The organism is Chitinophaga sp. 01L420, assembly GCF_056399985.1.
Map to the genome: position 1 here is coordinate 288,358 of NZ_JBFTSK010000001.1, position 57,671 is coordinate 346,028.

Below are 57,671 nucleotides of genomic sequence, written 5' to 3' on the forward strand. Positions count from 1 at the left end.
ACGGTGCAAGCACCTGAGGCAGTTAAGAGTTCTTTTGATCAGAATTTTGCGGGAACAACAGCTGCTAAGTGGACAAAGACAAGTGCAGGACATTGGACAGTAAGTTTCCAAAAAGAAAACATAAACACAATTGCAGAGTATGATGCGGATGGCAAATGGATTGCCACAAGAAGCGCTTATGATGCTCAAACTCTTCCGGAATCAGTGTCTGGTACACTGAAAACAAAATATCCGGCAGCAACCATAAAAGATGGCTGGAAAATTGAGAGATCAGATGTAGCTTCATACTACAAAATAAATATTCAGGAAAACGGTACAGACAAATCAGTGTTGTTGAACGAAGCTGGTACCATTACTGAATAACACAAACAAGTATTTCATAGGTATAGGGATAAATAGGACAGACCCTGCTCTTTTGGGCGGGGTTTTCTTTTGCTCCTGACTCAAGAATCTCATAGAAGAACCTAGCCCTCGGATCAAATTAAAAAATTGAGGAATATCTTTTTTCAATATGCTCTAAATGCCACTCAACCAGTGTTTACCATCTATACATCCGGAACTCATCCCCCCATCAAGTCCACCTCTACTGCAGTGATACTATACGTATTTAGTGGGTGTTAAGCATAGCATCGGCAAAGTCTCCCACTTCTCCACACTCACACCTCCTTCCACAAAAAAAGTCGCCCGCAGAAGCGAACGACTTTATAAAAATCTGGTAGAAACTTTTCTGGCAAGATGCACTTAACTTCAATGGTGTTTGATATTCATGCAAGTATTATTTATGGCTTTACTTTACTTTTTGCCAGCCAAGCTTCTTCCATGGTCAAATCTGATAAGGAAGCTTATAGGAAACGCAAATGGATATTTGCCTATCGTGTTACAAAGAAACAGCTATATTTTATCTTCCACTTTTCAAATCGGGAAAACAAATGATCGAAAAGGGAAAATACATATAGCTCCTTTATGGTAGCTGGTTTCCCGGCATCATAATTCCATGTAAAGGTAAAATAAAATGTAAAGAGATGTCAAACAGACACTGGCTTACTAGCGCAGCAAAAGTTCGCAAGGCTTAAGCCCGGTGTGCTTTTTAAAAGCTGTAGAGAAGTGAGAAATACAGGAATAGCCCATTAACATGGCCACTTCTGAAACAGACATGCCTTTTTCATACAACAGGCCCTTGGCTTTTTCCATTCTTTCTTTCTGGAAATAATCATATATGGTGGTACCATACATGGCCTTAAAACCTTTTTTAAGATAGCATTCATTCATAGCTACCCGGCGCGCCAAATCCCTGATGGTAATAGGAGAGTCTAGTTGCTCAAGTAAAATACCACGGGCATTTTCTATTTTTTCACGGTCTTCCAGGTGAGTCAGGAAGCGGCAACCGTAGCGCTCGTCTGTATCATTCTGCATAAACTGGTCGGAGCTGTATAACAGCAGGTCCAACGCACGGCTTTGCAGGAATATATTTTTCAGAATACCTTCGTAATCGTGATGCACCATGGTTTCCAGTACGGATTTGGATTTCGTACATGGCTGAATGGTTTTCACAAAAGGCTTACGTGATTGATTTTCAAATAAAGAGAAAGTAGTGGTCCCTTTCTGCAATGACTGTATAAAGGCAGGCTGAAAGCGCACGGTGATCAAATCCACTGAAGGCACCCTGTCTGAACAAGCCTCTTTGTGGCCTTCTGCGCAAAGTTGATCTGTACAGGATGGATTTTTACAATATTTGGTACCTGCAACACAATACCGGAGCTCAATAGCAGCAGATTGCCCTCTTTTGGCGGGCTGATAAACAACCATCGCTACATCTTCAACCGGCAACGGCTTATCATATGTAAAACGCTGTAAAGTAAAGTCCAGACAGTCAGGGACTGACACACTATCCTGCTCCGCCAGTTGTAGCTGGTCGCTCATCGCGGGTTGCGGAATGGCTAATGCCAATATTTCCTGTATTTCTTTCACTTTAGCTATTTTTTTAAATCCATGCTATTATCGAAGTCACAAATTTAGGGATTCATTTTTTAAACAAATACGTTTTGACAATACAGTTACAAAGCCCCTCACCTGAACGGAATGCTTTTACGCTGCAGTCGCGCGCTCACAGAACTTATTGGTATAAATTTCGTTTATGCTTTACTGATGGCAAAAAACGGATTTAATATACGCAAACTGATTAAGATTGTACTCATCACTTTCGGCAGCCTCCTCCTATTGGTAATAGCAACCGGTTGGTACCTGAATCGCCACTGGAACACGCTATTGAAGCGCGAATTACCCGGATATGTAGCAGCGTTATCAGATAGTCTTTATACAGTAGAATTTAAGGATCTGCACCTTGATGTACTTTCCGGCAGCGTCACTGTGGAAAAAGTCGTCATGGTAGCTGATACAGCAATTTACCGGCAACTGCTGGCCCAGCAAAGGGCGCCAACAGATATCTATACCATCAGTGTAGACAAATTAGAACTGAAATACTTCAAACCGTGGCGCTATTTCATCGGAAAGGAGCTGAGCGCCTCCTCTCTTACCGTGACTGGTCCCAGTATTATTATGGAGCAAAACGCAACTGTAATAGATACCAGTAAACCGAAAACTGCCTATCAGAACATATCTGCCAGGATGAAGTCTATTTTCATCGGTAAACTGGCACTGGACAGCACCAATTTTAAATACATTTTTACACGGAAAGATTCCTCCCGTGTTGTTCACCAGTTTCATAACCTGAGGGTGCGTATCAATGATTTCCTGATAGATTCTTTAGCCCTGGATGATCCAACCCGATTTTTATACGCCCGCAACTACGAAATAGGGATGAAAGACTATATGAACAGGACCCGGGATAGCCTTTACTGGATCAATGTACGGGGTATCCGGTATGATGCCGCATTGCGTACCCTCCATATCGGCAGATTTGAAGTGCAGCCCCGGTATGATAAAGTGGCTTTTCAACAAAAAACCGGTGTACAACAGGACCGGTATGAAACCATACTCAACGATATCAGCCTGCATGACCTGAATCCCCGGCTTTTGCTGCAGGAGCAACAGATCTGGGCACAACGGGTAAATATACAGGGAGGTAGTGTGGAAATTTACCGGAACCGCATGTTGCCAATGCCACCTGGAAACAAATTGGGGCAATATCCCCATCAACTGTTGCATAAGTTAAAACTCCCCCTGAGCATTGATACACTTATTGCCAGTAATATAAATATCCGGTATACTGAGTTAAGCCCGGTAACCGGGCAATCAGGGTACATAAACTTCAGTCATGTGCACGGACGATTCAAAAATATCACCAATATCGACAGCCTGGTTGCCAAAAACAGGCATATGATAGCTGATGTAGATGCCGTATTTATGCAAAGCGGTAAACTCACCGCCAGGTTCGATTTCTCCCTGAATGATAAGGCTGGCCACTTTGCAGTTTCCGGGCAACTTAAAAATATGAATGGGAAAGACCTCAATGTGGTTACCAAGCCCCTGGGAAAAATTGAAATCCGCTCCTGCGATATCCAGGAACTGACCTTTAATATTAAGGGAGATGAAAGAAAAGCAGATGGACATGCAAACATGCTGTATCAGAACCTGAAAATTGCGGTACTGAAGCTGGATAAGGATCACAAGGAATTTAAACGGAAAGGGCTCATTAGTCTTATTGCTAATTCATTGATTATCAATGAATCAAATCCATTAAAAGGCGAAATACCACGTACTGCCACCGTAACCTGCCAACGGGACATCCAAAAATCCTATTTTAACCTGGTGTGGAAAACTTTATTTACGGGGGTAAAAGACATTGCTGGCGCCGGAAATCTGTAATGGCAAAATTAGCCTGTCCTCACCTCTTAAAAACAGGCATTCTTTTGTGGAAATAAGGCTTATTTTTCGTATTTTTGCATGATTGTCTACCGATTTTATTTCTAATAGATTTTACACCAACATATGAGCGAAGAATTAGTGCAAGCACCCAGCCCCAGCAGCAACAAATATGATGCAGGGAGTATACAGGTATTGGAAGGTCTGGAAGCCGTACGTAAGCGTCCAGCCATGTATATCGGCGATATTGGCATCAAGGGTCTCCACCACCTGGTTTATGAGGTGGTAGATAACTCCATTGATGAAGCCCTTGCCGGATACTGCAAAAATATTGACGTTACAATCCTGGAGGATAACTCTATCCGCGTAAAGGATGATGGTCGTGGTATTCCTGTTGGTATCATGCCTAAGGAAGGCCGTTCTGCCCTGGAAGTTGTAATGACGGTACTCCACGCCGGTGGTAAATTTGACAAGAACACTTATAAGGTGTCCGGTGGTTTGCACGGTGTGGGTGTAAGTTGCGTGAATGCCCTGAGTGACGTATTGCATGTAACAGTAGAAACTGAAGGCAAATTATTTGAACAGGAGTTCCACCGCGGTGTACCGCAGTACTCTGTACGTGAAATAGGCATTAGTGAAGTAACTGGTACTACCATACACTTCAAACCAGACAGTGAAATTTTCAAGGAAACTACCTACAACCGCGAAATACTCGCAGGTCGTTTACGCGAATTATCTTACCTGAACCGCAAAATCAAGATTACTTTAACTGATGAGCGGGAAAAGGATGAACAAGGAAATAATTTCTCTGAAACTTTCTACAGTGAAGGTGGTATCAAAGAATTTATCCAGATGCTCGATAAAAACGGCCGCCGTAACCCACTGTTACCAGCACCGATTTATGTAGAAGTACATGAACCGGTTTCCAATGTATCAGTAGAGGTAGCGCTGGTGTATAATGATGCATTCAGTGAAAACATTTTCTCTTACGTTAATAATATCAACACCATTGAAGGTGGTACACACGTAGCCGGTTTCCGCCGCGCTATTACCCGTGTATTCAAATCTTATGGTGATAAAAATAAGATGTTCGAGAAATCGAAGATCGAAGTGACCGGAGATGACTTCCGCGAAGGATTGAGCGCTATCATCAGTGTGAAAGTTCCTGAGCCACAGTTTGAAGGCCAAACCAAAACCAAACTCGGTAACTCCGATGTAATGGGTGTGGTAGACAGCTCCGTAGCTGCTGTACTGGACGCATTCCTGGAGGAAAATCCACGTGAGGCAAAAACGATTATCAATAAAGTAGTGCTGGCTGCACAAGCCCGCGAAGCTGCCCGTAAGGCCCGTCAACTGGTACAACGCAAGAGCGTAATGACTGGTAGCGGTTTACCGGGTAAACTGGCTGACTGTTCTGATAACGATCCTACCAAATGTGAACTGTACCTTGTCGAAGGAGACTCCGCGGGTGGTACTGCCAAACAAGGCCGTAACCGTAACTACCAGGCTATCCTGCCACTGCGTGGTAAGATCCTGAACGTAGAGAAAGCCATGGAGCACAAAATCTACGAGGATAATGAAATCAAGAACATCTTTACTGCACTGGGTGTAACCATTGGTACAGAAGAAGATGACAAGGCACTGAACCTTAGCAAACTGCGCTATCACAAGCTCATCATCATGACGGATGCTGACGTGGATGGTAGCCACATTGCGACGCTGATCCTGACCTTCATTTTCCGTTATATGAAAGCCATGGTAGAACAGGGTTATGTATACATTGCACAACCACCGTTGTACCTCGTAAAAAAAGGTAAGGAACAAACTTACGCATGGACAGAAGATGAGCGTAAAGCTGCTACCCTGAAACTTGCAGGAGCCGGTAAAGAAGACAGCGTAACCATTCAGCGTTATAAAGGTTTGGGTGAGATGAACGCAGAGCAACTGTGGGATACTACCATGAACCCTGAACACCGCACACTGAAACAGGTAACCATTGAAAGTGCTGCAGAAGCTGACCGTGTATTCAGTATGCTGATGGGTGACGAAGTTCCGCCACGCAGAGCATTCATTGAATCTCATGCGAAGTATGCAAAGATCGATGCTTAATTACGTATATACGTTTAGGTTATAAATAAGAAAGCCTTCCGCTAAAAACGGAAGGCTTTCTTATTTATCATTTCTTTTTTATCCTTCTTTTGTGAGAATATAATTCGCTAAAATCTGGTATCCGAAAACACCTATCAGCATAACGGTAACGAATATATTAAAAGGTTCGTTTGTTAAAAAAGCAAAACCCACTCCTAGCGCGCCCAGCAAGGCGAGGCCCCATACATACCATCTTGTAAAATTGCGGCTCTTTTTTCTTTCTGACACATACAATCCTGCTGATGGCAACAGCATAACGCCGGTACAGATACACAATGCCAGCAGGCCGTTAATCCCTGTGATCAAAAACGCTATTCCCGAGAGCAATGTACCTCCTAAGAGAATACCTACAATGTTGGATACCTTTGTTTGCTCCGGACTCAGGGCATATCTGCCGTAAGGATTGAGGCGAAGAAACAGGTTACTCACCGGCGTAATTAACCAGGTGGAAATAGCCATTAACGCGAGGACAATGTATAGTGGATAGAAATACTGATTGGCAATTTGTGTGAGTATAAAAATAGCAATGATGATGGCCCATTGGGTACGTGCTTTCTGACGCCCCATAAAGAACGAGTAGTTCAGGAACTGCCGGTATAACCAGTACTTGGCTTTCATGGCCTGTACCATACCATTTCTGGCCACTTCATTATTAGGGTCTATTTTTAATGACTCCCTGAAATGTTCCAGTGCTTTGCGGTGATTGCGTGCTTCCAGCCATTTCCAACCAAGGTTGGCGTGGGTGTAAGCGTTTTCCGGGTTATGTTCCAGTGCTTCATGCAGACCGGAAAATGCTTCTTCTTTTCTACCTAAACTAAACAAGGCATGAGAGCGCAGATTCAGACAGGCTTCATCTTCCGGATTCAGCGCCAACCCTTCATCCGCTTTATGTAGTGCGGCTTCATACTCTTTCTTGTTCAGCAATATCTGGCTCCACATGGCAAAATAATGCGCATAGTGGGGGTTGATAGCCACTGCACTGCTGATAGCTCTGATAGCCTCATTATATTGATTTTTAATGAAGGCGATCCTTGACTGCAGATACAGGAACCGGTCGTCATAGGGAGCGAAACTGAGTGTATTGGCGGCTACCTGTTCTGCTTCTGCAGTATTGCCTGTTTCCAGGTAACATACTGCCAGCAGATAAAGGCCTTCCGTATCATGTGCATTGGTGCTCAGGTGCTGCCGTAACGCGGTAAAGGCATCTTCGAAGCGGCCTTGCTGTAACAAAATCTGAGCGCGCTGAATTAATACAGCCATAAACGTTATTTCTTAATATCCAGGTATTTCAATACATCATCATAAAGACCGGTTTCATTTGAATACAGCGCATAATTACGGGCAGTATTAAACCATTCCCTTGTGGTTGGTTTATGGATTTTAGCGGCTTTTAATAATTCTTTTTGTGTGATGGGCTGTGGTACACCTTTTTGCAGTGCTTCGAGCAGTTTTTCTTCAATGGCAATATCTACAATTGCTTTCAGATCTGCACCGGAATAACCAGGTGTAGCTTTCGCCAGTGCATTATAATTAATGTCACTTACCGGTTTATTGCGTAGTTGTAGCTTCAGTATTTCTTCTCTGCCCTCTGTTTCGGGCGGAGCCACAAAAATGATTCTGTCGAAACGGCCGGGGCGGCGGAATGCCGGGTCCAGGCTCCAGGGGGCATTGGTAGCACCAATGATGAGAATATTTTCGTTGCTGGCGGCAATACCATCCATTTCTGCGAGGAACTGATTGATAATATGCGTTGCGCCAGACTGCCGGAGCGCAGAACGGTTAGCGCCCAAGGCATCTACCTCATCAAAAAACAGCACACAGGGTTTACTCTGACGGGCCAGCTCAAACAGGCTATGCAGGTTCTTCTCACTGGTACCTACCCACATATCCAGCACATCGTGAATACCTACATTGATGAATTCTGCCTGTATCTGCCCTGCGGTAGCTTTGGCGAGATAGGTTTTACCACAGCCCGGAGGGCCATATAATAAAATACCTCCACCGGCTTTTTTACCGTAAGCTTTATATAGATCCGGAAATTGCAGGGGCTTAATGATCTTCAGATCTATTTCCTGCTTTTCTCTTTCCATGCCACCTACATCTGAAAAATTGATTTCAGGTTTTTCCAGCATGAATAAGCTTTCGCCTTCTTCTTCTTCCTCATCTTCACCGCTAAAAGAAGCGGGAGATTGCTGGGCTACACGGAAAAGTCCGTCCAGTGCTTCATCGCGAAAGGCTGGATTTATTTGCAGTAAATGCTGGTATACATCTTTTGCCTGGGGCATAGATTGTTCTTTCACCAGGATGCGGCAATGCAACAGCAGCGCATCAAAGTGATCAGGCTCCCGGTGTTCCAGTTGTTCCAGCACCACAATAGCTGCTGAATATTTCTGCTGATGATAAAAAGTCCGCGCCAGACCAAGCTGGGCAGCTGTATTAGTAGAAGAGAGCTCTAACACTTTTCTATATTGTTCTTCAGCTGCGGTATATTCATAATCCTGCAGCAGTACCTGCGCCAGGTGCATGCGTAAAGGCACATTTTCCGGCGAAAACTGCACCGCCTCCTGTAATTGCTTTATTACTTCCGATGACATAATGTGCTTTTAAAATATTCAGTAACGCCGTAATAATACGCAATTCGGGCTCAAAAAAATTGTTAATTATAGTATTTCGACCTGTGTTTAGCAGCGTAATCCTACCTGATATACGACTATGATGAAACCCGAAAATTCTATCCAGCGCTACCAGGGATCTCATAAACCTGATATCATCCCCCAAATTGCAAAGATATCTTCATCTGGCATTAGCTCCCGTTGAATTGTTCCGTATATGCCGGCCGCACACATAATAATTAACTATAGCGCTTTCTTAAACTAAGTTTTACGACGAAAAAACAATCAACTAGCGCCATATCCATATATAATTTATTTAATTCATTTTTATTTATATATATTGCACCTACATTATCCCTATGCCAACAGACCTGACCAGTATCCTATGTTAATTTAAATTATGGCTGGCCGCCACCATAGCGGCCGGCACTGGTTTTCCTGACTAAAAAGGCATACCGAAACAAAAACTACTACGTCATGCGTATGAAATTATTATTGGTAGCCATCATTGCTGTACTAGGAGTAGGACTGAGTGCCTGTAACTCCAAAAAAGATGACGCCAGGCCAGCCAGCAGCTTTTTCTTTAAACTGGATAAGGATACTTATCAGTCCAATTCTACCGAAGCTTATGTTACTGATACCGTTTATGCCGGCAGGAAAACCCTGGTAGTGGATGGTGTAACCAATAACTTCGGCTACCATATGGAACTGATGATCACGTTTCCTAAAGATTCCCTTACTACCGGCTCATTTGAAGGGGTAGAAATGTCCCTGATGCAAATCCAGCAAAAGGAGATGGGGTATACCGGTCGAAATATCAAAGTAAATATAACGAGCATTAATAGTAAACATGCGGAGGGTACATTCTCCGGTGTATTATCAAATGGTGATACTGAAAAACCTTTAACGGACGGGACTTTCAAAGTCGAAATTTATTAAACATCATTTTTGATGACTTTGCACTGGCCCTGCCTATAAAGGCGGGGCTTTGTTCGTATATACGTTAAGGTTATATTATTTATGTTTATTGTTTACCCTCAGTTAACAATTAATTTGTATTCCCTTTTTTCGGCGCTGTTAACATTAAGGTTAAATAGCAATGTAAATTCGATATTATTTTAACCCAAAAAATAAAAAAACTCGTTTTTCAAGTTCACTTTATGTACTCCTTAACAATTCCGTAATGATCTGTTAACATTCTGGTTGTTTTAGACTGTTTCCTTTGCACCTGTAAATACTTACAAACAGTTTATGAAATCATTCTTTACGCTATTAGTTAGCTTCCTTGTAATCATTTTTTACAACAACGCGCAGGCGCAGGTGACTACATCTGTTATATCGGGTAAAGTAGCCGATGCAGGTGGACAAGCCATTCCCGGCGTTACTGTAGTCATAGTAAACAATAGCACCGGTGCCAAATCCGGCGTGCAGACAAATGGTGACGGCCGCTATATCCTGCCGAACCTCAATCCTGGTGGTCCTTATACCATCACTGTTTCCTTTATCGGATATAAGAAAGAAGTAAAAGCAGACGTTAACCTGGGTCTGGGAACAACCAGCTTCAACTTCAAATTACTGGAAGAATCAACTGCCCTGAGTGAAGTAGTAGTAACAGGTAATGCTGGCGGCGGTAAATCCGGCGGTACCAGAGTAGGACAGGAGCAGATCAAAACGCTCCCTACACTGAGCCGTAGCCTGCAGGATCTTACCAAAGTAACTCCTCAGAGCAATAACAACTCCTTCCTGGGTACCAACTACCGTTACAATAACGTAACCCTGGATGGTGCTATCAACAATGATGCGATTGGTTTCAGCCCTTCCTTAGGTGGACAGAGCAGCACCAGCGGTCAACCAGGTAGCAGTACCCGTACCAACCCCGTATCACTCGATGCAATCCAGGATGTACAGGTTTTACTGGCTCCGTTTGATGTGAAAGTAGGTAACTTCCTCGGCGGTAGCGTAAATGCGGTAACACGCAGCGGTACCAACGAAGTACACGGTTCCATTTATGGTTATGGCCGTAACGCTTCCATGATCGGTAAAAACAATGCCGGTGACGGTTCTAAATTACCAAGCGATTTTCATGAATACCAAACTGGTATTCGTGTAGGTTTCCCTATCATTAAGAACAAATTATTCTTCTTTACCAACGAAGAAATTACCCGTCGCGTTGATCCGGTAATCCTCGCTGCAGGTTCTGCTGATAACGGTGGTATCTTAACAGAAAAAGATGCAGCTGACATCACCGCCTTAATGAAAACTTACGGTGTTGATCCAGGTACTGCAGGTAACACCAGCATCTATTCCAACTCTAATAAATTCTTTAACAGATTAGACTGGCATATCAACGAAAAACATCAGTTATCTATCCGTAACAATACCATTACTTCTGAAGCTACCAACCTGGAACGTGATCAACAGAACTTCCGCTTCAAAGGTATTGACTTCAAACAAACCAATAACCAGACCTCTACAGTTGCTGAACTGAAAAGCAATTTCAACAGCTTCCTGTCTAACAGTCTGATCCTCGGTTACTCTTCCGTTCATGATTTCAGAGATCCATTGTCTGATCCTGCTACACCGCAGATCCAGATCAAAGGAAGAACACCAGGTTCTACTATCTTCCTGGGTACTGACCGTGAAGCAAGTATCTTTAACATGAAACAAAAAACGTTTGAAATCACTGATAACGTAACCATGTTTAAAGGTAACCACACCATTACTGTTGGTACACACAATGAGTTCTACAATATCACCTACGGTTTCGTAAACTCCTGGAATGGTCGTCTGGATTACGACAGCATTGGAGCTTTCCTGGCTAACAATCCTGCCCGTGTACGTGGTAACTTCAATTATACCAACAACTCACGCGATTACATCATGAATAATCCTCCCGCACAGTTCAAAGTGAACCTGCTGAGCTTATACGGACAGGATGAAATTCAAATTACTGATCGCTTCAGAATCACTCCAGGTTTACGTTTAGACTACACTGGTATTCCTAACAAACAACCATTGAGCGATAAAACTATCAAATCACCGGAAGATCCTAATTTTGGAACTACTTACTCCTATACCAAACCTAAGGATATCAAAAACGACTTCCTGAATAACATACAGTTCTCTCCACGCTTAGGTTTCAACTACGATATCAAAGGTGATAACAGCCTGGTATTACGTGGTGGTAGCGGCTTATTCACTGGTCGTATTCCTTTTGCATGGATTGGTTACGCTTACTATAATAATGGTGTTACTTATGGTGCATACGATAATAAAGCATCCAACAAACCATTCGTAAATACGCCACTGCCTGCAGCTAAACCTTCTCCGAATGGTATCGCTGATTTCGCTTCACAGAATGGTGTAAACGTAAAAGACGCAGCAGGTGCTACACAGGTAGATATGATTGACAATAACTTCAAAATGCCGCAGGTATGGAGAAGTAGCCTGGCACTGGATTACACTACTCACGACCAGTGGAAATTCACCATCGAAGGTATCTATACCAAAGTAATTAAGGATCTGCAGTTCCAACAGGTGAACCTGGTAGATAATCCTACTTACTATGCTTACGATGTAAATAAACAACAACCAATTTTCTCTGGTAAAAAAATCAACTCCCTGTATACAAACGCTTACCTCCTGTCTAACACCGACAAAGGTTACCGTTACAGCATCACTGCCCAGATCTCTAAAGTGTTTCCTTTTGGTCTGAACTTCATGACTGCCTATACTTATGGACAGGCGAAAGATATCACCAACGGTATCCGTAACTCCATGGAGTCTAACTGGCAGCTGAACCAGGCACTGAACCCTAACAATCCGGGTCTGGCTTATTCTAACTTTGATGTTCGTCACCGTATAGTAGCTACCGTTAGCTACAAACAGGACTGGGGTACAAAAGGTAAATGGGTATCTAACTTCTCTGCCTTCTTTAATACTTCTTCCGGTCTTCCATTCAGCTACGGTTTCGTAAACGCCACTGTACAGGGTACTCCTCAGCAGGTGAGCCTGGCTTACATTCCAAAAGATGTAACCGAAGCGACCAACTTCTTTACTGATAAAATCGGTGGAGCAACAGCCGCTCAACAGGCAGCAGCTTTCATGGATCATGTAAACAGCGACAAATACCTGAGCAGCCGTAAAGGTGATTTCACAGAACGTAACGGTGGACGTACACCATGGAATACACAGGCTGACTTCCGCTTCAGCCAGGACCTGAACTTCAAGGCAGGTAAAAAAGTACACACCATCACGCTGACTTACGACATCGTGAACGTTACTAACCTGCTGAACAAAGAATGGGGTATTTCCTACTTCTCACCAAACACCTTCAACTCATCTGCGAGTGTGGGTCTGACGCCTACCGGTAAAGTGGTTAACAACTATCCAACTTATACCTACAGCAATCCAGGTACTCCTTACTCAAAAGATTTCTTTGCATCCCGTCATCAGATGCAACTGGGTCTGAGATACAGCTTCTAATTTAACTAGTCTTTATAAATGTAAAAGAGGTTGTTCCGTAATGGAACAACCTCTTTTTTTGTTATTACATCTCCAGTGTAATTATTTTATCGCAAATACTGCTCTTACTTCTGCACGGATCTTAATGGTTTTGAAATCAATATCAGATGAAGCATCTTCACTACCAGCTGCAGACTTATAGTTAGCCATCATCATTGGGCGAACATCTGTATAGTTATCAGTGTTCATTTCCTGGATTTCAATAACACCATCCATTTTACTACCGATAGCAGTCAGCATATATTCTGCTTTTTCTTTCGCTGCCAGTAATGCTTTAATTTTTACTTCTTTACGATATGCTTCCATTTTGCTGGAAGAGTAAGAAGCAATCCTTGTATTTTCAATTCCTTCCGCATCTACTGCGCCCAGAATTTCATTGATTTTATCCAGCTTCGTTAATTTAAGGCGATACTGTTTGCGCGCCATGAATTCCTGTGGATCTTTCTTTTTACGTAATATCTCAAAGTTGTTGCCATACACGTTTTCAATGGTGAAATCTGCTTTGGAAATACCTGCATCCGCTACTGCTTTCTGCAATTGTTTTTCCAGTGTGCTGATCTCTACTTTGTTTTTACCTTTCATATATTCACGTAAAGAGATGTTGAAATAAATTTCATCCGGTGTGATTTCCATTTCTGCGGAACCGTTTACTTCAATCTTTTTTACCGGTTGTTTGTCTGCCTGTTGTGCAAAAGTGCTTAAGGCCAAAAATAATCCTGCGGCTAATAACATTACCTTTTTCATGTGTCGATGTTTTCTATTGTTTTTAAAAAATTAGTTTCCGTTGTTAATTACACCCTCATGATGCTACGTTTAAAAGTGATTCCACAATGGGGTTTTATAAAATTTTGTTAATGCACAGTTACAGAAATAGATATATACATTTCATATTATGGATGAAACGTTTACAACGGGTTTATGTTACAGGTGAAATTATTTTCGGCTGTCGGTCATTGCCTTGAGAAAGTCGTACAGGTCATTCATATTACGGATACGGGAGGCCACCAGCATAAAGTTTTTGCCTACCTGTTTCAGTTTGGCGTTGTTCGTACGGGTTTGTATATACGTTAATATATGATTGAACGTAGGGGATTCGAAATAAGGGGAATCGGGGTTATTTATGAAATAGCAACGCAGGTTTTCTTCTTTCAGCATCATTTTTTTCGAAGCCCAGTTGTATGGCCATCCAGCGGCAACGGATCATGGTAAGCAGTTCTTTTACTGGCTCGGGCAATGGACCGAAGCGGTCAGCCAGATCTACTTCAAAGGCCTTTAGCTTGCCTTCTTCCATGATATTATCCAATTCCTGGTACAGGTTCAAACGTTCCTGTATACTCTCTATATAAGTATCAGGAATCAATATTTCCATGTCTGTATCAATGGTACAGTCACTTACAAAGTCTTTCTTTTCTTCCAGCTGATCTTTAAACAGATCGCGGAATTCATTTTGTTTCAGTTCGCGGATGGCTTCGTCCAGAATTTTCTGGTACATATCAAACCCTATTTCCGCCATGAAACCGCTTTGTTCACCGCCCAGCAGGTTACCGGCACCACGGATATCCAGGTCGCGCATAGCGATCTGGAAACCACTGCCCAGTTCACTGTGCTGTTCGAGTGTTTGCAGGCGTTTGCGGCTATCGGAAGGCAGGGTACTCATCGGTGGTGCCAGCAGATAACAGAAGGCCTTTTTATTGCTGCGTCCTACACGGCCACGTAGCTGGTGCAGGTCACTCAACCCAAAATGATGAGCGTTATTAATGATGATGGTATTTGCATTGGGAATATCCACACCGCTTTCCACGATATTGGTACATACCAGTACATCGTATTTGCGGTCAATGAAATCCAGAATCACTTCTTCCAGCTGATGTCCTTCGAGCTGTCCGTGTGCAGTGGCAATAGAGAGATCGGGGCATAATCCCTGAATCAGCCCGGCCATTTCTTTGAGTCCTTTAACCCGGTTGTGGATAAAGTACACCTGTCCGCCTCTTTCTGCCTCGTAATAAATAGCATCACGGATCAGATCCTGGTTAAATACCTGTACTTCTGTTTCAATAGCCTGCCTGTTGGGCGGTGGCGTGTTGATAACAGAAAGGTCACGGGCACCCATCAACGAAAACTGTAGTGTACGCGGTATAGGCGTTGCCGTTAGTGTGAGGGTGTCTACGTTATGTTTTATCTGTTTCAGTTTTTCTTTGGCAGAAACACCGAATTTTTGTTCTTCATCTACCACCAGTACGCCGAGATCTTTGAACTTCACTTCTTTGCCCAGCAAGGAGTGTGTGCCAATGATGATATCGATCTTTCCTTCTTCGAGGCGTTTGAGTGTTTCCTTTTTTTCTTTGGAAGATTTAAACCTGTTCAGATAATCTACTGTGCAGGGGAAATCTTTCAGACGGTCTGCAAAAGTTTTATAATGCTGAAATGCCAGGATGGTAGTAGGTACCAGTACGGCAGCCTGTTTACCATCTACAATAGACTTAAATGCGGCACGGATAGCTACTTCTGTTTTACCAAAACCTACGTCACCACATACAAGTCTGTCCATTGGTGCCGGCGATTCCATATCACGTTTCACATCTGCCGTTGCTTTGCTCTGATCCGGGGTATCTTCATAAATGAAAGATGCTTCCAGTTCTGTTTGCAGATAAGTGTCCGGTGTATGCGCAAAACCTTGTTGGGCTTTACGTACGGCATACAACTGTATCAGATCTTTCGCGATATCTTTTACCTGCGTTTTGGCTTTTTCCTTCAGCTTATCCCAGGCATCACTACCCAGTTTATTTACTTTAGGTTCTACGCCTTCTTTGCCGGTGTATTTACTGATTTTGTGCAGGGAGTTGATATTTACATACAACAGGTCGTTGTTTTTGTAAATAATACGGATGGCTTCCTGCATTTTTCCCCCTACCTCAATTTTCTGTAGACCGCTGTACATTCCGACGCCATGATCGATATGCGTTACAAAATCGCCCGACTGCAGCTCCCGCAAGGTTTTCATGGTAATAGCCTTATTCTTGTTATAGGCTTGTTTTACCTTGTATTTGTGGAAGCGCTGGAAGATCTGGTGATCGGTATAACATACCAGTTTCAGCGAGTGATCAATAAATCCCGTGCTGATAGCAACAGGAATGGGGAAAAATACAAAATCTGCTTTGAGGTCCTCAAAGATACTCCGCAAGCGTTCCAGCTGACGGGGATTATCTGAGAATATAAAAAGGGAATATTTATTACTGTTATGTTTGCCCAGGTCTTTGATCAGCAGATCGAACTGCCGGTTAAACACAGGCTGTTCCTGTGTATCGAAGGCAATAGCTGTGGCGGAATAGCCTTTTTCAGTGAGCCAGTCTTTGTTACCAAAAACAATGGTGGACTTTTTCAGCAGTTGTTGTATCAGTGGGGCAGCTTTCACAAAGTCGTCTTCTTTCAGCACCATCTCTTCGTCTTCATCCACTTTTACTTTCTGTCCGGTGAGCAGGAAGTCGTCCAGGCGTTGCTCCATTTGTTCTATCACGCCCTGTACATAAGCGGGATCTTTCATCCATACTACGGTATTGGCTGGCAGAAATTCTGTGAGCGGGGTTTTGCCGTGATCAGCGCTGGTGCCATGGGTGTCCATGTTAGCGATGAGCGTCACCTGGGTGAGTTTGCGTTCACTCAGTTGTGTCTCGGGATCAAACAGGCGGATGGAGTCTATATCTTCTCCAAATAATTCAATACGGTAAGGCTTTTCGTTGCCAAAGGAATAGATATCCAGGATACCCCCTCTTACCGCATACTGGCCGGGTTCATACACAAAATCTGTTGCATGAAAGCCCCAGGTGATCAGTTGTTCCAGCAGCGAATCTACTTTCAGTACATCGCCTACTTTCAGTTGCACCATATTGGCGCTAAAAGCCTGGTTGCCGGCCACTTTCTCCCAGAGTGCTTCCGGATAGGTGACCAGTATTTTTTTACGGACACTGTCGCCGGAAAATTTCATGAGGGCTTCTGTCCGCAGCATGCTATGGCTGCTGTTGATCTCGTGAAACTGACCTGCTTTTTTGAAAGAGTCCGGGAAATAGAAAATGTCCAGTGCCTGGCTGAGTTGTTCCAGATCGTTATGGAAATAGGCTGCCTCCTCTCTATCGTTTAAGATGAAGAGATGGTTCGCATCTGCATGCGCCCAGGTGCTAACTGCCACAAAGTTTATTGCACTCCCACTAATGGAGGAAAGCTGAAAGTATTGTGGGGTGGGTGATTGTATCCCCTTCACCAGCGACTGCAGGCGAGCATCACGTTGAAATAATTGTAATACAGCCTGTAAATTCATGAAGACTGCAAAGGTAAAGAACATTTACCGATTTTGATATTGGGTTATCAAGATATTTAGGTTTTGAGGAAGGTAGCTGGCCGGGGAATAATCAAATAAGGAAATATCCAAATAACAAAATCCCGAATTTTCAGTATATTCAGTGAGACCAAAACTCAATTTCCATGTTGGACCTATGGCATACAGGCATCGTCACAAAGTTGGTGGATGAAACCCACAACACCCGCCGCTTTTGGATAGAGGTACCGGACATGGATCGGTTTGACTTTAAACCGGGGCAGTTCGTAACCCTGGATCTGCCTATTCACGAGAAAAAAAACAAACGCTGGCGTAGTTATTCCATTGCCTCTCATCCTGATGGCAGCAATGTGTTTGAGCTGGTGATTGTACTCCTGGAAGGCGGATTAGGCAGCACTTACCTGTTCAATGAAATAAAAGTAGGGAGTGAACTGCTGCTGAGAGGGCCACAGGGAATTTTCGTACTCCCGGAACCGTTAGACAGGGAATTATTCCTGATCTGTACGGGTACAGGAATAGCTCCATTCCGGTCGATGGCACATTACATTCATGAACACGCCATTCCGCATGCGCCTATTCACCTCATTTTCGGGGTGCGGTATCAGCATGACCTCCTCTATGCGCAGGAGTTGCAGCAGCTTGCAGCCGAGCTGCCCAACTTCAACTACATTCCTACTTTATCACGTGAGGAAAACTGGACGGGTAAAAAAGGATATGTACATAGTGTATATGAAGAGCTCCTGCAAAACGATAAACGTCCGGCTCACTTTTTCCTTTGTGGCTGGAAAGCCATGATTGACGAGGCAAAACATCGGATACAGGCACTGGGCTACGACCGGCATGATATACACCAGGAATTATACGGATAACCGCTAAAACCTGAATCCCATTCCCCACTCCGGCGTTGGAAACGGCGCTACATATTCTTTTGAAGCCATCGCAACAAGTCCTACTCTCATTAGCAGGTGCTTTCCAATAGTACGGCGATAATGCATAGACATCCAGCCCAGCCAGGTATAGCTGGTGCTAATATCATCATACCAAAGCGAATCACCTGACATGTAGGTGAGTCCTGCACCGAATTCTATCATATGTCTGGGAGAGGGAGCCAGCACATAGTTGAACCCGAATGGCAGCGTAGTTTTGGCTTTATATATTCTCTTATAGGTAATATGCGTACTCCACGATTGCCGTTCTTCAGAATACTCCGGCACATATCCGAAACCGATTCTGGCGCCGAGACCTTTGTCCGTGCCGTTGAACCGGATATCATAATTCAGGGATATGCCGCAGGCAGGACCAGCAACGCCTAGCAATATTGTCTGACTGTAGGGGTGTGGCGCTTTCTTTACCGAGATGTTGGTCCTCTCTGTTGGGGGCTGTGTTTGCGCCGTAGCGGACAAACAACACATAAAAAGGGCTATGACAGTTATATAGCTTCGTATAGGCATAAAGGTGGTTGCTTATACTTATATAACGGTCATAGCCACTATAAGTTACCGGAAAATAGTACTAGAGAATTTTGCTTAATACCAGTGCTTTCACTTCTGACAGTGGGATGCGTTCCTGCTCCATGGTGTCGCGGTGACGGATGGTTACAGTACCATCTTCTTTGGTCTGATGATCAATGGTTACGCAGAAAGGAGTACCAATGGCATCCTGGCGGCGGTAACGTTTTCCAATGGCATCTTTTTCTTCATAGAAGCAATGGAAAGCAGGTTTACAATCATTCATCAACTCTCTCGCCAGCTCTGGTAAACCATCCTTTTTAGTAAGCGGAAAAACAGCCAGTTTAATCGGCGCCAGTTTAGCTGGTAAGCGCAATACCACACGGCTATCCTGTTTATCTGCAGTGCTCAGATCTTCTTCTGCGTAAGCATTACAGATAGTAAGCAGGAACATACGATCCAGACCAATAGAGGTTTCTATCACGTAAGGCACATAGTTCTGATTGATTTCTGTATCGAAGTACTGAATTTTTTTCTTGCTGTATTCCTGGTGTTGTTTCAGGTCAAAATCACCACGGGAGTGAATGCCTTCCACTTCTTTGAAACCGAATGGGAACTCGTATTCAATATCCACTGCGGCATCAGCGTAGTGCGCTAATTTTATATGGTCTTTGAAATGGTATTTAGCAGGATCGATGCCCAGGCTCAGGTGCCATTGCATACGTTCTGCTTTCCATTTTTCATACCATTCCTGTTGTGTGCCGGGGCGTACAAAGAATTGCATTTCCATTTGCTCAAATTCGCGCATACGGAAAATAAACTGACGGGCTACGATTTCATTTCTGAAAGCTTTACCAATTTGTGCAATACCGAAAGGCACTTTCATCCTGCCGGTTTTTTGTACGTTCAGGAAGTTGACGAAGATACCTTGTGCCGTTTCAGGACGCAGGTATATTTCGCTCGCTTCATCTGTAACGCTACCCAGCTGGGTGGAGAACATCAGGTTAAACTGACGTACTTCTGTCCAGTTAACGGTACCGCTAACACCACATTTTATTTTATTGGTTTCTATTAATGTTTTCAGCCCTGCGAAGTCGTTTTCCTTCAGCAGTTCATCCATTTGTGCCAGGAGTGCATCGCCAGCTTCTTTGGATAATGTTTCTGCGTGCCCTTCAATGAGGTGATCTACACGGTAGCGTTTTTTGCTATCCTTGTTATCAATCATCGGGTCGCTGAAATTATCCACGTGTCCGGATGCCTTCCAGGTAGTAGGATGCATGAAGATGGCAGCATCAATCCCCACGATATCTTCGTGCAATTGGGTCATGCTTTTCCACCAATAATCCTTGATGTTTTTCTTCAGTTCAGCCCCGTACTGACCGTAATCATATACGGCACTGAGCCCATCGTAAATTTCGCTGGACTGAAAAACAAAACCATATTCTTTACAATGCGATATGATCGCCTGGAATTTATTCTGATCTGTAGACATAGTGGCGCAAAGATAAATGCCTATTTTGAAAATACGTATGCGATTATTAAAATATTTGTAAGACAATGACGAACAGATATGCTATCCTTCCTGAACCACTTCCGGCTCATGTGGAACCTCTATTTGTTTGATCCAAACGGCATATTCGTTGGGGTAAATCTGTGCCCCGGAATGCTGTACATATACGCGGGTAAATACAGCCCCAAAGTACAAGATAGCTGCGGAATAGTATACCCAAAGCAGTATAATCACGATAGAACCCGCGGCTCCATAAGTAGAACTTACTTTGCTGGCTCCGAGATAGTATCCTATCGCAAATTTACCGAGCATAAAAAGAATGGCTGTAGCAATGGCGCCCACCCGCACATCTTTCCATTTAATACGGGCATCTGGCAGTACCTTAAAGATGATAGCAAAAAGCGTGGCTATCACCAGGAAGGGCACTACAAAATCTGCCAGGGAGAAGAGGATTCCGGAAGTTATCTTTCCCGGTAACAAGCTCACCACCAGCGTGGAGAATAATTCTACCAACCCATTAATGGCCAGGGATACCAACAGGATAAAGCCCAGACTCACCACCAGTGAAAAGGAGAGGAGCCTGTTAAGGATCATGCGTAACAGGCCATTCTTTTTGGGTTTTGATTTCAGCCGCCAAATGTGGTTAATAGAGTCCTGTATTTCGGCAAATACCCCGGTAGCACCAATGATGAGTGTAACAAAACCCACTATGGTAGCCCAGTTCATATCGCCGGAAAGGGAGGCATTCTTAATCATATCCTGGATCTGCAAAGCGGCGTTACTACCTACCAGGCCGCTGATTTGTCCGTAAATATTACCTTCTACGGCATCTTTACCAAGAAACAAATCACAGAAAAAAATGATGATGATCAACATAGGGGCAACGGAGAATATAGTATAATAAGCCAATGCAGCACTCAGCTTCAGTACTTTATCTTCAATGAATTCGCTTCCGGATTGTTTCAGTACCTGCCAGATCTTTTTTAGCTTTCCCTGTTTTTGCATAGCAGTGTTTTATAAGCAGCACACAAAAAGCGTGCAGGCTGCATTAGGATTTTAATTTGGGGTTATTATGATGCCGCTGTGCATCGCGGATATTTTTCTTTTCAAAGTTCTTTTCCAACGCTACCGTCATATCAATACCCGTTTGATTAGCGATGCAGAGCAATACCCACATCACATCAGCCAGCTCATCTGCCAGCAGCTTTTTGTTATCACTTTCTTTCGATGACTGATCACCATATTTGCGGGCCATCACACGGGCTACTTCTCCTACTTCTTCTGTGAGTATGGCCATATTGGTCAATTCACTGAAATAACGCACTCCCGTAGTGTTTATCCAGCTATCAATTTTTTCCTGGGCTTCCTGAATGGTCATGGATTAGTTTTTATTTATTAAAGATAACGGATTGACTGCATTGCTGTCTTCTTTATTCCCGGTGATGAGAATCGATGATAATGGTGACAGGGCCATCATTTAACAAGGCCACTTTCATATCTGCCCCAAAAATACCTCTTTGAATAGTGGTCCCTAAATCCTGCTCCAGCTGAAGGATCATTTTCTCATACAAAGGGATCGCAACATCTGGCTTACTGGCACGGATATACGAAGGCCGGTTTCCTTTCTTCGTGGAAGCGTGCAAGGTAAACTGACTCACCAACAATATATCACCGTGGATATCTTTCACCGATACGTTCATCACTCCATCATCATCATTAAAGATCCGGAGATTCACGATTTTAGTGCTCAGCCACTGAATATCATCTGTAGTATCTATATCTTCTATGCCCAGCAGCACCAGTAATCCCTGCTGAATTTGCCCGGTAACAGCTCCGTCTACCGTTACCGATGCGGAACTAACGCGTTGTATAACTACCCTCATGGCTCCATTTTTTATGGGTGGGAAATTAAAGCAAATCGGTCGATTCTGTAACTTTTCGCCCTGCCTCACGTTTAAACTGCACCAAAATCATTCTTCCATGACCCGTATCTCTTACATTTTACTTATTGGATTCATTTTATTTGCTGCCTGTAAAAGTTCAAAAAAGGATACTCCCTGCGATGGTATTATGTGTGATTCCCCTGCGCAGTTGATGTTTGGATTTAAACTGATAGACCCAGGCACCGGACATGATCTGGTGTATGGCCCCGATGCCCGTATACCATTAGACAGCATCAAAATTCAGATGCCTGACACGCTTATGCAGGTAAGACAGTGGATAGATACTCCAAGAAACAAGGCAGTGCTGTTTTTTTATGTGAGAACTCCTCAGTCATTGCGTGTGGGCAGACCAGGAAAGTTTACATTGGATAAAATGGCATTTTTGACGAAGACGTCGGGCTGTTGCGGATCGTCAGTATATGGCCTCCTGCTGAATGACAACCCCGTTCCGGTGAAACGGGATTCATCGGGGATCTTCCTGATTCCTTATACTTTATAGGTGTAAGGAAATATGTTCCCTTACTGATTCCATTGGCATATAAAGCCTGAAAGCACAAAGAAAAGGGCGTATTCGCTGCAGTTTTAATAAATTGCCCTTCTTTAGTGCTTTTTTATATTAAAAATTAAATATACATGAATATCAATGTGACCGCTGAAATCACGTTTCGCACTGCCCGCAGCGGTGGTAGCGGAGGACAAAACGTGAATAAGGTGGAAACCATGGTAGAAGGCTATTTTGATATAATGGCTTCTGCCCTGTTAACTCCGGAACAAAAAGCCGTGCTGATGGAGAAATTGTCTAACCGCATTAACGCGGATGGTCTGCTCCAGGTGAAATCCCAAACAGAACGTACCCAATTGGGCAACAAGCAGGAGGTGATCTCCAAAATGAACGAGATGATCAGCAAAGCGCTGATCCCCCGCAAAAAGCGGGTGCCCACCCGGCCATCCAAAGCAGCCCGGGAGAAAAGAATTGAGTCAAAAAAGCGATTATCGGATAAGAAACAACAGCGCAGGGGCGGGTTTGAGTAGCTGGCTGCTGGGTGTTGCACTCGTTGGATTCACCCATTAATCTGGCATACATAATCCGTAATTCGTATTTTGCACCAAAATATCTGGGAATTGAGTATTAAGAAACTGGCAGGACAAACGATGTATTATGGGCTAAGTAATATTGTGAGCAAATTGCTCAATTATTTTCTTACCCCCTTTTATCTGACGATTTTAACCCGTGCATCATTCGGGGAGATGTCTAACGTTTATGCCTATATACCTTTTGCCAATATTGTGCTGACTTATGGTATGGAAACGGCTTTTTTCCGTTTTGCCAAAAAGGAAAACAAAGCGAATGTACTGGGAACCACCACGATATCCCTGCTGTTGTCGACCATCTGTATCACCATCTTATTATTGCTGTTAAAGTCTTCGGTCATAAATTCCTATGCCGGGGAACTGGCGGGGCTGAATGGTCATCCTACCTATTATACCTATGTGGTGATGCTGATGGCGTTTGATGCGCTCACAGCCATTCCATTTGCCCAATTGCGGCTGGAAGACCGTCCCGTGAGGTATGCAGCTATTCGTATAGCCGGAATCGTTACCACTATTTTCTTCAATATTTTTTTCCTGGTCATCTGCCCGAAGCTATACGCAGCAGGCCACCACTGGGTGCCGGATGTACAAAGCAGCAGCGACCAGACGGGATATATCTACCTGAGTAATATGCTGGGCAGTGCCATTACCCTGGTACTTTTCCTTCCACAGATCCGCAAAATTCAATGGAAATTTGATGCCCGGCTATGGAAGCAGATGATGCACTATGCCCTGCCACTGATTATTGTGGGTATGGCGGGCATGGTAAACGAGACCTTCGACAGGGCCTGGTTTTTACCCCAGTTCCTCCCGGGGAATAATATGGAAGCTAAAAAAGAAGTGATTGCCCTATACAGTGCCAATTACAAACTGGCTATACTGATCACGATGTTCATACAGGCATTCAGGTTAGGAGCGGAGCCCTTTTTCTTTAAGCAGGCAGAGAGCGGCGATCCCAGGAAAATGTACGCCCGTATCATGAAGCTGTTTGTGATCATGCTCTGCTTCATGTTCCTGTTTGTAAGTCTTTACCTGAATATCTGGAAAGCTTTCCTCCGGGTGCCTTTCTACTACCAGGGGATGCGGATTGTGCCTGTTTTATTGCTGGCCAATATGTTCCTGGGGATCTATTATAACCTTACTATCTGGTTCAAACTTACTGACCGCACCAAAACCGGGGCAGTGATTACCATATTGACGGCCATTCTTGCTTTCCTGCTGAATTACTGGTGGATTCCGGTGATGGGCTATTATGGCGCGGCACTGGCTACCATGGTTTGTTACTTTATTCAGATGGTGGTGTGCTACGTCTGGGGGCAAAAATACTATCCTATTCCTTATCATCTCCCTAAACTCATTACCTACGTAGGATTGGCTATAGGCATCTACTATGTGTTTAACTGGCTAAACGGGCTGGTGCTCTCACCCAAAGATATCTACGCCCTCAAACCCCTTCCCCTCGCAGTAGCAACAGCTTTCTTTGCAGCTTATGCCTGGTTTATTTTCCGTATGGAGAAGAAGGAGTTTGCCCGATTGCCGGTAATCGGGAAGTATATAGCGAAGTAGCTGTTAGCAGTTAGCTATTAGACTTTAGCGGTTGCTTCTGGCGACTGCTGTTAGCGGTTCCTTTTAGCTTTTAGGCATGAACAGGTTAGATTAGAAACGGATTGTGCTTCTTTTCAAAGCCAACCGTGGTGGAAGGTCCGTGGCCAGGGAATACCCTTACCTCGTCTGGCAGGACAAACAGTTTTTCCCGGATACTTTGCAGCAGGGTGCTGTGGTTGCCTCCTGGCAGGTCGGTACGGCCAATGCTCTGGTAGAACAATACATCGCCTCCAATCACGAAATGCTGGCTTGCACAGTAGAAAGATACGCTGCCGGGAGAATGGCCAGGTGTAAGCAATACCGTTAGTTCGTCTGTTCCAAAGGGAATGGTCTCTCCTTCCAGCAGGTATCGGCCAGCCATAGGAGAAGGCTCAAAGGGAATATTGTACATGGCAGCGGCTCTCTGGGAATTATCCAGTACCGGCTGTTCCAGCTCATGAAACTCCGGACGCACTTTATACGTATCTGATACGAGTTTATTACCAAAAATATGATCAAAGTGACAGTGCGTATTCAATAATCTTATAACATTTAACCCGTGTGTTTGTATATATTGTAATAATTCTTTTCTTTCGTCCTGAAAATAACATCCCGGGTCTATAATTATACATTCCTTTTTACCGTTAATAAGCAGGAAGGTGTTTTCTTGTAATGGACCAAAAGTGAATTGTTGTATTTCAATCATTGTTACCCGATTTTTTTAGGCTAATTTTAAAACAGATCACAATATTATCAATACTTTCTGTATGAACAGATTTATTACCCGGTTATTATTCCACGGTACCCTATTACTTGGAACGATAGTATCGCAAGCCCAGACCAATACAGTAGAATTCGGCCAAAATCGAGTGCAGTTCAAGAACTTTAAGTGGAGATACTATCAAAGCCGTCATTTCAATACCTATTTCAGTCAGAATGGACTTGAACTTGGTAAGTATGCCGCCCAGGTAGCCGAAAAGGAATTACCTCAGCTGGAACAGTTCATGGAGAGCAATCCCAGACAGCGCATTAATATTGTGGTTTACAACTCCTTCGGGGAAATGAAGCAGTCCAATATCGGTATTGGCGTAGAGTGGCAGAATACAGGAGGGGTAACAAAGCTGGTAGGGAACAAGATGATCGTTTACTTTGATGGCAACCATGAGCACCTCCGCCGGCAGATAAGACAGGGTATTGCCCGTATTATGCTGGAAACATTGCTTTTTGGGGAAGATATCGGCGAATTTGCCGGTAACGCCGCCCTCATAGATTTCCCTAAATGGTTTACAGATGGTTTTATAGGATATGCTGCCGAAAACTGGACGGCCGAACAGGATGAGGAACTGAAACTGATCCTTATGTCCGGCAAATACAGCAACTTTAATGCACTGGCCTATGACCATACCTTCCTGGCAGGCCAGGCTTTCTGGTATTATGTGGAAAGTAAGTATGGCAAAGATGCTGTGCCTTACCTCATGTATATTACCCGTATTAACCGCGGGCTTAAAAAAGGATTTGAACAGGTATTGAACCAAACCCCTAAAAAAGCAACTAAAGACTTCTTCGTATTTTATCAGAAGCGATTCCAGGAAGATAACCGCAGGAGAAAAACATCCGCCAAAGGCCGCACTATTGTAGCCCAGGAAATAACTCCCAAGTCAGAATACTATCGTTTCAATCCAAACCCTAAGAATAACTCTTATGCAGTAGTGGAATTTAAAAAAGGCGTATACCGGGTGCAGATACAGCTTGGATGGAACAAACCCAAGGTACTGCTGCGTAGTGGCGTAATGCAACTGGCTAACCAGGTAGATCCCAACTATCCGCAGCTGGCCTGGAACACTAAAGGCAATCGTCTCGCCGTGGTATATGAGCATGAAGGCAAAACCAAACTGATGATCTATGACCTGATTACCCATACGACTATACGGCAGGAACTGAATCAGTTTGACCGGGTAATAGACTTTAAATACATGCCGGTACAGGAAAATACCCTGTTACTGTCTGCCGTAAAAAATGGCCACACCGATATTTTCACTTATAATATCAGCAATTCCAAAACAGACCAGATCACCAATGACGTATATGATGACCTGGATCCTTCCTTTGCTGCCTTCCCTGGCAAAAGCGGCATTATCTATTCCTCCAACAGGGCCACGCCTAAAGGAAGAGGTTCAGATACTTCGCTGATGAACAGGCCTTTCAATATTTTTATGGTGGACAACTGGAACAAGAGCTCTGAAAAGCAGATCACCCAGTTAACTGACCTCCGGTATGGTAACGCCAAACTGCCGATGCAGTACAACACTACCCACTTCACCTTTGTATCTGACGCCAACGGTATCCGTAACCGTTATGCCGGGTTCTTCAAGTCCCAGGCCGATGGCGTGGATTCCCTGTTTTATGTAGGCTCAGAAATTCTGCATAATCCGGAACCGGAAGAACTGGACTCCGCACTGGCCGCCTATGGTGCCACAGCGCCGGATTCTATTGAAGCAGTGGCGCTTACTAAAGATTCTACCTATACTTTCCCTATTTCCAACTACCCTTATGGTATACAGGAATCCCGGATTACCGGTGAAAAGGGAGAAGTATCTGAAGTGGTACAATATGCCGATATCAAACGCCTGATGAAGCTGAAAGTAGATACGGTGGTACTGAAGAAAAGAAACATCACCGCCCGCGCTACCAACTTCAGACGCTCACAGATGCATAACGATAGTCTCCGTTTGGGACTGCCCACTTTCCAGGCGCCATTAAAAGACACCACTACCCATACTAATTTCTTCCAGAATGAATTTGGCAACGAACCGGCCGACAGCACCGCTACTGGTGAGGCAAAAGGCCCTACCCTGTTCGAGAAGAAAAGAGAGGACGAACAAATACTGAAGAAGTCAAAGCTGTTCCCATATAAATACAAGTTTGCTTCTGATTACCTGATCCTGCAATTGGATAACTCGGTGCTGATTAACAAGTACCAGCCTTTCACCGGTCAGCCGCAGGCCCCTATACGTCTTACGGATCCTGTGAACGGATTAATCAAAATAGGGGTAAGTGATCTGTTTGAAGACCTGAAATTCAATGGTGGCTTCCGTATTCCGTCTTCCCTGCAAGGGTCTGAATATTTCTTCAATGCCAGCTATCTGAAAAAGCGGTTTGACTACAAATTTACGTACTACCGTAAAGTGGATAAGAACTCCGCATTGAACTTTTATGATTCAACCGGCAACCTTACCGCTTCCGGACCTACTAAGTTTATTACCAATATTTACCAGGGAGAAATGCGTTATCCGTTTGACCAGGTGAGAAGCATTCGTTTATCGGCAGGTATACGTACTGATAAACTGGTAGTACAGGCTACAGATAAACCACCTTTGTTATTTAAAGATCGCAAAGAAACGTATGCATTAATGCGCCTGGAATATGTGTATGACAATACCATTAACCCGGCTATTAATATCTGGAATGGTACCCGCTATAAAATTTATGGAGAAACCAATGCGCAGTTAACCAATAATGGTTTGAATGAGCTGTTCAACCCAGCTACTTCTGCAGCTGCTCAGGGCAGATTTACCTATAACATGGGGATAGATATCCGTCACTATGAAAAGATTTACCGCAACTTCATCTGGGCTACCCGCTTCGCCATGGATATGTCGTGGGGAACACGTAAGCTGCTGTATTACCTGGGTGGTGTAGATAACTGGTTAAATCCACAGATCAATACCAATAACCCGGTAGACATGAGTGTGAACTATGCTTTCCAGACTTTGACTGAAAATCTGCGTGGTTACAAACAAAATGCGAGGAACGGTAACAATGCGATGGTATTAAATACAGAGCTTCGTTTACCTGTATTCGCCACATTTATAGATAAGCCTATCAACTCTGCTTTCCTGCGTAATTTCCAGGTAACCTCCTTCATTGACATAGGTACTGCGTGGAACAAAAAGCTGAGCTTTAAGGATGCTAATTATACCAATTATACCAATCCTACTTCTGGTATCACTACCCGTATTAAAGAAGGATTCCTTGGTCCGTTTGTAGGTGGGTATGGCTTCGGTGCCCGTACCACTATTGCCGGCTACTTCCTCCGTGCAGATGCAGGCTGGCCTGCAGTAGCCTTTTTCAGAGGCAGCCCGATATGGTACTTTGGAATGGGGGTAGATTTCTAAACGCGAATTTTTAACTTATTAATAGAAAAGGGAGAACAGATCATGTTCTCCCTTTTCCTTTTTATGAAATACTGATCAGCTATGTTGTTTCTTTACCAATGGATACATCAGGCTCAGGAAGACGCCCATGCATATTGTAAAAGCCCATGCACTGCGGTTTTCCCAGGGATGCAACACGATGTCTCTCATATCACCCAGCAGGGTAAGCGGATCTTTTACAATGTCCCAGCTGTTATATCTTAAGAATCTGCCAATATAAACGCCCATTCCACAAAGGAACATCACCGGGAAAGTGAATAACCAGGCCGGCCAGCGGGAATGGCGCTGACTCCACATGTTTTCCATACTGCGAATAGAAATGTATCCCAGCATCATACCATTCCAGGCAAAGGAAAAAATTACAAACAGATCAAACCATAGTGGTACCCCTCCATCAAAGAGGTGGAAGAGATCTGTGAGTATATAAGGCGCATTGGGAATAAACAGCAGCCAGCAAATAAAGCAGCCGTACCAGTTGTAACGGTTCTTTATCTGCTCCGGATGTTTCTCCATCCAGCGGGTAATGGCAAAAGGCACATAAGCCAGGAAAAGGTTCCATATCAGGGAAACACGCAGGTTACTGCCGGTATGGATAACACGACATAAGAGCAACGCCAGACTAAACAGCACAGAGGCATACAGTGTATATTGAGGCCGGGAGCGGCTGATACGGTGTTGTGCTAAACGGATGGTTCTTTTCAATTGCATATGGTTATGATGTTAGATGGTTTTAAAAATATAGGGAATAAATATGACAGCCCCGATAATAGCCGCGGCTATGGCGGCTATTAGTACTGCGCCCGCAGCTACATCTTTGATGAACTTCACTTTGGGATGTAGTTGTGGTGAAAGGTGATCCATTATTTTTTCAACGACCGTATTCAGCATTTCCGTTGTCCAAACCAATGCTGTTGCGAGGATGATCCAAATCCATTCCGGCGTTGCTATTTTATACCAGCAACCGGCAGCTACTACAACGAGGGTAGCGATTGCGTGGATGCGTGCATGCGGCTCACTGCGCAGGAAGGCGCCAATACCATTGAATGCGTATCCGAAGCTGGCTAACCGTTTGCTGATATAAGAATTTCCCATGTTCGTTTTTATTGAGTAATAGTGGTGTTTTTATGTCCTAACTTATCCCATTTGATGGTGGTACTGAAGTACATGATCAGGGCCAGAATAATAAAGAGTCCTAAGCTTCCCATCAGCAGTGCCTGGTCTTCTGCACTGATGATTACATAAATAAATCCGTAAATCAGTGTAAGTGTGGCTCCTATGCCTGCAGCAATACGGGTGCTTTTAAAGGCAGCAGCCGTATATGCAATAATCAGACCTATCGTGAGTACACTGGCAATAATGTAAGCCATAATAAAGTTAATTTGTTCTGAAATAGATATGAGCAGGGTATAAAAAATACAAAGGGCTAACCCGATCAGGGCATACTGTATTGGATGAAGGGCGCGGCGCTGTGATAATTCAATAAAATAAAATACAAAGAAGGTAAGTCCGATGATCATGATGGCGTATTTCACGGCACGCATAGACATCTGGTGGCTTTCAGCAGGCATAAATAATTTGATACCGAAGTCGGCGGAGTGGATATTAAACTTTTTTCCTTCCCAGCTTTGGGGATAGCTGCGGTTCAGGTGCTGTACCTGCCAGGAAGCGGCAAAGCCTTTATCGTCTACCCGTCTGGTTTTAGGCGGAAAGGCCTCATCAAAGCTGGGGTTAGGCCAGCTGGAGTTGATGGCTACTGTAGTGGTTTTACCAATGGGGGAGAAGCTAATCCTGCCAGAGCCTTTTACGCCCAGCTCCAGGGAGAAATTGCCGCTCAATGCGCTGGTGTCCCCTGGTATGATGGCCAACGGTGACTGGATACCGCTGTTAAACAGATCACTGCTGACCACCCCGGGGTTAAAAAGGTAGTTCTTACCATTCCACATCATCTGCACCTGGTTATCAATGCCGTGGAGATCGCTGATGCCAATGAGTAATGACGCATGTTCCCAATCTAAGGCGGAAGGAGAGATGTTTAGAGATGCTATAGCTTCTCTGTTAAAAGCGCCACTCAGTTGCAGTTTAGCGTTGTACACCGCTACATTGAAAATACCTCTTTGTAATTTTTCTGGTAAGAGTTCCCCGTTGATTTTAAGATTTTCCGGTAACAGGTAAACATAACTGGCTGCGTTTCCCGAAGTGGATTTATAGGGAATGGCCAGCACCGGACCTGTGATGTTCTGTTCATTTCCCCAGCGGCTGCTGACTTCCTTGGAAGCTTCCTCCTGCCTGTCTCGGCGCTCCCATATGAGGTTTTGAATCATGTTGGCGGGTATCAGCAATATCAGTATCAATATTACAATAATGCCTGCTTTAAGGGCGTAGGCGTACCTGTCGAAGAAAGAAAGTGGTTCATTAGTTGAAGGTTCCATGTTTTTATTTTTTAGAAAGTACTTTGTATTTCAAAGTAAAAAGGCAAAAAAAATTTATTTAGTGAATTTTATCATGTGCTCCAGGGCCGCAAGATGCCCTTTAAAGGCCTTCTCACCGGCAGCGGTAATAGCATAGGTTGTATTGGTTTTGCGGCCAATAAAGCCCTTATGCACTTTCAGATAGCCATTTTCTTCCAGTGTATTGAGGTGAGAAGCCAGATTACCGTCTGTTACTTCCAGCATTTGCTTGAGGTCATTGAAATTAACTTCCTCGTTCACCATCAATATACTCATCACGCCCAGGCGTATACGGCTCTCGAATATTTTGTTTAAGTTACCTATCGGGTTCATGCTATTGATTAAATAGTCCTTTTCCGTTCATATTTCCACCACATCAATGCACCATAAATGATGTGTAGCAGACCAAAACCTACTGCCCAAAAATAAAGGCCTTTACGCAAATAGAAAAGATTAAGTATACCGAGGATCGTTTCACATATGCCCAGGTACTTCACATCCGGCAAGGTATATTTGCTGGCATTAATAATGGCCAATCCATAAAATACCAGGCAGGTAGGGGCTACCAGCCCTTCCAGGTGATTATATAACAGACCCGCAATGAAAGCACCTCCGGCAGCCAAAGGGATAGCCGTGTTAATCAGCACTTTCCGCGCGGTTAAATCCCAGATCGGTAAATTATTCTGCCGCGCCTTGCGCCAGGTAAAAAAAGTTCCCCCAGCCAGCGCCGCTGCCATTACAGCTAATCCCAGGGCGATTAAGCGATACTTTAATATCCTGTAATCTGCATCATTGTAGGCACCTACAGCTTCCCATCTGACATAATATGCTACCAGCCAGTTATGCGCTATGAATGCTCCAATCAGCCCGCTGATGCCGGCAGATATTCCACTTAATCCACTCAGCGAAATGAAACGGCTGCTCCGCTCCATGAGGCGCTTAATGTCAGTTAATGCTTGCAGATGTTGTTGGTCTGTCATACAAAAAAGTACTTTGCATTACAAAGCTAATAGAAATATTTGAATCTTAAAATATAATTTTTTGTTATAACTGCGTTACCTAAAGGATACCGTCTGCGTAGAATAGAGATAAATAATATAATATTGTTGTCAGATATGGTTGGCTGGAAAAGAATATTAGCAATAATCATCGGCGTAAGCGTTTGGTGTTCGGGTTTGATGGCGCAGCAGTATAAGGTTAGTGGAGTGGTCAGGGACGCGCACTCACAGGAAATCATCCCCTTCGCCACTCTTCAGTTCGTACATACCCAAACCGGTATGGTTAGCAACGCGGAAGGTAAATACCTGTTCGAACTAAATGGTATCCCATCAGATTCATTACTGGTAAGGGTAATGGGATATAACATGCTGAAACTCCCCGTACATAAAGACCTGAAAGAACAGACGATCAATTTTGAAGTCACCCGCTCAGATGTTTCACTGAAAACATATGAAATAAAAGCCAACGTAAACTGGGCCCTGATCCTGCTCAAACAAATTATTAAACATAAACCGGAGAACAATTATAACCGCCTCGATAATTATAAATATGAGGTGTATAATAAGCTGGAGCTGGACATGAAGAATCTCAATAAAGAGAAACTTGGAAGAAACCGCTTCACCAAACCATTCGCGTTTATTTTTGACAACATAGACAGTACCTCGGAAGACAAACCCTTCCTACCCATTTTCCTCACCGAAACATTGTCGGATTATTATTTCCAGTCGAGCCCCCGCAAGACAAAAGAAGTAATTAAAGCCGCCCGTACCTCCGGTATCGATAATGAGAGCGTGACAAAATTCCTGGGTGGAATGTACCAGAATATAAACGTGTACAATAACTTCATTCCCGTATTCGATAAACAATTTGTAAGCCCGATACATCATAATGGCGCTTTCTATTACGACTACTCCATTGCTGATACACAATACATCAACGGACAACGGTTTATTAAACTAAACTTTACGCCCAAACGAAAAGGAGAAAACACCTTTATCGGTGATCTCTGGGTACATGATACCACCTACGCCGTTCAGAAAACAACCTTATCCGTTCCCCGCGACGCCAATATCAATTTCGTTCATAAAATCAGTATGGTACAGGAATTCCGGCAACTAAAGGATAGTTCCTGGTTCCTGTATAAAGATAAATTTGTGGCCGACTTCTGGGCACCCAGCCCAAGGCCGGGGAAGACGTTTGATTTTATTGGCCGCAAAACAACGAGCTATGATAACGTCATTACAAATGATACCGCTGCCACCAACATCTTCAGTGATAAAAAGTATCCGGAACCTGTAGTGGTAATGGACAGTGCACGCATCCGGAAAGACTCTTTCTGGATGGATAACCGTCCGGAAGACCTCAGCAAAAATGAAGAAGGCATTTACAAAATGGTGGATACCCTTCAGAAAATGCCGCTGTTCAGAACGTATTCCAATACCATCCGTTTCCTGGCCACCGGGTATAAACCAGTTGGGCCCATTGAGTTTGGCCCTTACTATTACTTGTTTTCACAAAACAGGCTGGAAGGATTCCGTTTAAGAATGGACCTGGGTACTACCCCTAAATTCAATAAAGATCTCTACTTATACGGCTATCTTGCCTATGGCTTCAAAGATCACGTATACAAAGGCAAGATGTCTGCTTTATGGCTGCTGAAAAGGCATCCACGCACCTACATCTATGCTGCCTATACAAAAGATCTGGATAATGGTACCCACTATTATGATGAAGTAGGTACGGATAATATTTTCACCCTGGCCATACGCAAGGGTGGAGTGCCTCAGAAATTTTTGATGGTAGATGAAAAACGGGTGGAATTCTTCAAGGAATACTACAGCGGTTTTTCTCATCAGATAAACCTGGTACACAAACAGGTAAGGCCATACGAGCCATTACCCACCGCCGCAAACTATCCAAAGGAACCCAACAACCGGGATCCGCTGACCAGTATGGAAATAGAAGTGAAATTCCGCTACGCTTTCCATGAGCAATTCCTGGAAGGCAATTACTACCGTATTAGTTTAGGCAGTAAATATCCGATTGCAGAGTTAAAACTTGCTGCAGGTATACCTGGCATCGCTAACAGCGGCCAGAAATACCAGCGTGCGTCACTTAGTGTATCCGACTACATTAAACTACCGCCTTTCGGGTCTATTTACTATAATGTATTTGGTGGTAAAATTTTTGGTACCGTCCCCTACACTTCCCTGGAAGTGCACCCTGGTAATGAAATTTACTACTATAACAAATATGCCTTTAACATGATGAACCGCTTTGAGTTCATCAGTGATCAATATGTAGGATTCAACGTAGAGCATACCATCGGTAATGGTGTATTCGGTTACATTCCATTAATCAAAAAATTAAAATGGCGCCAGTTCTGGACAGCGAAAGGCGTGATCGGCTCTTTATCTGAATCCAACAAACAACTGAACCTTAACAACGGCTATCCATTTAAAACCTTACAGGGCAATCCCTATCTGGAACTGGGTACTGGTATAGAAAATATTTTTAAATTCCTGCGGGTAGACTTTATCTGGAGAGTAACACCCGATGTAACGCCGGGAGAACCTGCCAACAAGCGTTTCGGCGTATTCGGCAGTTTCAAACTACAGTTTTAATTGTTTGCTCATGAAAGATGTAACACATACACCGCTGTTTGAAAGTATCATGGTGGGCGAAATAGATGGCCATCCTTATGATCTGCATAATGATTTTCAATGCATCAAAATACAGTTGGATCCTACCGATAAAAAGCTACAATTAAGATTCACCAATGATGACTTCAAAATCATTGTAGAGTTTCATCAGGCAACGATTACCAACTTCACGATCCATCCTGAAAAATCAACTGACAGTGGGACCCTTGATCAGTTTTATCGCGGACGATTTAAATACAACAATAACCTGCATGAAATGACGGCACAAGGTAAGTACTATTACTACCTGTCTTTACTCGAAAAAGATGCCATAGAGCTATTTGCTAAAAGTGTTACCCTATCTTTAAGCCGGCTGAATTCCTGATACATGAAGTATTTGCCGTACCTGCTGACAGGCTGCCTGATTAGCTCCTGCTCTTATGTTCAGAAAAAAATGAAAGAACAGCAAATAAAAACATGGAATGAAAGAATAGCTGCTTATAGAAATACATTAAGACAGGATATCTTCCTGAATATTCACAAAGAAAGCCTCCGCATAGACAGCTTCCTGGTAAGCAAATCCACCAATGGCAGCAATACTGTATATACCTATCAAAATGACCAATACACTTTCGCCATTTCATTCGATAGCAGTTATCAACGTTTCACGTATAGAGAGAAGGAGGAGGAAAGTAAACTTTTCACACTGAACAGAGATACTACTTTCACATTAAATGATCATCACTTCCGGGTATTCAAGCTATTCCTGAACACGGATATAGCAGATGGTAGCAGTTGTTATTTCTTCTCTCCTGATGTCGGTGTCCTGGTGTATAAATCAATGACCTGGCTTAACTCCAGCAATTTATCCTCTCAGAAAAACGGAATGGATCCGTTGATATTATCTGCGTTGCTTATGAAGTTGTATACCGCCAACGATTTCGCCTCCATAGAAACTCCTGTTCCGCCACTTCCATCCAATCTCAAATAGCAACCATCACTAATTTTTAATACCCTGGTTATTTATCAGACCGTATCAGCTGCTTCGCAGATCAGTTTACAAGCCCATTCAATTTCCGCGGGCGTAATAATAAGTGGAGGCACAATGCGCATACATTCCGCGGCAAACAAGAACCAGTCGGTTACCATACCATTTGCGATACAATAATCAATGATTTTTTTATTGATAGGGAAGCTCTCAAATTCCACAGCTATCATCAATCCAAGAGAGCGTACAGATTTAATAGCAGGGTGTTTCAGCTGTTGAAGAAATAACTGCTCCTTTACTTTTACATCTTTCAGCAAATCCTGATCCAGTAAGGCCTGGAAGCCTGCACGACCAGCCGCACAATTTACCGGATGACCACCAAAAGTAGTAATATGGCCCAACACGGGGTTGTTGGTTAATGTCCACATAACTTCGCGGGAGGCGATGAAAGCACCTAAAGGCATACCACCGCCTAACGCCTTGCCCAGCAGCAAAACATCCGGTATGATACCGAATTGTTCAAATGCCCACAGCGTACCATTTCTCCCGAATCCACACTGAATTTCATCTAATATCAGCAATGTTCCGGTAGCAGTACATTTAGCACGAAGTGCGTGTAGCCATTCCCGTTGTGGTAAATTTACACCGCCCTCTGCCTGTACCGTTTCTGCAATAACGGCTGCGGTATTATGTGTAATCAGTTCCAGCGAATCAAAATTATTATAGTCCAGGTGTTGAATGCCTGGCAACAAAGGCCGGTAAGCATTACGCCAGTATTCATCGCCCAGGATGCTCAAGGCGCCCTGCGTAGACCCGTGGTAGCTACGGTTAAAAGCAGCGATTTCTGTTCTGCCGGTAAAACGTTTAGCCAGCTTCATGGCGCCTTCTACAGCTTCTGCACCTGAGTTGGTGAAATATACGCAGTCCAGCTGTTCCGGAAGATGTTGTGTGAGCAGTGTGGCGAAGGCCACCTGTGGCGACTGTACAAATTCACCATATACCAGCAGGTGCATATATTGCTGCGCTTGTTCCTGTATTGCTTTTACTACTGCCGGATGGCAATGGCCTACGTTACATACGCTAATACCGGCAATGAGGTCAAGATATCTTTTGCCATTTACATCCCACATATACATGCCTTCCGCCTTCACTATTTCCAATGCCAGAGGAGCATCAGAAGTTTGCGCTAGGTGCTGCAAAAAAAGTTGCCTGTTGTTCATATCACTAACTACTCTGTTCTTTGCGAAGTTAGAAAACAACTGCTAATTAGTAATTGTTATATTTGTAAAGTAAGCATTAAAACACATTATTATGGCGCACATTATTCCACTAAAAGGAATTACTCCTCAAATTCCAGAAGACTGTTACATTGCCCCCAATGCTACTATAGTAGGGGATGTAGTAATGGGAAAAGGCTGCACGGTATGGTTCAATGCTGTTGTTCGCGGTGATGTAAACAGTATACGTCTGGGCGAAAATGTGAACGTACAGGATGGTGCAGTGATCCATTGTACCTACCAGAAGTCAAAAACCATTGTAGGTAATAATGTGTCTATTGGTCACAATGCTATTCTGCATGGCTGTACAATTGATAATGATGTGTTGATCGGAATGGGGGCTATTGTAATGGATAATGCCCATATCAGCAGCAATAGTATTATTGCCGCCGGCGCGGTGGTACTCGCCGGTACCAATGTGGAACCAGGTACTATTTATGCCGGGGTGCCTGCCAAAAAAGTAAAAGATATTGATATGGCCCTGATTAAGGGAGAAATAAACCGTATTTCCAAGAACTATAACATGTACGCATCCTGGTATCAGGAGGCAGAAGAAGTAAAAGAACCATAACCCGTTCATGTTATAGAAAAAGGTTATATTGCAGGCAAATACCCTCCTATGAAATCTATTTTGTGCCTGCTCATATTGGGCAGCATCCTGTTTACCGGCTGTTCATCGCAGAAAACAGGATGCCCCTCTTCCAATTACTACACGAAAGATATCAAGCAAAGTAACCGCAAGGCGGGTAAACAAATGAGCCGTTTATTTTAAAAAATTACTCATGCGTAAAACCGTCTCCATCGTCTTATTGCTGGCTGTTATCCTGTTAGCCGCCTGTCGTACTCAAAAGAAAGGTTGCCCACAACCCAGACGTAACTGGGGTGCTGAAAAAGTGCTGGACGAATTAGGTAAACCAAAGAAAGGCTGATCAGTACTGTTCTTCCTGTATTGTTTCCAGGATGGTAGCATAGCTAACATACCTGTCTACATCGATATGCCCTTCCTCTACGGCGACTTTCACTGCACAGCCGGGCTCATTGATATGCAAACAGTTGTTAAACTGACACTGGGTAATATAGGGTTGCATTTCCAGGAAATAGTGGGATAATTCCGGCTTGGGAATGTCTACAATACCAAATTCCCTCACTCCGGGGGTATCTATCAGGCATCCGCCAAATGGCAGGTCATACATTTCGGCAGACGTAGTAGTGTGTAATCCTTTGCCGCTCCAGCCACTCACGGCTTTGGTTCTCAGGTCCAGGCCCGGCATCAGTACATTGATCAGAGAAGATTTCCCTACACCGGAATGTCCGGCCATCAGGGTAGTTTTATCTTTCAGCAATGCCCTTACTTCATCTACACTATCGCCTTTGGAAGCAGAGATCAATAAAACCTGGTAACCAATACTGCCGTATAGTTCCTCCAGTTCATCATACTTCTCTGTTTCTTTTTCCTTATAAATATCTTTTTTGTTGAACACCAGTATCACCGGAATGTGGTAGGCTGCGGCAGTAACCAGGAAACGGTCTATAAAGCCCTGTGAGGTACGTGGCTCCTTTACGGTACAGATCAGCATTGCCTGATCCATGTTAGCGGCTACAATATGTTTTTTGTTTTTCCCATGAGGGGAGCTGCGCACAATATAATTCTTGCGGGGACCGATTTCCGTTATCATGGCATTTTTGGCATTCGCATCGCTGTCGTCCGGCACTATTTCCACTGTATCACCCACCGCAATGGGGTTGGTGGAAGTAATATCTTCATCTTTCTTGAAAATACCTTTCATTCTTGCCTGAAATGTTTCACCTGTGGTAGTTTTTACCACATACCAGCTTCCCGTTGATTTATATACTGTTGCTTGCAATAGTTTCTGATATTTTATAAGAGTACCAAAGGTACGGATAAAGCGGAAAGCAAAAAGCTATTAAGGCTGTTTATACATTCGCCTCAATAGCTTTTAGCTTTATCCTTTATGCTTTCCGCCTCTTAGGGCAGGCTTTTGAACAGACTATAACGCAGTACTACTTCCAGTAGTATGCATCCCAGTGCGATCATGGCCAGGAGGAAGAAATGCTCTGCGAAGCGTTTGTAGGAGGTAATTTCTACCTTGGTCTTCTCCAGCTGATCAATTTCATTATAAATGCTTTTCAGATCATTGGTATTGGTAGCCCGGAAATATTTTCCACCCGTTTCTTTAGAAATCTTTTTCATCAGCGGCTCATCGATCTGCACGTCCTGCATCACCATTTGCACGCTACCATCCGCCATAGGCATAGGAAACGGCGCTTTGCCGATAGTACCTACCCCAATGGTATATACCCGGATTTTAAATGCCTTGGCGATATCCAGTGCGGTGAGCGGATCTATCAGTCCGGTGTTGTTCACACCATCTGTGAGCAGGATGATTACTTTGCTTTTAGCATGACTGTTGCGCAGGCGATCTACCGAAGTAGCCAGGCCCATACCAATGGCAGTACCATCCTGTAACATGCCGCTTTTCACCTGCATGATCTGGTTTTTCAATACTGCATGATCAGTGGTGATAGGGCATTGCGTAAAGCTTTCGCCGGAAAACACCACCAGGCCAATACGGTCGCTGATGCGTTTATCCACAAAGTCGGTGGCCACTTTTTTAGCAGCCTCCATACGATTGGGCTGCAGATCTTCCGCCAGCATACTACCGGAGATATCTATTGCCATTACGATATCAATTCCTTCACTATCTATGCTTTCAGAAGTATTGGAGGTTTGCGGACGGGCAAGCGCCACAATCAGTGCTATGACCGCCAACAGGCGCAGCACCAGTAATAATGGTCTGAAACGCACCTTCCAGGATATCGGTAATCCTTTTAATCCTTCCAGGGAAGAAACCATCATCACACTCTGCCGGCCCTTGCGGCGGGCAAAGTACCAGTATATCAGCACCGGTACCAGCAGCAATAGCCACAGGAAAACCGGATAGGCAAATTCAATATTTTTCCACGTTGAAAAATCCATCAATTTTCTAATTAAGATCCATTCTGGCTTTATGCTTGTTGTTTCTCACCTTCCGCGCCTGCTGCTTCTGCGGGTACCCCAGCCTTGGGTTTAGTCCACTCCAGAATTTCTTCTGCCTTGCGCATACACTCTTCATGCTCTTCCGCCGTAGGCTGTAATTTGGCGAACTTCGCCAGATCGGCAATAGCCAGCAGGCTACGCAGCTTATCTCTTTGCTGATTCAGCTTCGTAACAGGTTTAATATTCTGCAGCAATTCCTCACTTGTTTGTTCCAGCGCAGCAATGCTGAACTGATGCTCAAAGTAAGTACGCAGAATATCTGTTAACCGGGTATAGTATTGTTTAATATCACCTTGCTGCCACAACTTTTCTTCTTTCAAAGCCTTCAGTTCCTGAGCCGCAATTTCATACGGGGAAACAGTAGGGATATTAATTATCTTTTCTTTCTTAGGTCTTGTACGGAGATACCACCAGATACCTATTGCTACTAATACAATCGTGATCCCGATGGCGATATACAGCCAGTAATCCCAGATATTCCAGGGCACTGATTGCACCGCTTTGATGGGTTTAAAGGCTTTGGTAGTATCTACAGCCACCGTATTTACATCTATACCTACTGGCAGTGTAAACGCTGAATCGGGATTGGTATTGGCCCCGGAGAATACTTCGAATCGCATTGGCGGAATTTCCCAATGGCCGGAGTCAAAACTGGTGAGTGTAAATGTTTGGTGAAGAATGTGCTGATCCTGGTTGACCAGTGTATCCAGAGAAGTACGGGCAACTACCTCAAAATGATCCAGGGAATCCGGTAGTACCGGGAACAGTATTTTAAAGTTGGCGTCCTTAAACTGTGCCGGCGTGAGCTTGGCAGTAAGCTGCAGTTTTATCTGCTCACCTAACCTGATACTGTTGGTATCTGCTTTAGCCGTGACGTCTACCGCCTGCTGTGCCAGCAGGCTAAAAGGATATAACAACCCCAGTAAGCAACATAAAAATATACGTCTTATAACTTGTTGTTTATACATGTTCAATTTGCGCTCCATTATAACTTAGGCCCTCTTGAGGAAAAATGTTTGTAATGCTTTCACATAGTCTTCATCTGTGCGTACGCTTACCAGTTCGGCACCACTTTTCATAAACGCATTTTTGCAGTATTGTGAATGTTGCAGGAATTGTTGCTCATAATACTGACGCACCCGGCGATCGGTAGTATCTATCCATTGGGTAGCACCGGTTTCGGCATCTGCCACCTGTATTAATCCTACTGGCGGTAAATCTTTATCCCGCTGGTCATATACCTGTATGCCTACTACGTCATGCCGTTTGGCGGCGATGTTAAGCGCATCCTGGTAATTGCCGGAAAGAAAGTCACTCAGCATGAAAACGATGCTGCGTTTCTTTGTAGCATTATTAAAGAAACGCAGGGTTTCCTGTATATTGGTTCCTTTACGTTTAGGCGTAAACGATAGTAGTTCACGGATAATGAACAGGATATGTGATTTACCTTTTTTAGGCGGAATATATTTCTCCATACCATCACTGAAAAAGATCACACCTACCTTATCATTATTTTTGATGGCAGAAAAAGCGAGAACGGCGCACAGTTCCGTGATCAGATCACGTTTATCCTGCTTTTTGGTACCAAAGGAAGAGCTTTCGCTCATATCCACCAGTAACATCACGGTCAGCTCTCTTTCTTCTTCAAAAACCTTCACAAAAGGGTGGTTGAATCGTGCTGTTACATTCCAGTCGATAGACCTTACATCATCCCCAAAATGATAATCTCTCACTTCGCTGAATGACATACCACGTCCTTTGAAGGCGCTATGATATTCGCCCGCAAAAATGTGGTTGGTAAGCCCTTTCGTCTTTATTTCTATTTGTCTTACCTTCTTTAATATTTCAGCCGTATCCAACATGAGAAATTACGTATTACAAATTACGAATCTAAAAGCTAATAGCTAACGGCTAAAAGCTATCCTACGGTACTTCTACAGCGTTCAGTATTTCGCTCAGTATGTTTTCGCTGGTTACGTTTTCTGCTTCCGCCTCGTAGGTTAAACCTACACGGTGACGCATTACGTCAAAGCATACATTACGTACATCTTCCGGAATCACATAACCGCGGCGTTTCATGAAAGCATATGCTTTAGCAGCCCAGGCCAGGTTGATACTGGCTCTCGGAGAGCCTCCGTAAGCGATCAATGGCTTCAGCTTGTTCAGTTTATACTCTTCCGGATTACGGGTAGCAAAAACGATATCAAGAATATATTTTTCAATCTTCTCATCCATATACACCTCTCTTACCAGCTTACGGGCTTCCATGATATCGGAAGGCTGTATGATGGGGCGGATAGGAGCCATGGCTTCCGGATTCAGGTTTTGACGGATGATCAGTTTTTCCTCTTCCTTGGTAGGGTAGCCGATCACTACTTTCAACATGAAACGATCCACCTGTGCTTCAGGCAGGGTGTAGGTACCTTCCTGTTCAATTGGGTTCTGGGTAGCCAGTACCAGGAAGGGTTCGTCCAGCTTGAAAGTGGTGTCACCAATGGTGATTTGTCTTTCCTGCATGGCTTCCAGCAAGGCGCTCTGCACTTTTGCCGGAGCACGGTTGATTTCATCTGCCAGGATAAAATTGGCGAAGATGGGACCTCTGCGCACCACGAACTCGTTCTTCTGCTGGTTATAGATCATTGTACCTATCACATCCGCAGGTAAAAGGTCAGGCGTAAACTGAATACGGCTGAATTTAGCGTTGATAGCGGATGCCAGAGACTTGATAGACAAGGTTTTTGCCAGACCGGGTACGCCTTCCAGCAGTACGTGGCCCTGGGCCAGCAAACCGATGAGCAGTCTCTCCACCATATAACGCTGGCCAACAATTACTTTACCTAACTCCATTGTGAGCAGGTCCACGAAGGCGCTTGCCTGGTGAATCTTCTCATTCAGTTGCCGGATGTCGGACGATGTATTTTCCATGCTAATAATTTTTCAGGTGTGCTAAAATAAACATTCTCTGGTCAAATAAAACTTATCACTATGTGAACAGGCCGTTAAAATGCTGTTAAACTTGCCACTGTGGCCATTTCCGGGCACCTAATCATTTAATGGCGCTGCCTAAATTAATAAAGCCCGGCATATTTATATAATATTTTTCCCTATAACGTACATTTGCCGGGACAAGCTTATGGCAAAACACCAACAATTTAAAGCAACAACAATATGGAAGATTTTGAGCAGCGCTGGAAACCAGTAGAAGAAATGCTTACCGAAAGGTTTGGTAAAAAGCCCAATATGGAAGCCATCCTTTTCCTGATCGGCGTAAATGAATTAAACAATCTTAAAAAGAAATATACCAAAGAACAAAAGCAGGATCTGATGCATGTGGCCGTATGTACCCTTCTGAGTCAGAGCGGATACTTTGAAGTAGATGGCTACGATAAAGAAGGATGGCCTCATTTTAAAGAGTTACAACCCGTTCCCAAAATGGAAATGATGGAACAGGAACACTTCCTGAAAGAGCATATTATTGCTTACTTTGCTGATCACGAAGAAGCATAAAGATATTTTATGAAAAAACTATTACCCCTCAGTGTCCTCCTGTTGTTCCTTGCTTTCTTTGCTGCTGCGAAAGACAGAAGAGTGAAAGTGATTACACCATACGGCACCATGATCATTAAACTATATGATCAAACCCCGAAACACCGTAATAACTTTGTAAAGCTGGCCAGGAGCCACTTCTACGACAGTACCCTGTTTCACCGGGTGATCAATAATTTTATGATACAGGGCGGGGATCCGGATTCAAAGCATGCCCATCGCGGTGACACGCTCGGAAATGGGGATGTAGGTTATACTATCCCGCCGGAATTTCAACTGGACTTATACCATCGCAAGGGCGCATTGGGTGCTGCACGGGACGACAGGCCTGATAAAGCTTCTTCCGGCTGCCAGTTTTACATTGTGCAGGGCAAAGTATTCACGGATGAACAACTGGATAAACTGGAGAAAACGAGGCTGGGAGGCCGCAAAATACCGGTGGATCAGCGCCGGGTATATAAAACAGAAGGCGGCAGCCCCCATCTGGATCAAAACTATACCGTATTTGGTCAGGTAATTAAAGGCATGGATGTGATAGATAAAATTGCCGCACTGAAAACTGATAGCCACGACAGGCCGCTGGAAGATGTGCCCGTGCGGATAAGGGTTATTAAAAAGTGGTGGTTATTTTAAAACGGTAATGACTCCAAATTGCCAAATTCATAATTCTTTCTGTATTTTTACGGCTCAAAATCAAACTTGATATGAATTTTCCGTCAAACCTGCGTTACACAAAGGATCACGAATGGGTTTTATTAGAAGGTAATGTGGCTACCATCGGTATAACTGAATTTGCACAGCGCGAATTAGGCGATATAGTTTTCGTTGATATCAACTCATTGAGTAAACCAGTAGGCGCTGAAGAAGTGTTTGGTACAGTAGAAGCAGTGAAAACAGTATCTGACCTCTTTATGCCTGTTGCGGGCACCGTTAGTGAAGTTAATCCGGCACTGGATGGCTCACCTGAACTGGTTAACCAGGATCCATATGGCGAAGGCTGGATGGTGAAAGTTACCGTTAACAACCCGGCTGATGTAGAAGCCCTGCTGGATGCTGCAGCATACCAGGCGCTGGTAGGTGAATAATTGCACCATAACATCTTTAATATAGAAAAGGACAACAGGCTACGTTATTATACGATAAGCCTGTTGTCCTTTTTACTAATAATCGGAAACCGGATAACAATAATTTAATACGAAGATGAAAGCTCTGAGATATTTTGCGCCAGCCATTCTATGGATCATCCTGATCCTTGTTGTGTGTACCCTGCCGGGAAACGATATTCCCTCCAACTCATTCCTGGATAAAATACATTTTGATAAGTTTGTTCATTTTGGCCTGTTTGGAGGCATTGTATTATTTCTGAGCCTGGGCATTTATAAGCAAAAGAAATATATTTCCCCGCTTACACTGGTATTACTGGTAATCGTTGCTGCCGGTTATGGACTTGCCATTGAATTTATTCAGAAATACTGGGCCATCGGAAGAAGCTTCGATATGTATGATGTGGTGGCCGATACGCTTGGCGCTATTGCAGGTGTGTGGGTATTTAAAATTGTCAGATACTGGTTCTTCCCGGATAAGAAATAAAAATCCCCCCTGTAAACAGGGGGGAAGGCATATCTGCTTATGAGAAATAAGTGTTCTTAATATTTTGATTACTGTTGACCAGCTTCTTTCTTCGCGTCATTTTTCATTTTGTCATTTGCAAAGATAGAGAACTCACAACGGCGATTTATAGCGCGGTTAGCGTCAGAATCGTTTGGTACTTTAGGCTGTGATTTACCATACCAGAAACCCTGAATACGGCTACCAGAAATACCCTGCGCCTGCAGGAATGCCATCACCGCTTTAGTTCTTCTTTCAGATAAACTCATATTATATTCATCTGTACCCTTATCGTCCGTATGACCTTCCACACGCACATAAGTATCAGGGTATTTATTTAAAACAACAGCCAGTTGTTTAATGTTTTCCTGTGCTACAGCTGACAAGTTTGATTTATCAAAACCAAATAATACACCTGCATCAAAAGTTACGTTGATACCTTCACCTACACGTTCTACAGTAGCATTCGGTACTTCCGTTTTTATTTCCTGTGCCTGTTTATCCATTTTTTTACCGATCAAAGCACCACCAGCACCACCTACAACAGCACCAATGATGGCACCCAGGGCAGTATTACCGGCTACTTTACCTATTATAGCACCAGCGGCAGCTCCGCCACCTACACCTATAGCAGCACCCTTTTTAGTATTGTCCGCGCTCTGCCAGGTTTTACAACTGAACAACATGGTTACAGACAAAACCAAGGCTACCAGAACATTGAAATTTTTCATCATAATAATTTTAGACATGAAGGTTTTTAAGCATTAATTCCGTTGACAAAACTAATTGAAAAACTTGTAATCAAATATGTTGCCAACTTGATTTAATATTCACAACTTATTGATTAATAAAAATAAACAGAAACCAAAAAAATGGCAAGTCTTTAACACATGGCAACAATATCTTATACCGTTGAAACGACTATGAGTAATAAACAACTGCACCTGTGAAAAAGATTAACCCAGCAGATTTTTTAGCATTCCGCCAATACCACCACCGGTATTTGCCTGTTGCTGTTGCTGCGCGCCATTGGATAACAGACTCTTTAAATCTTCCAGATCTACATGGCCATCACCGTTCTTATCCAGGCCTCCGGACAACTGGCCCAGTATGCCCTGCAGATTGATGCCCTGTGCAGAGCCACCAGTGAGTGAATTCAGGATACCATCCAGGCTGAAGCTACCATTGGCAGGATCGTTGGTTTTATTAGCCAAAGAGCCCAATACAGTTGGAATCAATGTAGCTGCAAGCTGTGTGGCTGCTCCTTTATCAATGTTGAATTTCTCCAACAGGGTACCCACCAGGTTATTGGAGATATTGCTCACTACCGGGTTACTGGCAGATGCAGCAGTATTACCGCCCAATAAAGAAAGTACACCTTCTGTATTGCCGCTGGCCAGCTCCTGCTGCAAACCGGATGCAATAGATTCTGTAGCTGCGCCAATAACAGCTTCATTTTGTTCATTAGGAACGGCAGGGTTGTTCACCACAGCACCCTGTGCATGTTCCCGAACGAGGTCCATTAATTGCTCTAACATTTGGAGATGATTTTTAGGGGAAGAAAAGGTTTTCGCTTTTAGTGCAGCCGCCCCATTCACACGAGACCGCTAACTAAATGTAGGATATTTTGGGAAATTACGGAGTCGTTGCGGAAAGATAACAGAGAATACATATCCCCGCATCTTTCCACAACACCCAGTCTTAGTGAGACTAGCTTCCTTGTTTCAGTTTCTCCGCATTTTCAGCAAAAGAAAGGGCATCAATCATATCTTTGATTTCACCATTCATAAAGGCATCCATATTATATACGGTCATACCAATACGGTGATCTGTAACACGTCCCTGTGGATAGTTGTAGGTACGTATTTTAGCAGACCGGTCACCGGTAGATACCAGGCTCTTACGTTTGGAGGCAATGGCGTCTTCATGTTTACGTACCGCTGCTTCGTAGATACGGGTACGTAACATTTTCATCGCAATTTCACGGTTGGAGTGCTGGCTACGGCCTTCCTGACACTCTACTACCACGCCGGTAGGAATATGCGTAAGCCTTACTGCGGATTCCGTTTTATTTACGTGCTGACCACCCGCACCAGAGGAGCGGAAAGTATCCATCTTAATATCTGCTTCACGTACATCCACATCCACTTCTTCTGCTTCCGGTAATACCGCCACTGTAGCAGCAGAGGTATGCACACGGCCGGAGGCTTCTGTAGCCGGAACACGCTGTACACGGTGTACACCTGATTCAAATTTCAGGGTGCCATATACATCATCACCATTTACTTCCAGTACGATTTCCTTGTAACCACCGGCAGAACCAGGGTTTTCGCTCAGCAAACTGGTAGACCAACCCTTGAGTTCACAGAAACGGAGATACATACGGAACAAGTCACCGGCAAAAAGACTGGCCTCATCACCACCGGTACCAGCGCGGATTTCAAGAATAGCATTCTTTTCATCCTGGGGATCTTTTGGTATCAGCAGGTTACGGATATCCTCTTCCAGGACAGTCTTCTGTTCCTGCAATTCTTCCGTTTCTGCCTTCGCCAGTTCGCGCATTTCATCGTCACCACTGTCCAGCACTTCCTTGTTGAATGCAATATTGTCCAGTAATTTACGGTAGGCGTCATATGCCTTCACGATCTTTTCCAACTGCCGGTATTCCTTGCTCAGCTGACCAAATTTCTTGTTATCACTAACAACAGCCGGGTTGGTGAGCGCCATTGATACCTGCTCGAAACGACCTTTTATAGCTTCCAGTTTGTCTATCATAATTATATTTGACTTTTGAGTATCCTTTCCCAACCGGAAAAAGATACTGCCAATCGGGTTGCAAAATTAACACCATTAACTTAATTAAACAGCAGGTAATTGAAACAGATCAAATTAAAGGGAAAAGATATATTTAACGGTACCCGGCTGCTGGGCCCCGGCAAAGTACTCATTCTTCAGGAAGATGGCATAGTGGCGGGCATTGTAGCCGAATCAGAAGCAGGCGATTCCGTACAGGAACTGGATGGAACTTTGTGCCCGGGGTTCATAAACACACATTGTCACCTGGAATTATCGCACATGAAAGGGGTAATACCGGAAAAAACCGGGCTACCTGCCTTCCTTACCCAGGTCATGCAATCCAGGAATAATAATACCGGCGACTATAACGCTATCATTGATCAGGCAGAGCAGGCCATGTGGGAGGTCGGTATTTCAGCCGTTGGCGACATCTGCAATGGTACTGCCACCCTGGTTAAAAAGCAGCAGGGCAGAATGTATTACCACTCTTTTGTGGAGTGCATGGGCGTAGCAGATGCCGGCGCCAATAGCCGCTACCAGTACAGCCTGGATGTATTGGCAGCTTTCCGGGAAATCAACAGTTCCCGGCATCAGTGCTCCATTGTACCACATGCGCCTTATTCCGTGAGCCAAACCCTGTTTGAACTATTGGCCAGCACACCCGCCAACACGCCTGTGTGTATCCATAACCAGGAAACACCAGCAGAAAATGAATTGTTTCAACAGAAAACCGGCGACTTTCTTAATTTTTATCGTCAGTTCGGGATGGACGTCAGCGGCTTCCAACCTACTGGTACCAATAGCCTGGAAGCTTATCTGCCTTACTTCTCCCAAAATAAAATACTATTGGTGCACAATACCTTTACTACGGAGCAGGATGTACTGTTTGCACAGCAACAGCCCCTGGAAACCTGGTGGTGCCTTTGTCCGCAGGCCAACCTGTACATAGAAAACCGTTTGCCGGATATTCCGTTATTCCGGCAGCTGCAATGTAATATTACCCTGGGCACCGACAGCCTGGCTTCTAACCACGCCTTGTCTATTTGGGAAGAAATAAAAACCATCCGGCAGCATTTTCCGGAAATTCCGTTGGCAGAAATCCTGCAATGGGCTACTTTTAACGGCGCAAAGGCCCTGGGCATACAGGATACCTATGGCAGTTTTAACACCGGCAGCCAGCCAGGTGTAATATTGATTAACCAGGAAAGCAGGAGAATAATTTAGCTGTAACTTATGAATGAGTTTTTGAACAAGGTCTTTTTAGACAACCCCGTGCAGGATTACCTGATATTGATTGGCGTATTATTATTTGTGCTGCTCGTGAAGCGCTATGTATCCAAAGGACTGGCGGCTATCCTCTTCAGGCTGGTGAGACACTGGTCTCCGCAAATCGAAGAAAAGGATTTTGTAAACCTGCTACTGCGGCCGTTGGAGTACTTCCTGTTGCTGACCACCTTCATGCTGACTATAGATAGGTTCACCTTTCCACGTCTCCTGAACGTACATGTATATGGCAAAGCCACGCTGCAAAACGTAACTGATACCTTACTGGAGTTGGCCCTGAGCATGAGCATTATCTGGATTGTGTTGCGGCTGATCGATTTCATTTCCCTGGTGCTGGAAAAGAAAGCGGATCTGACTGAAGATAAAACCGATAATCAATTCATTATTTTCTTCCGGGATTTTTTCAAGGCCATTGTGTTTATCATGGGGGCTATCGCCTTTATCCGCATCCTCTTTGGCCCGGGGCTGGTAGAAAAGATCATTGCCGGTCTGGGGATAGGCGCGGCAGCCCTTGCACTCGCTGCCAAAGAAAGTATTGAAAACCTGATAGGCTCTTTCATTATCTTTTTCGACAAGCCATTCCGTGTAGGCGACAGCGTTAAAGTAGACTCCTACCAGGGAGCGGTAGAAAAGATAGGCTTACGTAGTACACGTATCCGTACGCTGGAGAAAACATTTGTGACCGTTCCCAATAAAAAAATGGTGGACAGTATTCTCGACAACCTTTCCTTGCGCACGCAACAACGTGTGGCCTTAAAGCTCGAACTGGGGACAGATACCCCCGCGGATGCGTTGTTGGGATTTTTACAGGATGTAAGACAGTCGCTGAAAAGCAATGCTAATGTACTGGAGAACTTTACCGTAAATCTGAATGATTTTACGAAAGATACTTACGTTATCCAGATCGTTTTTAATACCTATATCATTGATGGTGCCCAGTATGCGGCGTTAAGGGAAACAGTGAATCTGACAGTGATAAAGCTGTTGGAAGCCCGAAACATTAAATTGCCGACTACCTCTACCAATGTAACGGTAACGGATGAACGACCGTAATTTCCACAGGCTCCTGATAAAAAAATTAGCGAAGACAAAAGCATATACCAGCTTTGATCTTCGCTAATTTTTTTATCATTGGCAGAAGTAAAATCGGGTGGAAAACATCCGCATTTACTCCTTATCCTTCTCTTTTTCCTTGGCTTTCTGGCTGCTGCTCAGCAAAATGCGGGACAGGTCAGCTTCTACAGATTCTTTTGGAGAGCCTGTAATACGGCCTTCTTCTTTACCGTCTTTGAGAACGATAATAGTAGGCAATTTCTTCACTTTATAGTCAACAGGAGAATCTGTCTGTAATTTCTGATCGGCAGCAAACATCAGAATTTGATCTTCCGGGCTACCACCAGTGATCATAATTTTATAGAGGGCAGGCACTACCTCACGACTTGTTTCGTCCCATGTGCCCATTACCACTACCAAATTGAAGTTGGAGCGGTTTGTTTTAATATAATTGAGCATATTGTCATTGGGCTGATAGCTGTTTACACCCTTGTAGAACCACGTTGTGGAGGTATCATTCATCAGTGTTTTCATATCTATCTTGCCCTTCAATACCTTTCCATTCTGTGCCCATGTCAGGGAAGAGAATAACAGGCCGCCACCCAATAGTAATGTTTTCAATCGCATAATGATGTTTTTATAATTGATCTTTCAGTTCCGTTAAGAAACCCCGTACCTTTAGCAAAGCCTGTACCATTTCAAAATTCCGGGCAGCCAGCTTGTGATCTTCCTTCAGCTTTTGCTTAGCACCTTCTATGGTATATTTTCTTTCGCGTAATAAATGATAAATTAATTTGAGGTGTTGAATGTCCTCCTGCCTGAAAAGTCGATCGCCTTTTCGGTTCTTCTTGGGTTGCAGTATATCAAACTCATTTTCCCAATAGCGGATGAGCGAAGTATTCACCTTAAACATGGCTGCAACCTCACTGATCGAATAATACTGCTTATCTAGTACCAATTTATCCAATTCCATAATCAGATCCGGGTCCTCCGATAACTCTTTCAATGATTTACGTCCCCGCTTTTTCCCAGGTATGGTGGGTGCTACGGCAGCTTTTTTGCTGCTTGCCTTTACTTTTACTTTAGCTGGCACAGTTACCGCAGCTTCAGCAGGATGCGGTATTCCAGGTGTCGAAAAAAGGTCTAGCTGGTGCATCGTAGTAAAAAACGAGGTGACAAATATCTTTTACGAAGATGAAGTTAAGCTTTTCGCCTTTAGCTTTCCTTTTTTAGATCTCAGAATTTTTAGTTCGGTGCAATTAGTCAGGACATATAACTTACTAAAAGCTAAGGACTAATGGCTCCTGGTTAGTCAAATGACTGGTTTCCTGACCTGGCCATTTTTAACATACGATCAAACTGTTCCGGGGTGAGATCGTTAAAGAAGAAGTAAACCGGATCTACCTTTTCGCCGTTTTTCATCACCTCATAGTGACAATGCGGGCCCGTAGATTTACCAGTGCTGCCTACCCATCCCAATACATCCCCACGTTTAACCACCTGGCCAGCCTTCACTTTCATACGCAGCATGTGGCCATATAACGTTTTATAACCATATCCATGCCGGATGACCACGTGATTACCATAGCCCACATCACTTAGACTGGCTTCTTCTACCACACCATCGCCGGTAGAATAGATAGGTGTACCGCTGGGAGCAGCGAAATCGAGCCCCGCATGATATTTCATGGTTTTATAGATAGGATCTATACGATACCCGAAACCGGAGGCAATATGTTTGAGATCTTTATTAGATACAGGTTGTATGGCAGGGATAGACGCCAGCATCTGCTGTTTGTTCTTCACCATCTTATCAATTTCATCATAAGAGGCTTCCTGTGCTTTTACCCGGTTATTCAGTTCTTTCAGCAAAACAGAGGTGGACGCAATGATTTCACTGCTGGCAAAAGATTGCAACTGAGCAGCTTCTTCATCCCGCTTTACTTTACCCAGGCGGGTACTGTCGGGAATGGGAGAGGCCTCAAAGATAACCCGGTAAATTTCATTGTCACGGTCTTCCAGCTCCGCCAGCTTCCCTTTCACTTCCCTCATACGGCCCTGCAATGCATCGTACCTTTCCTTCATTCCTTCCAGATCACGGCGGAGTGACTTCTCTTTGGGAGAGTCAACCAGACGATAAGCCACGGACAGAAAGATAGCCCCGGTAACGATTGCCGCAGACACAAACCCCAGTATTCGGAGGATCTTAACCCGCAGAGATACTACGAGTTTCTCGTATTTTAATGTTTGGGTGTTGTAAAAATATTTAACCTTCTTCATGCACCAGGGTATACTTTATGCGCCATAGTGCAGTGAACGCTATGACAGCCGATTTATTTCACGAGGTACAAACTTATGGATGCTATAGTTGGCTTTTCTTTTCCCATTGAACTATTTTTGCCGGGTTATACAACCTGTTTTGCATAATCATACCAGTTTCGATATTTTTGCACTCCCTTTAACACGGCGGGAAAATAAGGCGCACAAACCTACTGTAATTAGATTAAAACATCAACCTTTTGAATGTCAATTTTCTAACTACTTTATAAGGGCTTGAAACACAGTTGCAAGTCCAAAGCAGGATGAAACGCCTTTATAAGATATAAAATACATATTAATTCGTATCAATATTTATGACAGCATCTGAAATAAGACAGCAATTCCTGGACTTTTTTGCGTCAAAAGGGCACCAGATCGTCCCATCTGCCCCTATCGTTATTAAAAACGACCCCACCCTGATGTTCACCAACGCGGGGATGAACCAGTTTAAGGATTACTTCCTTGGCAACCGGGTTCCTCCCAATAAAAGAGTGGTAGATACGCAAAAGTGCCTGCGGGTAAGCGGCAAGCACAACGACCTGGAAGAAGTAGGTATTGATACTTACCACCATACCATGTTTGAAATGCTCGGTAACTGGAGCTTTGGCGACTATTTTAAGAAAGAAGCCATTGCCTGGAGCTGGGAATTACTGACCGAAGTATATAAGATCCCTAAAGACAAGCTCTATGTGACTGTTTTCCAGGGAGATGCCAGCGAAAACTTACCAAAAGACGAAGAAGCATATAATTTCTGGAAACAACATATCGCAGAAGACCGCATCCTGCTGGGTAACAAAAAGGACAACTTCTGGGAAATGGGTGATACCGGTCCATGTGGCCCTTGCTCTGAAATCCACGTAGATTGCAGAACAGAAGCAGAGAAAAAACTGGTAGATGGCAAAACCCTTGTCAATGCAGACCATCCACAGGTGATTGAAATATGGAACAACGTATTCATGCAGTTCAACCGCCTGAAAGATAAATCCCTGGAGCCCTTACCGGCACAGCACGTAGATACCGGTATGGGACTGGAGCGCCTCGTAAGAGTGTTGCAGAATAAAACCTCCAACTACGATACTGACCTGTTTATGGGCACCATCCATACTACAGAAGAACTCAGCGGCAAAAAATATGCTGGTACCGATGATAAAAAAGATGTGGCCTTCCGCGTTATTGCTGACCACATCCGCGCGATTTCCTTCACCATAGCTGATGGGCAACTGCCATCCAATACCGGTGCAGGATACGTAATCCGCCGTATCCTCCGCAGGGCTGTACGTTATTACTACTCCTTCCTGGATGTGAAAAAACCACTGCTACACGACCTGGTACCTGTACTGGCAGCCCAGTTCTCTCATGTATTCCCTGAGTTGCAGCAACAGGTAGATTTCGTGAAGAAAGTAGTTTTTGAAGAAGAAAATAACTTCCTGCGTACCCTGGAAAGCGGTATCCGCCGGATAGAAGACTTTATCCAACACGCAACCGTTAAGGCCGTAGATGGTAAAACAGCCTTCGAATTATATGATACTTATGGCTTCCCTTATGACCTCACCAGCCTGATTGCTGCAGAAAATGATTTTTCTGTGGATGAAAAAGGATTTGAGGCTGCTATGAAAGAACAGAAAGACCGCTCCCGCGCCGCGACCGAACTGGATATGGGCGACTGGGTAATACTGGACGAAACACCTAATTCTGTTTTCGTAGGTTACGAACAACTGGAAAGTACCACTAAACTGCTAAAATACCGTACTGTAAAGGCAAAAGGTAAAGAACAGTTTCAACTGGTACTGGGACAAACGCCTTTCTACGCTGAAAGCGGCGGACAGGTAGGGGATACCGGTACGCTGCATTTTGGAGAAGAAGTGATCCATATAACAGATACCAAGAAAGAAAATAACCTCACCATCCACTTTGCAGATAAATTGCCGGCCCAGCCAACAGTTCCTGTAAAAGCGGCCATAGCAAAAGATAAACGCCATAACACGGAGCGTCATCACTCTGCTACTCACTTACTCCACGCAGCATTACGGCAGGTACTGGGGACCCACGTAGCACAGAAGGGCTCGCTGGTAAATGCAGAAGCCCTGCGCTTTGACTTCTCTCACTTCGCGAAAGTAACAGACGAGGAAATGGCGCAGATAGAAGCTATTGTAAATGAGAAAATACGGGAAAACATACCCGTGGTGATCCGTGAACTGCCTAAGGAAGAAGCACTGAAACTGGGCGCCATGGCGTTGTTCGGTGAAAAATACGGAGATATGGTACGTGTAGTAGTCATAGATCCTGCTTATAGCGTAGAACTTTGCGGGGGTACACATATCAGCTCTACCGGCGAACTCGGTCAGTTTAAATTTGTGTCAGAAGGTGCAGTGGCCGCAGGCGTACGCCGTGTGGAAGCTGTTACCGGCTCCAAAGCAGAAGCTTTCGTAAATGAGCAACTGCAGCAACTGAAAGAAATTAAGGCCGCCCTGAAAAATCCGAAGGAAGTGGTTAAAACAGTGGAAACACTGCTGCAGGACAAAGCTTCCCTGGAAAAACAACTGGAAGCCCTGGAGCTGGAAAAAGTACGTGCACTGGCCACTACATTACGCCAACAGGCAGAATCCGTGAATGGTATTAACTTCCTGGGGCAGATCGTAAACGTTAGCAGCGCAGAAGGATTAAAACAACTTTCCTTTCAGCTGAAAAATGATATCCCGGATCATGTGCTGTTATTTGTTGCCAACATCGGTGGCAAAGCCAGCGTAGCACTCACCATAGACGAAAGCATAGTGGCTGCCAAAGGATTTGAAGCACCTAAATTTATTAAAGAACATATTGCACCGTTGATCAAAGGTGGCGGCGGTGGCCAGAAAACCTTTGCTACTGCAGGCGGACAGGATACAGATAAACTGGATCAGGTAATCGCGGCGGTGAAAAAAGCAATCAGCTAAGGCAAAAGGATAAAAGCAGAAGGCGATCAAAACGAATGACCAACGCAGAATTTATTACTTGCGCCAGTCATTCGTAATCAAGAATGGCGACATCCTCGTGAATGGTAAAAAAATGGATCAATACAGTGATCCTAATCTCTCTGTCTTCCGCAGAAAAATTACACCGCGTGATGGTAATTCCTTCAGCTTCGACAGCGATAACTTCCCCGGCAATTTTGATATGTTCAATGACGATGGCAATGACCAGGAAGATGATATGCCCGCATTAGCTAATAAAGCAATACTGGGCGTGATCACAGAAAAAACAACAGCGACCGGCGTTACCGTGAAAAGCGTTGCCAAAGGCACACCTGCAGATAAAGCCGGTATCAAAGAAGGCGATATCATCACCGCCATCGACAATCAAAAAATTAATGAACCGGCAGAATTGTTTGAAGTCATCGGCAAACATCAGCCGGCAGAAAATGTAACGGTATCATATATACGCAATTCGAAACCAAACAGTGTGATTGTTACACTGGACAAAAGAAAAGATATGGGTGGTGATAACTGGAGCCTGTATCCGCCATCCGGATCACCCAAACCAAGACCACGCACTTTCACTTTTCCGTCCCCGTATCCACGTGGAGAACAAGGCTTTGGCAACGGCTGGTACAACCGGGCAGAAGAAGGCGTAAAACTCGGGCTGCAGGTACAGGATACCGAAAATGAAGAGGGCGCCCAGGTAATTGATATTACCCCGGCATCTCCGGCAGAAAAAGCAGGATTTAAAAAAGATGATATTATCACAGACCTGGCTGGCAGTGCGGTTAAATCAGCATCAGATCTTTCCAAAGCATATCGGGAAAACCGAAATAAAGGCAATATAACGACGACGGTTAAACGAAATGGACAAATACAGTCACTGGAAATAAAAATACCAAAGAAATTAAATAAAGCAGACTTGTAGTATTAACTTACGCAACAATGCATTTTCATCAATAAAAAAGGACGCTATATCAGCGTCCTTTTTTATTGATAACTATTTCATTAATAGCTTCATCACTTTCAGCTTATTTTTAAAGGGTGGATATTTCGTGGGAACATCCAGCCACGTAGCTGTTTTCAGCATTCCTTTTTCATGTGTAAACGTATCGAAGCTATACTTACCATGGTATTTGCCCATACCACTATAACCGGCGCCACCAAAAGGCAATTCAGGATTCGTGAGATGTACCAGCGCATTGTTCACGCAGCCACCACCAAAACGTACCTGTTCTATCAGCATTTTTTCTGTTTTCTTACTCTTTGTAAATACATATAATGCGAGTGGATAAGGCAGTTTTTTGATCGCCTGTATGGCCTGTGGTAAGTCTGTATAGGTAAGAATCGGTAATACAGGACCGAATATTTCGTCCTGCATCACTGGATCGGTCCATTCCACATCGTCCAGCAGGGTAGGGGCGATGTACAGACTATCACGATTGGTTTGGCCGCCATGTAAAATATGACCTT

The 57,671-nt window shown here is 44.0% G+C and carries 53 protein-coding genes and 1 pseudogene (2 of these 54 only partly in view); 24 read left to right on the forward strand and 30 right to left on the reverse strand.

Annotated elements, in window-relative coordinates; translation table 11 throughout:
- On the forward strand, positions 1 to 363 hold the 3' portion of the coding sequence (locus AC1DP6_RS01305; protein ID WP_477053249.1) for a PepSY-like domain-containing protein. Its footprint begins 102 nt before the window's first position; the window shows 363 of its 465 coding nt (coding positions 103-465); its start codon lies off the left edge, out of view; it ends in the stop codon at positions 361 to 363.
- A 681-nt stretch (positions 364 to 1,044) separates the two neighbouring features.
- Here the strand turns inward: AC1DP6_RS01305 and AC1DP6_RS01310 are convergent.
- Entirely contained in the window at positions 1,045 to 1,968 is a 924-nt protein-coding gene (locus AC1DP6_RS01310) for a helix-turn-helix domain-containing protein (RefSeq protein WP_441573114.1), read from the reverse strand.
- Positions 1,969 to 2,145: 177 nt separating this feature from the next.
- Here AC1DP6_RS01310 and AC1DP6_RS01315 point away from each other — a divergent pair, with 177 nt between their 5' ends.
- Entirely contained in the window at positions 2,146 to 3,825 is a 1,680-nt protein-coding gene (locus AC1DP6_RS01315; RefSeq protein ID WP_477053250.1) for an AsmA family protein, read from the forward strand.
- A gap of 123 nt (positions 3,826 to 3,948) precedes the next feature.
- A complete protein-coding gene (gyrB, locus tag AC1DP6_RS01320) occupies positions 3,949 to 5,931 on the forward strand; it encodes a DNA topoisomerase (ATP-hydrolyzing) subunit B (RefSeq protein WP_477053251.1) in 1,983 nt (660 codons plus the stop codon).
- Positions 5,932 to 6,009: 78 nt separating this feature from the next.
- On the opposite strand, the gene AC1DP6_RS01325 is transcribed toward gyrB, so the two are convergent.
- Together AC1DP6_RS01325 and AC1DP6_RS01330 are read right to left on the reverse strand one after the other, a co-directional pair.
- Positions 6,010 to 7,230, reverse strand: coding sequence for a tetratricopeptide repeat protein (locus tag AC1DP6_RS01325; protein ID WP_477053252.1), 1,221 nt, complete (start codon positions 7,228 to 7,230; stop codon positions 6,010 to 6,012).
- Positions 7,231 to 7,235: 5 nt separating this feature from the next.
- Positions 7,236 to 8,564 (reverse strand): AAA family ATPase, encoded by a 1,329-nt coding sequence (locus AC1DP6_RS01330; protein WP_477053253.1) that lies wholly within the window; start codon positions 8,562 to 8,564, stop codon positions 7,236 to 7,238.
- A 495-nt stretch (positions 8,565 to 9,059) separates the two neighbouring features.
- Between AC1DP6_RS01330 and AC1DP6_RS01335 the strand changes: the two genes are divergently transcribed.
- A complete protein-coding gene (locus AC1DP6_RS01335) occupies positions 9,060 to 9,521 on the forward strand; it encodes a hypothetical protein (RefSeq protein WP_477053254.1) in 462 nt (153 codons plus the stop codon).
- 312 nt (positions 9,522 to 9,833) lie between these two features.
- Positions 9,834 to 13,067, forward strand: coding sequence for a TonB-dependent receptor (locus AC1DP6_RS01340; protein WP_477053255.1), 3,234 nt, complete (start codon positions 9,834 to 9,836; stop codon positions 13,065 to 13,067).
- Positions 13,068 to 13,148: 81 nt separating this feature from the next.
- On the opposite strand, the gene AC1DP6_RS01345 is transcribed toward AC1DP6_RS01340, so the two are convergent.
- The 3 genes from AC1DP6_RS01345 to mfd form a co-directional block, all read right to left on the reverse strand.
- The gene (locus tag AC1DP6_RS01345) at positions 13,149 to 13,850 is read right to left on the reverse strand and encodes an SIMPL domain-containing protein (RefSeq protein ID WP_477053256.1); all 702 of its coding nucleotides are present in this window, start codon (positions 13,848 to 13,850) and stop codon (positions 13,149 to 13,151) included.
- 189 nt (positions 13,851 to 14,039) lie between these two features.
- Positions 14,040 to 14,264 (reverse strand): hypothetical protein, encoded by a 225-nt coding sequence (locus tag AC1DP6_RS01350; RefSeq protein WP_477053257.1) that lies wholly within the window; start codon positions 14,262 to 14,264, stop codon positions 14,040 to 14,042.
- Positions 14,221 to 17,418: a transcription-repair coupling factor gene (mfd, locus tag AC1DP6_RS01355; RefSeq protein WP_477053258.1), complete on the reverse strand. Its 3,198-nt coding sequence runs from the start codon at positions 17,416 to 17,418 to the stop codon at positions 14,221 to 14,223. Before mfd ends, AC1DP6_RS01350 begins: the two co-directional genes overlap by 44 nt.
- A gap of 164 nt (positions 17,419 to 17,582) precedes the next feature.
- On the opposite strand from mfd, the gene AC1DP6_RS01360 reads away from it, so the two are divergent.
- The gene (locus AC1DP6_RS01360; RefSeq protein WP_477053259.1) at positions 17,583 to 18,305 is read left to right on the forward strand and encodes a ferredoxin--NADP reductase; all 723 of its coding nucleotides are present in this window, start codon (positions 17,583 to 17,585) and stop codon (positions 18,303 to 18,305) included.
- 3 nt (positions 18,306 to 18,308) lie between these two features.
- Here AC1DP6_RS01360 and AC1DP6_RS01365 read toward each other — a convergent pair whose 3' ends face one another.
- From AC1DP6_RS01365 to dtd, 5 genes are all read right to left on the reverse strand, one after another.
- Positions 18,309 to 18,848: a hypothetical protein gene (locus tag AC1DP6_RS01365; protein WP_477053260.1), complete on the reverse strand. Its 540-nt coding sequence runs from the start codon at positions 18,846 to 18,848 to the stop codon at positions 18,309 to 18,311.
- 100 nt (positions 18,849 to 18,948) lie between these two features.
- On the reverse strand, positions 18,949 to 20,376 hold the full coding sequence (locus tag AC1DP6_RS01370; RefSeq protein ID WP_477053261.1) for a glycine--tRNA ligase: 1,428 nt from the start codon (positions 20,374 to 20,376) through the stop codon (positions 18,949 to 18,951).
- 81 nt (positions 20,377 to 20,457) lie between these two features.
- The gene (locus tag AC1DP6_RS01375; protein ID WP_477053262.1) at positions 20,458 to 21,399 is read right to left on the reverse strand and encodes a YihY/virulence factor BrkB family protein; all 942 of its coding nucleotides are present in this window, start codon (positions 21,397 to 21,399) and stop codon (positions 20,458 to 20,460) included.
- A gap of 43 nt (positions 21,400 to 21,442) precedes the next feature.
- Positions 21,443 to 21,772, reverse strand: a complete 330-nt coding sequence (locus AC1DP6_RS01380) for a nucleotide pyrophosphohydrolase (protein WP_441573100.1) — start codon at positions 21,770 to 21,772, stop codon at positions 21,443 to 21,445.
- Positions 21,773 to 21,824: 52 nt separating this feature from the next.
- Entirely contained in the window at positions 21,825 to 22,277 is a 453-nt protein-coding gene (gene dtd, locus AC1DP6_RS01385; protein WP_477053263.1) for a D-aminoacyl-tRNA deacylase, read from the reverse strand.
- Between the two features lie 97 nt (positions 22,278 to 22,374).
- Between dtd and AC1DP6_RS01390 the strand changes: the two genes are divergently transcribed.
- The 3 genes and pseudogenes from AC1DP6_RS01390 (at position 22,375) to AC1DP6_RS01400 (ending at position 24,995) form a co-directional block, all read left to right on the forward strand.
- Positions 22,375 to 22,836, forward strand: a complete 462-nt coding sequence (locus AC1DP6_RS01390; RefSeq protein ID WP_477053264.1) for a hypothetical protein — start codon at positions 22,375 to 22,377, stop codon at positions 22,834 to 22,836.
- A gap of 152 nt (positions 22,837 to 22,988) precedes the next feature.
- Positions 22,989 to 23,369: pseudogene (gene arfB / locus AC1DP6_RS01395) on the forward strand (alternative ribosome rescue aminoacyl-tRNA hydrolase ArfB); the annotation flags it as partial.
- Positions 23,370 to 23,459: 90 nt separating this feature from the next.
- Positions 23,460 to 24,995 carry a lipopolysaccharide biosynthesis protein gene (locus AC1DP6_RS01400; RefSeq protein ID WP_477053265.1) on the forward strand — a complete coding sequence of 512 codons (1,536 nt, stop codon included), beginning with the start codon at positions 23,460 to 23,462 and terminating at the stop codon, positions 24,993 to 24,995.
- A gap of 85 nt (positions 24,996 to 25,080) precedes the next feature.
- Here AC1DP6_RS01400 and AC1DP6_RS01405 read toward each other — a convergent pair whose 3' ends face one another.
- Positions 25,081 to 25,719 (reverse strand): MBL fold metallo-hydrolase, encoded by a 639-nt coding sequence (locus AC1DP6_RS01405; RefSeq protein WP_477053266.1) that lies wholly within the window; start codon positions 25,717 to 25,719, stop codon positions 25,081 to 25,083.
- 61 nt (positions 25,720 to 25,780) lie between these two features.
- On the opposite strand from AC1DP6_RS01405, the gene AC1DP6_RS01410 reads away from it, so the two are divergent.
- Positions 25,781 to 29,188 carry a hypothetical protein gene (locus tag AC1DP6_RS01410; RefSeq protein WP_477053267.1) on the forward strand — a complete coding sequence of 1,136 codons (3,408 nt, stop codon included), beginning with the start codon at positions 25,781 to 25,783 and terminating at the stop codon, positions 29,186 to 29,188.
- A gap of 75 nt (positions 29,189 to 29,263) precedes the next feature.
- Here AC1DP6_RS01410 and AC1DP6_RS01415 read toward each other — a convergent pair whose 3' ends face one another.
- Genes AC1DP6_RS01415 through AC1DP6_RS01435 form a run of 5 tightly spaced genes read right to left on the reverse strand, consistent with a single transcriptional unit; the run spans position 29,264 to position 32,654 of the window.
- Positions 29,264 to 29,935 (reverse strand): DUF1361 domain-containing protein, encoded by a 672-nt coding sequence (locus tag AC1DP6_RS01415; RefSeq protein ID WP_477053268.1) that lies wholly within the window; start codon positions 29,933 to 29,935, stop codon positions 29,264 to 29,266.
- 12 nt (positions 29,936 to 29,947) lie between these two features.
- A complete protein-coding gene (locus tag AC1DP6_RS01420; RefSeq protein WP_477025052.1) occupies positions 29,948 to 30,319 on the reverse strand; it encodes a diacylglycerol kinase family protein in 372 nt (123 codons plus the stop codon).
- 8 nt (positions 30,320 to 30,327) lie between these two features.
- The gene (creD, locus tag AC1DP6_RS01425) at positions 30,328 to 31,656 is read right to left on the reverse strand and encodes a cell envelope integrity protein CreD (RefSeq protein WP_477053269.1); all 1,329 of its coding nucleotides are present in this window, start codon (positions 31,654 to 31,656) and stop codon (positions 30,328 to 30,330) included.
- A 54-nt stretch (positions 31,657 to 31,710) separates the two neighbouring features.
- Positions 31,711 to 32,007, reverse strand: coding sequence for a winged helix-turn-helix domain-containing protein (locus AC1DP6_RS01430; protein ID WP_133806897.1), 297 nt, complete (start codon positions 32,005 to 32,007; stop codon positions 31,711 to 31,713).
- Between the two features lie 8 nt (positions 32,008 to 32,015).
- Entirely contained in the window at positions 32,016 to 32,654 is a 639-nt protein-coding gene (locus AC1DP6_RS01435; protein ID WP_477053270.1) for a hypothetical protein, read from the reverse strand.
- Between the two features lie 123 nt (positions 32,655 to 32,777).
- Between AC1DP6_RS01435 and AC1DP6_RS01440 the strand changes: the two genes are divergently transcribed.
- Genes AC1DP6_RS01440 through AC1DP6_RS01450 form a run of 3 tightly spaced genes read left to right on the forward strand, consistent with a single transcriptional unit; the run spans position 32,778 to position 36,306 of the window.
- Positions 32,778 to 35,297 (forward strand): DUF5686 family protein, encoded by a 2,520-nt coding sequence (locus AC1DP6_RS01440; protein WP_477053271.1) that lies wholly within the window; start codon positions 32,778 to 32,780, stop codon positions 35,295 to 35,297.
- A gap of 10 nt (positions 35,298 to 35,307) precedes the next feature.
- Positions 35,308 to 35,700, forward strand: coding sequence for a hypothetical protein (locus tag AC1DP6_RS01445; RefSeq protein ID WP_477025056.1), 393 nt, complete (start codon positions 35,308 to 35,310; stop codon positions 35,698 to 35,700).
- A gap of 3 nt (positions 35,701 to 35,703) precedes the next feature.
- The gene (locus AC1DP6_RS01450; protein WP_477053272.1) at positions 35,704 to 36,306 is read left to right on the forward strand and encodes a hypothetical protein; all 603 of its coding nucleotides are present in this window, start codon (positions 35,704 to 35,706) and stop codon (positions 36,304 to 36,306) included.
- 35 nt (positions 36,307 to 36,341) lie between these two features.
- On the opposite strand, the gene AC1DP6_RS01455 is transcribed toward AC1DP6_RS01450, so the two are convergent.
- Positions 36,342 to 37,502, reverse strand: a complete 1,161-nt coding sequence (locus tag AC1DP6_RS01455) for an aspartate aminotransferase family protein (protein WP_477053273.1) — start codon at positions 37,500 to 37,502, stop codon at positions 36,342 to 36,344.
- A 112-nt stretch (positions 37,503 to 37,614) separates the two neighbouring features.
- Between AC1DP6_RS01455 and AC1DP6_RS01460 the strand changes: the two genes are divergently transcribed.
- Genes AC1DP6_RS01460 through AC1DP6_RS01470 form a run of 3 tightly spaced genes read left to right on the forward strand, consistent with a single transcriptional unit; the run spans position 37,615 to position 38,509 of the window.
- Positions 37,615 to 38,151: a gamma carbonic anhydrase family protein gene (locus tag AC1DP6_RS01460; protein WP_441573085.1), complete on the forward strand. Its 537-nt coding sequence runs from the start codon at positions 37,615 to 37,617 to the stop codon at positions 38,149 to 38,151.
- Positions 38,152 to 38,199: 48 nt separating this feature from the next.
- Positions 38,200 to 38,352: a hypothetical protein gene (locus AC1DP6_RS01465; protein WP_441573084.1), complete on the forward strand. Its 153-nt coding sequence runs from the start codon at positions 38,200 to 38,202 to the stop codon at positions 38,350 to 38,352.
- 10 nt (positions 38,353 to 38,362) lie between these two features.
- Complete coding sequence (locus tag AC1DP6_RS01470; RefSeq protein WP_441573083.1) at positions 38,363 to 38,509, forward strand: hypothetical protein; 147 nt, start codon at positions 38,363 to 38,365, stop codon at positions 38,507 to 38,509.
- Here the strand turns inward: AC1DP6_RS01470 and rsgA are convergent, their stop codons facing one another.
- From rsgA to AC1DP6_RS01495, 5 genes are all read right to left on the reverse strand, one after another.
- Entirely contained in the window at positions 38,510 to 39,445 is a 936-nt protein-coding gene (gene rsgA, locus AC1DP6_RS01475) for a ribosome small subunit-dependent GTPase A (protein ID WP_441573082.1), read from the reverse strand.
- 122 nt (positions 39,446 to 39,567) lie between these two features.
- Entirely contained in the window at positions 39,568 to 40,578 is a 1,011-nt protein-coding gene (locus AC1DP6_RS01480) for a vWA domain-containing protein (RefSeq protein ID WP_477025061.1), read from the reverse strand.
- Positions 40,579 to 40,607: 29 nt separating this feature from the next.
- Positions 40,608 to 41,606 carry a hypothetical protein gene (locus tag AC1DP6_RS01485; protein ID WP_477053274.1) on the reverse strand — a complete coding sequence of 333 codons (999 nt, stop codon included), beginning with the start codon at positions 41,604 to 41,606 and terminating at the stop codon, positions 40,608 to 40,610.
- A 24-nt stretch (positions 41,607 to 41,630) separates the two neighbouring features.
- The gene (locus tag AC1DP6_RS01490) at positions 41,631 to 42,500 is read right to left on the reverse strand and encodes a DUF58 domain-containing protein (RefSeq protein WP_477025063.1); all 870 of its coding nucleotides are present in this window, start codon (positions 42,498 to 42,500) and stop codon (positions 41,631 to 41,633) included.
- A gap of 61 nt (positions 42,501 to 42,561) precedes the next feature.
- Positions 42,562 to 43,563, reverse strand: coding sequence for an AAA family ATPase (locus tag AC1DP6_RS01495; protein WP_477053275.1), 1,002 nt, complete (start codon positions 43,561 to 43,563; stop codon positions 42,562 to 42,564).
- Between the two features lie 243 nt (positions 43,564 to 43,806).
- Here AC1DP6_RS01495 and AC1DP6_RS01500 point away from each other — a divergent pair, with 243 nt between their 5' ends.
- From AC1DP6_RS01500 to AC1DP6_RS01515, 4 genes are all read left to right on the forward strand, one after another.
- A complete protein-coding gene (locus AC1DP6_RS01500) occupies positions 43,807 to 44,145 on the forward strand; it encodes a hypothetical protein (protein WP_477053276.1) in 339 nt (112 codons plus the stop codon).
- 9 nt (positions 44,146 to 44,154) lie between these two features.
- Positions 44,155 to 44,817 carry a peptidylprolyl isomerase gene (locus AC1DP6_RS01505; protein ID WP_477053277.1) on the forward strand — a complete coding sequence of 221 codons (663 nt, stop codon included), beginning with the start codon at positions 44,155 to 44,157 and terminating at the stop codon, positions 44,815 to 44,817.
- Positions 44,818 to 44,888: 71 nt separating this feature from the next.
- Entirely contained in the window at positions 44,889 to 45,269 is a 381-nt protein-coding gene (gene gcvH, locus AC1DP6_RS01510) for a glycine cleavage system protein GcvH (protein WP_477053278.1), read from the forward strand.
- Positions 45,270 to 45,384: 115 nt separating this feature from the next.
- Entirely contained in the window at positions 45,385 to 45,774 is a 390-nt protein-coding gene (locus AC1DP6_RS01515) for a VanZ family protein (RefSeq protein ID WP_477053279.1), read from the forward strand.
- 68 nt (positions 45,775 to 45,842) lie between these two features.
- Here the strand turns inward: AC1DP6_RS01515 and AC1DP6_RS01520 are convergent, their stop codons facing one another.
- The 3 genes from AC1DP6_RS01520 to prfA all read right to left on the reverse strand — a co-directional run bounded on the left by AC1DP6_RS01520 (position 45,843) and on the right by prfA (position 48,567).
- Positions 45,843 to 46,523: a YiaD family glycine zipper/OmpA-like lipoprotein gene (locus tag AC1DP6_RS01520; protein WP_477053308.1), complete on the reverse strand. Its 681-nt coding sequence runs from the start codon at positions 46,521 to 46,523 to the stop codon at positions 45,843 to 45,845.
- 225 nt (positions 46,524 to 46,748) lie between these two features.
- Positions 46,749 to 47,330, reverse strand: coding sequence for a hypothetical protein (locus tag AC1DP6_RS01525; RefSeq protein ID WP_477053280.1), 582 nt, complete (start codon positions 47,328 to 47,330; stop codon positions 46,749 to 46,751).
- 172 nt (positions 47,331 to 47,502) lie between these two features.
- Positions 47,503 to 48,567 (reverse strand): peptide chain release factor 1, encoded by a 1,065-nt coding sequence (gene prfA, locus AC1DP6_RS01530; protein ID WP_477025068.1) that lies wholly within the window; start codon positions 48,565 to 48,567, stop codon positions 47,503 to 47,505.
- Positions 48,568 to 48,666: 99 nt separating this feature from the next.
- Between prfA and AC1DP6_RS01535 the strand changes: the two genes are divergently transcribed.
- Positions 48,667 to 49,812 carry an amidohydrolase family protein gene (locus AC1DP6_RS01535; RefSeq protein ID WP_477053281.1) on the forward strand — a complete coding sequence of 382 codons (1,146 nt, stop codon included), beginning with the start codon at positions 48,667 to 48,669 and terminating at the stop codon, positions 49,810 to 49,812.
- 9 nt (positions 49,813 to 49,821) lie between these two features.
- Positions 49,822 to 50,925, forward strand: coding sequence for a mechanosensitive ion channel family protein (locus tag AC1DP6_RS01540; RefSeq protein ID WP_477053282.1), 1,104 nt, complete (start codon positions 49,822 to 49,824; stop codon positions 50,923 to 50,925).
- A gap of 114 nt (positions 50,926 to 51,039) precedes the next feature.
- Here the strand turns inward: AC1DP6_RS01540 and AC1DP6_RS01545 are convergent, their stop codons facing one another.
- The 3 genes from AC1DP6_RS01545 to AC1DP6_RS01555 form a co-directional block, all read right to left on the reverse strand.
- On the reverse strand, positions 51,040 to 51,552 hold the full coding sequence (locus AC1DP6_RS01545) for a hypothetical protein (protein ID WP_477053283.1): 513 nt from the start codon (positions 51,550 to 51,552) through the stop codon (positions 51,040 to 51,042).
- Between the two features lie 10 nt (positions 51,553 to 51,562).
- On the reverse strand, positions 51,563 to 52,018 hold the full coding sequence (locus AC1DP6_RS01550) for a MerR family transcriptional regulator (RefSeq protein ID WP_331972148.1): 456 nt from the start codon (positions 52,016 to 52,018) through the stop codon (positions 51,563 to 51,565).
- A gap of 215 nt (positions 52,019 to 52,233) precedes the next feature.
- Positions 52,234 to 53,205 carry a M23 family metallopeptidase gene (locus AC1DP6_RS01555; protein ID WP_477053284.1) on the reverse strand — a complete coding sequence of 324 codons (972 nt, stop codon included), beginning with the start codon at positions 53,203 to 53,205 and terminating at the stop codon, positions 52,234 to 52,236.
- 353 nt (positions 53,206 to 53,558) lie between these two features.
- Here AC1DP6_RS01555 and alaS point away from each other — a divergent pair, with 353 nt between their 5' ends.
- Together alaS and AC1DP6_RS01565 are read left to right on the forward strand one after the other, a co-directional pair.
- A complete protein-coding gene (alaS, locus tag AC1DP6_RS01560) occupies positions 53,559 to 56,177 on the forward strand; it encodes an alanine--tRNA ligase (RefSeq protein WP_477053285.1) in 2,619 nt (872 codons plus the stop codon).
- A 58-nt stretch (positions 56,178 to 56,235) separates the two neighbouring features.
- Positions 56,236 to 57,126, forward strand: coding sequence for a PDZ domain-containing protein (locus AC1DP6_RS01565; RefSeq protein WP_477053286.1), 891 nt, complete (start codon positions 56,236 to 56,238; stop codon positions 57,124 to 57,126).
- Positions 57,127 to 57,198: 72 nt separating this feature from the next.
- Here the strand turns inward: AC1DP6_RS01565 and AC1DP6_RS01570 are convergent, their stop codons facing one another.
- On the reverse strand, positions 57,199 to 57,671 hold the final stretch of the coding sequence (locus AC1DP6_RS01570) for an aldehyde dehydrogenase (protein WP_477053287.1). 910 nt of this gene lie beyond the right edge of the window; the window shows 473 of its 1,383 coding nt (coding positions 911-1,383); its start codon lies beyond the right edge, outside the window; the stop codon is at positions 57,199 to 57,201.

Excerpts from the sequence above, each read along its gene's own strand:
- AC1DP6_RS01315 (WP_477053250.1), top strand. The coding sequence starts at position 2,146 with ATGGCAAAAAACGGATTTAATATACGCAAACTGATTAAGATTGTACTC.
- gyrB (WP_477053251.1), top strand. The coding sequence starts at position 3,949 with ATGAGCGAAGAATTAGTGCAAGCACCCAGCCCCAGCAGCAACAAATAT.
- AC1DP6_RS01325 (WP_477053252.1), bottom strand. The coding sequence starts at position 7,230 with ATGGCTGTATTAATTCAGCGCGCTCAGATTTTGTTACAGCAAGGCCGC.
- AC1DP6_RS01330 (WP_477053253.1), bottom strand. The coding sequence starts at position 8,564 with ATGTCATCGGAAGTAATAAAGCAATTACAGGAGGCGGTGCAGTTTTCG.
- AC1DP6_RS01335 (WP_477053254.1), top strand. The coding sequence starts at position 9,060 with ATGCGTATGAAATTATTATTGGTAGCCATCATTGCTGTACTAGGAGTA.
- AC1DP6_RS01340 (WP_477053255.1), top strand. The coding sequence starts at position 9,834 with ATGAAATCATTCTTTACGCTATTAGTTAGCTTCCTTGTAATCATTTTT.
- AC1DP6_RS01345 (WP_477053256.1), bottom strand. The coding sequence starts at position 13,850 with ATGAAAAAGGTAATGTTATTAGCCGCAGGATTATTTTTGGCCTTAAGC.
- AC1DP6_RS01350 (WP_477053257.1), bottom strand. The coding sequence starts at position 14,264 with ATGATGCTGAAAGAAGAAAACCTGCGTTGCTATTTCATAAATAACCCC.
- mfd (WP_477053258.1), bottom strand. The coding sequence starts at position 17,418 with ATGAATTTACAGGCTGTATTACAATTATTTCAACGTGATGCTCGCCTG.
- AC1DP6_RS01360 (WP_477053259.1), top strand. The coding sequence starts at position 17,583 with ATGTTGGACCTATGGCATACAGGCATCGTCACAAAGTTGGTGGATGAA.
- AC1DP6_RS01365 (WP_477053260.1), bottom strand. The coding sequence starts at position 18,848 with ATGTGTTGTTTGTCCGCTACGGCGCAAACACAGCCCCCAACAGAGAGG.
- AC1DP6_RS01370 (WP_477053261.1), bottom strand. The coding sequence starts at position 20,376 with ATGTCTACAGATCAGAATAAATTCCAGGCGATCATATCGCATTGTAAA.
- AC1DP6_RS01375 (WP_477053262.1), bottom strand. The coding sequence starts at position 21,399 with ATGCAAAAACAGGGAAAGCTAAAAAAGATCTGGCAGGTACTGAAACAA.
- AC1DP6_RS01380 (WP_441573100.1), bottom strand. The coding sequence starts at position 21,772 with ATGACCATTCAGGAAGCCCAGGAAAAAATTGATAGCTGGATAAACACT.
- dtd (WP_477053263.1), bottom strand. The coding sequence starts at position 22,277 with ATGAGGGTAGTTATACAACGCGTTAGTTCCGCATCGGTAACGGTAGAC.
- AC1DP6_RS01390 (WP_477053264.1), top strand. The coding sequence starts at position 22,375 with ATGACCCGTATCTCTTACATTTTACTTATTGGATTCATTTTATTTGCT.
- AC1DP6_RS01405 (WP_477053266.1), bottom strand. The coding sequence starts at position 25,719 with ATGATTGAAATACAACAATTCACTTTTGGTCCATTACAAGAAAACACC.
- AC1DP6_RS01410 (WP_477053267.1), top strand. The coding sequence starts at position 25,781 with ATGAACAGATTTATTACCCGGTTATTATTCCACGGTACCCTATTACTT.
- AC1DP6_RS01415 (WP_477053268.1), bottom strand. The coding sequence starts at position 29,935 with ATGCAATTGAAAAGAACCATCCGTTTAGCACAACACCGTATCAGCCGC.
- AC1DP6_RS01420 (WP_477025052.1), bottom strand. The coding sequence starts at position 30,319 with ATGGGAAATTCTTATATCAGCAAACGGTTAGCCAGCTTCGGATACGCA.
- creD (WP_477053269.1), bottom strand. The coding sequence starts at position 31,656 with ATGGAACCTTCAACTAATGAACCACTTTCTTTCTTCGACAGGTACGCC.
- AC1DP6_RS01430 (WP_133806897.1), bottom strand. The coding sequence starts at position 32,007 with ATGAACCCGATAGGTAACTTAAACAAAATATTCGAGAGCCGTATACGC.
- AC1DP6_RS01435 (WP_477053270.1), bottom strand. The coding sequence starts at position 32,654 with ATGACAGACCAACAACATCTGCAAGCATTAACTGACATTAAGCGCCTC.
- AC1DP6_RS01445 (WP_477025056.1), top strand. The coding sequence starts at position 35,308 with ATGAAAGATGTAACACATACACCGCTGTTTGAAAGTATCATGGTGGGC.
- AC1DP6_RS01450 (WP_477053272.1), top strand. The coding sequence starts at position 35,704 with ATGAAGTATTTGCCGTACCTGCTGACAGGCTGCCTGATTAGCTCCTGC.
- AC1DP6_RS01460 (WP_441573085.1), top strand. The coding sequence starts at position 37,615 with ATGGCGCACATTATTCCACTAAAAGGAATTACTCCTCAAATTCCAGAA.
- AC1DP6_RS01465 (WP_441573084.1), top strand. The coding sequence starts at position 38,200 with ATGAAATCTATTTTGTGCCTGCTCATATTGGGCAGCATCCTGTTTACC.
- AC1DP6_RS01470 (WP_441573083.1), top strand. The coding sequence starts at position 38,363 with ATGCGTAAAACCGTCTCCATCGTCTTATTGCTGGCTGTTATCCTGTTA.
- AC1DP6_RS01480 (WP_477025061.1), bottom strand. The coding sequence starts at position 40,578 with ATGGATTTTTCAACGTGGAAAAATATTGAATTTGCCTATCCGGTTTTC.
- AC1DP6_RS01485 (WP_477053274.1), bottom strand. The coding sequence starts at position 41,606 with ATGTATAAACAACAAGTTATAAGACGTATATTTTTATGTTGCTTACTG.
- AC1DP6_RS01490 (WP_477025063.1), bottom strand. The coding sequence starts at position 42,500 with ATGTTGGATACGGCTGAAATATTAAAGAAGGTAAGACAAATAGAAATA.
- AC1DP6_RS01495 (WP_477053275.1), bottom strand. The coding sequence starts at position 43,563 with ATGGAAAATACATCGTCCGACATCCGGCAACTGAATGAGAAGATTCAC.
- AC1DP6_RS01500 (WP_477053276.1), top strand. The coding sequence starts at position 43,807 with ATGGAAGATTTTGAGCAGCGCTGGAAACCAGTAGAAGAAATGCTTACC.
- AC1DP6_RS01505 (WP_477053277.1), top strand. The coding sequence starts at position 44,155 with ATGAAAAAACTATTACCCCTCAGTGTCCTCCTGTTGTTCCTTGCTTTC.
- gcvH (WP_477053278.1), top strand. The coding sequence starts at position 44,889 with ATGAATTTTCCGTCAAACCTGCGTTACACAAAGGATCACGAATGGGTT.
- AC1DP6_RS01515 (WP_477053279.1), top strand. The coding sequence starts at position 45,385 with ATGAAAGCTCTGAGATATTTTGCGCCAGCCATTCTATGGATCATCCTG.
- AC1DP6_RS01520 (WP_477053308.1), bottom strand. The coding sequence starts at position 46,523 with ATGAAAAATTTCAATGTTCTGGTAGCCTTGGTTTTGTCTGTAACCATG.
- AC1DP6_RS01525 (WP_477053280.1), bottom strand. The coding sequence starts at position 47,330 with ATGTTAGAGCAATTAATGGACCTCGTTCGGGAACATGCACAGGGTGCT.
- prfA (WP_477025068.1), bottom strand. The coding sequence starts at position 48,567 with ATGATAGACAAACTGGAAGCTATAAAAGGTCGTTTCGAGCAGGTATCA.
- AC1DP6_RS01540 (WP_477053282.1), top strand. The coding sequence starts at position 49,822 with ATGAATGAGTTTTTGAACAAGGTCTTTTTAGACAACCCCGTGCAGGAT.
- AC1DP6_RS01545 (WP_477053283.1), bottom strand. The coding sequence starts at position 51,552 with ATGCGATTGAAAACATTACTATTGGGTGGCGGCCTGTTATTCTCTTCC.
- AC1DP6_RS01555 (WP_477053284.1), bottom strand. The coding sequence starts at position 53,205 with ATGAAGAAGGTTAAATATTTTTACAACACCCAAACATTAAAATACGAG.
- alaS (WP_477053285.1), top strand. The coding sequence starts at position 53,559 with ATGACAGCATCTGAAATAAGACAGCAATTCCTGGACTTTTTTGCGTCA.